Below are 56,250 nucleotides of genomic sequence, written 5' to 3' on the forward strand. Positions count from 1 at the left end.
TTTCAGCGTGTCTTGATAGGCATGAGGGGCTCATTGAGAAAAGGATATTAGATGCTGTTACTGAGGCGGGGCTTTTGCATCAGGTCAAGCGCTGCCAAGCCGTCGAGGGCATTGGTTTTCTGACAGCGGTTGCCCTGGTAATGGCGTTTCAGCGAGGAGAATTTGAAAGTGCTGACGCTTACATCGCGTTCTTGGGAATGGACTTGAGAGTATCCGATTCCGGGCAAATGAGCGGACGCCGCTCATTGAGCAAGAAGGGAGATTCAGAGATACGCAGATTGCTGCATAACGCGGCGTCAGCAGGTATCAGGTCAGAAGCCTGGAAACCTTTATACGAGGGTTATCTGGCCAGGGGCCTGAAAACGACTCAAGCCCTGGTCATCATTGGCCGCAAGCTGGCGCGCATCGCCTTTTCGCTCATGAAAAACCTGAGCGAATACCAGTCAAAAGCGGTTTGGGGGGCTTCCCCAAAACCATAGAATCTCCCACAGGGGATCTGCGCTTAACTGACTGGCATTAGGGCTTGCCCGCGATAGCGGTGGACCAGTCAGAGAGGCACTCACTGATAGACCGCTATCGCGGACAAGCCCATATTTTTAATCGCCCCGCGCCCTGGATCGTGCAGAACGCCGGACCCTCCTCGGCCCGTCGTGCAGAATGATGCAGGCCAAATGCTACTGCTCCCTCCCTAACCACTTGATCCGCCAACCCTTTGCCACGACTGCGCCTTGGCCTGATCCCTGCAACCCTTGCACTACACACCTGCAAGCCTTGCCCAAGGGGGACGCATGACCCCGACCAACCGCAAAAAAGCCGTGGTGGCGCACTCGGTCCGGCCCGATGCACCGTTGCACGAAGTGGAAACCAACCGCGCCCTGGCCCGTTGGCTGGCGCAGATCCTCGGGCTCGACTACGGCGCCAGCTACAGCGCCGACCTGCATGCCCCCGCCGATCTTTACCTGCTGCCAACCCAGACCCTGATAGGCGCGGCCCAGGCACTGAGTCTGGGCGTGAAGGGGCCGGAGGACTTGTGGGGCGGTTATGTGGACCACGATTTTATCTGCACCAAAGCCATCACCCATGGCCTGCACGCCCCTGATGCAGTGGCCCCCGAGGGTTGGTCGCCGCTGTTTGCCGAGCGGGTACGCGGGGTGGTCCTCGATGGCTTGAGCGTGTTTGCCATGGAGGATGCCCGCATCGCCGCCACACAGTTGCTGGACAGTGGGCCGATTCGCCTGAAGCCGGTGCATGCCTGTGCCGGTCGTGGTCAGGAGGTGATCGAAAGCCTCAAGCAATTGGAGCTGATCCTCGCCCGCCCGGACATGCCAGAGCTGTTCGCTCAAGGCGTAGTACTGGAGCAGGATCTACAGGAGGTCGTCACCCACAGTGTCGGCCAGAGCTTTATTGGCGGTCGTGTATTCAGTTACTGCGGCGAGCAATACCTGACCCAAGACGGGCAGGGCGAAGCGGTCTATGGCGGCTCCAACCTGCTGGTGGTGCCGGGGTATTACGACGCGTTGCTGGCCCTGGCGCTGGACGATGACGTGCGCCTGGCCATCGAGCAGGCACAAGTGTTCGATAACGCCGCCGATGAAGCCTATCCTGGGTTTTATGCCTCGCGGCGCAATTACGATATCGCCCAGGGCCTGGACAGCCAAGGCACGCGCCGCAGCGGGGTGCTGGAGCAGTCCTGGCGCATGGGCGGTGCCAGTAGCGCCGAGGTCGCGGCGCTGCAGAGTTTTATCAATGATCCCGGCCTGCGCGCGATTCGTGTGTCGTCCGTCGAAACCTATATCGACCAGCCACTGCCCGCCCATGCGATCGAGATCTATCGCGGCCCGGCAGAGCACGGCGACTTTCTTCTCAAGTACGTAACGGTCCAACCTTATGACGGCTAGAAGCGAAACCATCACCATTGATATCGACGACGAGCAGATGAGCGGGACCTTCCTCAGCCCCAAATCAAAAGTGCCGGGTGTGTTGTTTGTGCATGGCTGGGGCGGTAGCCAGGAACGGGACCTGGAACGGGCCAAAGGTATCGCCGGCCTGGGCTGCGTGTGCCTGACCTTTGATCTGCGCGGGCACGCGGGCAACGGCATCCCCTTGTCGCGGGTCACCCGCGAAGACAACCTGCGGGACTTGCTGGCGGCCTATGATCGATTGCTGGCGCACCCGGCCATCGACACCTCGGCGGTGGCGGTGGTGGGCACCAGTTATGGCGGTTACCTGGCGGCGATCCTCACGTCATTGCGCCCGGTGCGCTGGCTGGCGCTGCGGGTACCGGCGCTGTACCGCGACCAGGAATGGCACACGCCCAAGCGCGACCTGGATAAAGTCGACTTGATGGATTACCGCAGCACCCTGGTACACGCCCAGAGCAATCGCGCATTGCATGCGTGTGCGGCGTTTACCGGTGATGTGTTGATTGTCGAATCGGAAACCGATGACCACGTGCCCCACGCCACCATCATGAGCTACCGGGCTGCGTGCCAGCAGACCCATTCGCTGACCCACCGGATCATCGACGGTGGCGATCACTCCTTGAGCGACCCGGTGTCCCAACAGGCCTACACCTCGATCCTGGTGGACTGGATCACCGAGATGGTGGTGGGCGAGCGCTTGAGCATCATCCAATCCTGATGACGGGTTTCACGCGGGTGTTTTCTTCACCCGCAAGGCCTTGGCCTTCGCCTCCACCGTGAGGTACATCAGCAGCGCTACCAGCAGTGGCAAAATAAAATAGATCGCCCGGTAAGCAATCAATCCGGCGAGCAGGCTGCCCCGTGACGCTTCATGTTGCAGCAGCGCGATAAACACCGCTTCCAGCACGCCAAGGCCGGCCGGAATATGCGTCAGCACCCCGGCGATCGCGCTGATCAGCAACACCCCCAGCACCAGCGGGTAGTCCAGCTTCGCCGGCAGCAAGGTGAAAATCACGGCCGCCATCAGCGACCAGTTCAACGCGCCGAGCGCCAGTTGCAGACACGCCATGCGCAGCGACGGCAGGTTGATCTCGATCCCGCGAATCGACCAGGCGCGCTTCTTCGAGAACTGACACGCAGCCAGATAGCCGAGGCTCGCAACGATCAGCAACACGCCAACCCCTTGCAGCGCGCCACTACTGAGCTTCCAGCCCGGCGGCATCGTCACCAGGCCGCTGCTGAACACCACGCCGGCCAGGGCCATATAGCCAAACCAATTGGTGGCCAGGCTCAAGCCGAGGATTTTTGCGATATTGCCGTTGCTCACCCCCAGCCGCGAATACAGCCGATAGCGCATGGCAATCCCGCCGACCCAGGCGCTGAGGTTGAGGTTGAACGCATAGCTGATGATGCCTACCGGCAGGATCTGCTTCCAGCGCAAGGGTTGGCGGATGTAGGTGCGGCCGATCAGGTCAAAGCACGCATACACCAGGAAACTGCACAGGGTCAGCCCGGCGGCGATCCACAAGGTGCGCAGCTTGAAGTCGCCGAGGGTGTCGAACACCTCGCTCCAGTCGATACGCCGGGCGAGCAGGGTGAAGAGCACGATCAGCAGCAGAAAGAACGCGATGGTCAGCGGTTTCTTCCAGCGCTTGAAACCGCGGGGGCTGGCATCAGCCGTGTGGGCTTGGCTCATGGTCCTGGCTCCGGTCATGGACAAAGGGTTTCAAGCGCGGTTTATGGGCAGGCAACCAGCCGGTCCAGGCCGGGAAATGCCGCAGCACATGGAACACCACAAACCCCACGGTCACCCGCCATAACCAGCCGCGTGGGGTACGGTTTTCCGGCATGGTCTTGCAGTGGTTGCGGCTCAAGTCTTCCAGGCGCTCGAACAACTGTTGATTGAACCCCCGGTCATGAATCAGCACGTTGGCTTCCAGGTTCAACGACAGGCTCAACGGGTCGAGGTTGCTCGAGCCCACGGTGCTCCAGGCTTCGTCCACCAGGGCTACTTTGCCGTGCAACGGGCGCTGGCAATATTCGTGGATCACCACGCCTTCCTTGAGCAGGTAGTCGTAGAGCATGCGAGCCGCCAGCTTGGCCAGCAGCACATCGGGCTGGCCCTGCATGATCAGTTGCACCTGCACCCCACGCCGCGCGGCATTGCGCAGTTCGCGCAGCAGACGATAGCCGGGAAAGAAATAGGCATTGGCGATCACCACGCGCTGGCGGGCGTGGCGCAGGGCGTGCAGGTAGGCTTCTTCGATATCGGAGCGGTGTTGCAGGTTGTCGCGGTAGATCAGGCGTACCAGGCCATCACCTTCCTCTGTAGCCCAGGCAGGCCGTTGCTGACGTCGCCAGCCACGCCGCGTACGCACCGGGCGCCCGCTTTGTGCCAGGGCAAAGTGATGCAAGTCGGCCACGGCCGGCCCGATCACCTGCACCGCATAATCCTGCTTGGCCTCGGGCCCGAAGTCCGCCAGGTGGTCGGCGGAAAAATTGATCCCGCCGATAAACCCCACCGTGGCATCTACCACCACGATCTTGCGATGCAAGCGGCGAAACCAGTTGGTGCGAAACCCCAGGGTCTTGGGCGCCGGGTCAAACATCTGCACCGTGACCCCGGCCTGTGCCAGCTCGCCGAGAAACCCCGGGCTCAGTTCGCCACAGCCAAAGCCATCAAGGCTGACCACCACCTTCACCCCACGCTGTGCGGCCTCGATCAGAATCCCGTGCAGTTCATGACCGACCTTGTCCTCGAACAGAATAAAGGTCTCCAGGAGGATTTCCTGGCGAGCCTGGCGCAGGGCCTCGAACACCTTGGGGAAGTACGCCTCACCGTTTTCCAGCAACTCCACCTGGTTGCCGGGCTGCCAGGCGTAGTCCAGATCCCTGGCCCTGGTGTCATCTGGTGGCTGATCGGTGGCGATGTGTTCCACGGCGCCGTTCATAATTCAATCTCCACCGACAGCGGCGCGTGATCCGACAGGTGCGACCAGGGGCGAGTTGTCAGCACTTGCGGCTGATGGACCTTGAGGTTGCGCACATAAATGCGGTCCAGTGCCAGCAGTGGCAGGCGCGCCGGAAACGTACGGGCCGGTTTGCCGTGGGCTTGCACGAACACTTCCTGCAGGCCGCTGTGGCTCAGGTCGGCCTGCTGGCGCCAGTCATTGAAGTCGCCGGCGACGATCAACGGTGCTTCGCCGGGGATCTCGGCGATCCGCTGCGCCAGCAGTTTCAACTGCTGTTGGCGGTGAACCTCGCGCAGCCCCAGGTGCACGCAAATGGCATGCACCTCCCGGCCGGTGCCGGGCAGGCGCAACACACAATGCAACAGCCCGCGGCTTTCGTGACCGCTCTGGGAGATGTCGAGGTTGTCATAGCGAATGATCTGGAATTTCGACAGCAATGCATTGCCGTGGTCGCCATGGGGGTACACCGCGTTGCGCCCGTAGGCGAACTGCGGCCAGATACTGTCGGCGAGAAACTCGTACTGCGGCATGCTCGGCCAGTTGCTGTAGCGGCGCGGGTGGTGCTCATGGGTGCCATGCACCTCCTGCAGGAACACCACATCGGCAGCCACGCCGCGCACCGCCTCGCGCAATTCCGGCAGGATGAAGCGTCGATTGAGGGCAGTGAAGCCCTTGTGAGTATTGACCGTCAGCACCTTGAAGCGGGTGATGGCAGCGCTGGGCGTGACAGGCACCCATTCTGGAATCACAGCCATGGTGGCTCCCGTGGGTTGGCGGGGCAGTGGCCTCCGTTCGTTAATGGCTGACTGTGGTGTTCGAAGGAAAGTTTCGACGGTCCTACAAACGGCACATCCATGGCCTGACCATCCGCACCCTGCACCTGCGCGACGGCAAGGGCTTTTTGCATTCGGTGCAGTTCACCTATGACCCCGACGGGGACGGGGCCGTGGCGTTGATCCGCGAAGCCGGGCAGTCGATTCGCGACGATGTGTTCCTCAAGTACAACCTGCAAGGCCCGCTGGAAGTGTTTGGGGTCGATAAGATGGACCTCAATGGCGTGGTCCTGACGGCGCAGTTCCGTGCGGTGTCTGGTGGGCAGTACGCGGTCAGTCGCGCTTTCAACCAGCGTCTGAAAAAGCTTGTGGATAACTGCCCCGCAGTACACTTCGCGCAAACTTATCCACAGCCGGTGCTTTTGCCGCAGCGTGTGGCGCAGATTGAGGAGGAGGGCGCGCTGCCCAAAGCCACTTAGTAAGTGACGGTTGCGCTACAAACCCGCAAAATGCAACGATTCTGGCAAACACCTACGGCATGGCGTCACCGCCTGTCGATACTAGCCATCGTTCCAAACAGACCGGGCCTGCTCAATCTATGCGAATGCGCCTTATGTTACTGGGCGGCGGGAATGCTCTCGGGCAAGCGCTGATTCGCCTCGGTGCGGAGGAAGATATCGGTTTCCTCGCCCCGCGCCCGCCCCAAGACGGCTGGGATGCCGCCAGCCTTACCCAGTTGCTCGACGACACCCGTCCCGATGCCTTGATCAACCTCGCCTATTATTTCGACTGGTTCCAGGCCGAGAGCGTGAACGAGGTTCGCCTGGCCGGGCAGGAATCCGCCGTCGAGCGCCTGGCGGAATTGTGCCAGCACCACAGCATCACGCTGCTGCAACCTTCCAGCTACCGGGTGTTTGATGGCTCGCGCGCCACCGCCTACAGCGAAAAAGACGAGCCGGTGCCCCTGGGCCTGCGTGGCCAGGCGCTATGGCGCATTGAGCAGAGTGTGCGCGCTACCTGCCCGCAGCATGTGCTGCTGCGTTTTGGCTGGTTGCTCGATGACAGCGTCGACGGCACGCTGGGACGTTTTCTGGCGCGTGCCGAGAAAACCGAGGAATTGTTGCTGGCCGACGATCGACGGGGCAACCCGACACCGGTGGACGATGCGGCACGGGTGATCATCTCGGTGCTCAAGCAACTCGATTGTGCGGCACCGTTGTGGGGCACCTACCACTATGCGGGGCAAGAGGCGACCACGCCTGTGGCCCTCGGCCAGGCGATCCTCAGCGAAGCGCGTAACTTCCATGCGCTGGCGGTCGAAGCGCCGACGGCCCAAGCCCATGCCGCGCGGCCGGATGCCGCCGACGAACCGCAACATGCGGTTCTGGCCTGCAAGAAGATCCTGCATACATTCGGCATCAAGCCACGGGCGTGGCGTGCGGGACTGCCGGCGTTGCTCGATCGCTTCTACCGGCATCACTAGCTGACTGAACACAAAAAAATGTGGGAGCCCGGCTTATGTAGGAGCTGGCTTGCCTGCGATGCAGACACCTCGGTCTATCAAAGACACTGAGGTGATGCTGTCGCAGGCAAGCCAGCTCCCACACAAGCCCGCTCCCACATTGTTGTGTGGCGTTTGTTACGTCGGGTTTAGAACTTGTAGCCGATACCGACCATGTAGACCATCGGATCCACGTCCACATTGACCTTGGCGCGGGTACCCGCTGGCAGAGCACTGTTCTCTACGGTGGCCTTGGTGCTGATGTCGATATAGCGCACCTGACCGTTGATCATCCACTTGTCGTTGATCATGTAGTCCATGCCGACCTGCGCGGCCCAACCCCAGGAGTTCTCGGCCTTGAAGTTGTTGAAACCTTGGCCCTGGGCGCTGCTGCCAACGTGTTCGTCATAGATCCAGGTGTAGTTGATGCCGGCACCGACGTAAGGCTGGAACGCCGACTTGCTGTCCAGCGGGTAGTACACCACGCTCAGGGTTGGTGGCAGGTGCTTGAGGGTACCGAGCTTGCCGTTGGCAGCGTCGAGGCCGGTGTTCTTGATCTTCACATCATGCTCGAACGGGGTGGCGGCCAGTAGCTCGATACCGACGTGGTTGGTCAGCATGTAGGCGAAGTTCAGACCCAACTGCGTGTCGCTGCTCATGGTCGCCTTGCCACCCAGGTTGGTGCCGGCCAATGGGCCCTGGTCAACCTTGACGCTGCCGCTGTCGGCCTTTGGGTTAACGGTGATAGCACCGGCGCGAACGAGGATGTCGCCAGCCTCGTGGGCGTGGGCGATAGGGGCGGCGAGTGCAAGCGCGAAGAGGGAAGCGCTGAGCAGTGACTTGTGCATGAGTGGCTCCAAAGGACGTTTTTAGTTGGCTGTGTCCAATGGTAAAGATCGTTGCGGCCGGGCCTTTGACTCAGCTCAATGAAACGGCGATCAGCCAAATACACCGCGCCCACATCGGGATTGCGGTGTTATGGCGGGCGGGGTTTAGTTCGGCAACTCGTAGATGTAGATCTTCTCGGCGTCCATCTGATAGCCAGCATCCGCCAGTTCGCTGGTAGACGGCTTGACCTGCATCTGGCCTTCGATCCAGTACGGCTGGTACAACTCCTCCAGCTTCACGCCGATCTCACTGCGCACATGCACGATCTGGTTCGACGGCGGGGGCGGCACGTGGATGCAGGCGCCGAAGTACGGCACCAGCAGAAACTCAGTGGTGCGGCCTTCCTCGCTGACCTCCAGCGGCACGATGTAGCCCGGCAGGCGGATATGCTGGCCGTTGAGGGTGGCCACCACTGGCGCGTTGGGTAAATCCTGTTTGGCCGCTGGCGCAGCTTCCGCCGCCAGGGCGTCGGCCATGTTCGACAGGTTGTGCAGCGGTGTCATGTTCGGCACTTCCACCGGGGCATCCGGCGGAATCATTTCTTGCCATGACAAGTCTCGGGGCGCCTCGGCCCAGGCGGGCAGGGCCACCATCAGTAACAGCGCAAGCAGGGCACGGCGCATCAAAGCCTTCCTTATAAACGGATCGACAGACCATCGGCCAACGATTGGCGATAGGCGCGCCAGGCCGGCACGCTGCCCATCAGCAGGGCGGCGACCAGAATACCGGCGAGCAGCGTCCATTCATACGGGCTGGGCAGCGCGAGCGGCAGATCCAGGCCGTAATTGGCCTGCAAATAGCCACGGGACGCGGCGATGCACACATACAGCAGGCCAACCCCCGCGACCACCCCGGCCAGCGCCAGGGCGAAGGCCTCGAAAATCAGCAGGCTCGCAATGTGCCACGGCCGTGCGCCCACCGAGCGCAGGATCGCCATTTCCCGACGGCGCTCGTTGAGGCTGGTGAGGATCGCGGTGAGCATGCCGATCAATCCGGTCAGCACCACAAACAGCGAGATCACGAACAGCGCCTTTTCTGCGGTGCCCATCATGCTCCACAACTCTTGCAAGGCCACGCCGGGGAGGATCGCCAGCATCGGCTCGCCGCGAAATTCGTTGATCTGCCGTTGCAGGGCAAAGGTCGAGATCTTGTTATTCAAACCCAGCATAAACGCGGTAATGGCTTGCGGCGTGAGGTCCATATTGCGCGCCTGGTCGGCACTGATCCGGCCTTTGCCCTGGGCGGGCACGCCGTTGTGCCAGTCGATATGGATCGCTTCCATGCCGCCCAGGCTAATGTGCAGCGTGCGGTCCACCGGGGTGCCGGTGCGTTGCAGGATACCGACCACGGTGAAGGGTTTGTCATCGTGCTTGACCAGGCTGACCACTGCCACGCCGTGGGCCAGTACCAGCTTGTCGCCGAGCTTGTAATGCAGGGCGTCGGCCACTTCGGCGCCGAGCACCACTTCAAACGGGTCGGTATCAAACGCGCGGCCACTGGCCAGTTGCAGGTTCTGTTTGCGACCGTACTGGTAGTGTTCGAAGTAGGCTTGGGTGGTGCCCATCACCCGGTAACCGCGATGGGAGTCGCCCAGGGACATGGGGATCGCCCATTTCACCTGCGGGCTGGCGGCAAAGTGCTCGAAGCTGTCCCAGCGGATGTTGTTAGTCGCGTTGCCAATGCGAAACACCGAATACAGCAGCAGGTTGACCGAGCCGGAGCGGGCGCCGACGATCAGGTCGGTGCCGCTGATGGTGCTGGCAAAGCTGGCGCGGGCCTCGGTACGCACACGCTCTACCGCCAACAGCAGGCACACCGACAGGGCGATGGCGAATGCCGTCAGGATCGCGGTAAAGCGGCGGTTTGCCAGGCTGGCCATGGCTAGACGGAACAAATACATCTCAAACCTCGAGCGGCGTGGCGGCGCGATTAAGCTCGGCCAACGACAGGTTGCGGTCAAACAGCGAAGCCAGGCTCTGGTCATGGCTGACGAACAACAGGCTGGCGCCCGCTTCGCGGCATTCGGCGAACAACAATTGAAGGAAGGCTTCCCGGGCGTCGTGGTCCAGGGCCGAGGTCGGTTCGTCGGAGATCACCAGTTCCGGCTGGCCGATCAATGCCCGGGCGGCGGCCACCCGTTGTTGCTGGCCGATCGACAGCGCATCGGCGCGTCGCCCAAGCAAATCAGGGTCCTTGAGGCCCAGGTGTGCGAGCAAGGTAGCGGCGGCCTGGTCGACACTGCCGTGGCGCTGGATCGCCCGCTGTGCGCGTAGCTTGGAGAAATGGCAGGGCAGTTCGACGTTCTCGCGGACTGAGAGAAACGGCAGCAGGTTGAACTGCTGGAAGATATAGCCGGTGTGGTCGACCCGAAACCGATCGCGGGCGCCGGCCGACAGTTTGGTCAACTCCTGGCCCAGCAGGCGAATGCTGCCGCGATTGGGGATCTGCACTCCACCCAGCAGGCCGAGCAAGGTGGTTTTGCCACTGCCGCTGGGGCCTTTCAGAAACAGGGTTTCCCCTGGCTCCAGGCGAAATGCCGGGATGTCCAGCAACTGGGGGTGACCGGGCCAGTTAAAGCCCAGGTCGGACAGTTCGATCAGTGCTTGGGTCATGGGAACTCAGTATCACCTGCAGAGCGCGGTCAACTGTGGAGGCGGGCTTGCCTGCGATGGTATCGACGCGGTGTCACTGATCCACCGCGTCGTCTGCATCGCAGGCAAGCCCGCTCCTACATCAACCGTGTGGAGTCAGAATTTCAGGGTCGCGGCCTGAGGCGTCGCTTCAACACCCTGCTGGCCGCTCGGGCCGATCAGTTGTACCTGAATTTTCTGGGTGGCGGGGAAGGTCTTGAAGATGTTCGCCAGATCGAGGTTTTTCAGCGCTGCGGGGCTGGCGCAGGTGAACTGGTAGTGGGCGTGGATTTCGCTGTGATCATGGTCATGGTCATGGTCATGGGCGGCCGCGCCTTTGCCATCAGTGGCGTGGTCATGATCATCGTCTGGCTTGTCGCCAAACAGCGGGCTTTCCAGCTCCTGGCTACTGACCACGCAACCGGCGGCCTTGGGCAGGCTGAACAGCACTAGTGGTTGTTCCAACTGCTTGCGGGCGGCGGCGAGCTTGGCTTTGTCGGCGTCGGTGGTGGCCAGGTGCTCGAAGCCCACCAGATTCATCGCCGGGCTTTCCAGCTCCAGTTCCAGCGCCTTGCCGTCCAGCACCGCGTTCAGGCGGCCAACACCGTGCTCGTGGGCGTCCAGGCTGCCATGTTCATGGTCATGGTCGTGGTTATGTTCGTCGGCGGCCTGGGCGGCCAGTGGCAACAGGGCAAACGGCAAAGCGAGCAACAGGCGGCGCATAGCGAGACTCCAGGGCGTGAATGAAGATTTTGTTATGTGATCTTATAACAAAAGAGCCGAGAGTTTGACCGCCTGCTTGGCGTTGCGCAAGGCACATGGGAGCATGCTCGTCAGAAAAGTGCTGGAGGACGAGCAATGATGCGAATTCGTGGAACCATCGGCGAGCTGCCTGTGGATTTGACCCTGGAACTGGACGACAGCGATTGGGCGCGGCTGGGCATGCACCTGCAGACGGCCACGCCGGTGACGGGCGAAGTACCGGCTGCCCCGGCGCCGGTCAACCAGGACGAGAGCCTGTGGCAGGCCGCCCAGGACCTGCTGCGTGAGGCCGGGCAACTCAGCGGGTTGGAGTTGTCGGATCGCCTCGAAGGGCTGGCCGGCAGCGCCCCGGCGGGCAAGCGCCTGTTGGTGCGCCTGCGCCATAGCGCCAAGGTGAAGGTGTCCAGCGGCGGGGATACGCCGCAGTACAGTTGGATCGCTGATTAGTACAGCGCGGCGAACAACTTGCGGCGATACACCGTGACCAGCGGGTGGTCGTTGCCCAGCAACTCGAACACTTGCAGCAGCGTCTTGTGCGGCAGGCCTTCGTTGTAGCTGCGGTTGCGGATAAACAACTTGAGCAAGCCTTCCAGCGCCGCGTCGTATTGCTGGCGAGCCAATTGCTGCACGGCCAGTTGATACGCCGCTTCATCGTCCTGCGGGTTTTGCGCCAGGCGGGCCTTGAGGTCAGCGGTATCCGGCAGGTCGGCAGCCTGGCGCAGGAACGTGATCTGCGCCTTGGCGCCGGCGAGGGCGGCCTTGTGAGCATCGCTCTTGACCGCATCCAGCACGGCCTGCGCCTCGCCCAATTCACCGCGTTCGGCCAGGCAGCGGGCGTAGAGGATCAGCGCGGCGGCGTTGGTGTTGTCTTCACCGAGCAAGGCCACCAGCACCGCCTCGGCCTCACTGATGCGGCCTTCGGCAAACAGCGCCTGGGCCTGTTCCAGCGGGTCCGCCTCAGCCGGTGGCGGCATCTGCACATGGGGCTCCAGCAGCGCGCGAATCTCAGACTCCGGCTTCGCCCCGGCAAACCCATCCACCGGCTGGCCGTCCTTGAACAGCACCACGGTCGGCAGGCTGCGAATGCCAAAGCGCGCGACAACATCCTGCTCGGCTTCGCAATCGACCTTGGCCAGCAGCAACTCGCCCTGATAACTCTCGGCAATCTGCGCCAGCAGCGGCATCAACGCCTTGCACGGCGCACACCACTCGGCCCAGAAATCCACCAGCACGGGTTTGTGGAACGAATTTTCGATGACAGCCTGGTCGAAGGTGGCGGTGGTGACATCGAAAATGTACGGCGTGGGCTCACTCATGGAGGTTCTCAATGACGCGTGGGATGGGGCAACTATAAAGACTGGCGGGCTCTATCGGAAGCAGCGCAAGGATCAAGCACGAGATACGTGCCAAAAAGGGTCCTGATACCAGTCACGAGGGAACCCCATCGCTTTTAGGTTGAGGTGGGGGAAGTCGCTGATCAGGTGATAAAGGTGCTGGTCCCAGTGAGTGTGGGGGCTTATCTGATGCATCAAATGGTTAAGCATGCAAAGTGTCGAAAAAATGCGGGTATGGGGCCCTGGCTGGAGCAGATGGTTTGGCCACGGGAAGTTGGCTTTCCTGGGTAATTCAGGACGAATACCCAGTTGCCGATTCCACATTCTTGAGTGATGGGCGCACATGTTTCGCACAGTGGTCAAGGTGTGAAGCCAGGACTGCAGCAGTGGCGCGGGGAGCCCCAGTCGCCTGGCAACGGCTTTTTTATCCGCGTCCTTGGCCAGGCCCTTGTAGAGATGGGAGAGGTCGCCCAGCGTCAACTCTTCCAGCATGGCCCAACCCGGCATGAGAGAGGGGTGGTCATAGGTATTTGGATAGTGGCGCGCGTAGCTTTCTTTGGCTCTTTGACGCTTGAGATGGTCTTTTCGATTGTCGTCTGTGTGTAGTCGGTCGACGCGCAAACATTCGCGTTCATAGTCACGGGTCGCCACAGACTGTCTGGTGTGTAGCGTTGCAAGCAGGCGCTGGTGGTCAAATGTCGGGTGAAAAGCCTGGCTGTCGATGTACCAATGGCTGCCGTAGGTGGGGCCCATGTGATTACTGATGACTGCACGGGAGGCGATCTCGACCCGCTCAATGGCATCCATGGTCAATAGGCGCAGGCGACGGTCAAAATCGTAGAGTCGTGCCAACTGGTGAAAATGGGTGCCGGCATGGAAGTGGTGGTCGATATCTTCCGACTGTTGGAAAGGCCGCATATAGGGGCTTAATCGAAAGAAACTGACCGATTGCAGGAAGCGCCGGGCGCCTGTTTCATCTTCAATGATCAAGCCCCGAGACTTGAGCAGCTCCAACTGGGCCGGGACATCAAGGGCTGGTTTGTCGAACGCCCTCATGCTGGAAAACCAGCAGGCATAAAAAACCCGCACAATTTGTGCTTGGTTGCTGGCGCAACCAGAGGCATGGCGGGTGTATTGCCAAGCAGATTATGCAACTGCCCAGGTTTTTGCAACGCCCTTGGAGGGGCGCTGAGCGGCGAAAAAACGGGGAAATGCATGCAGGTCGATCGTCCAGGCCGCGTGCGGGAGAACGCTATTTTCCATGTCCTGCCGGGCGCTGTCTTAGCCACTCTATTGCTGAAAATTTGTAACTGAGAGGCCTAGCGTCGTGAATGGTACAGACTCACCCTGCGAAACTCCCAAGGCTCCGCCAGGTCCGGCAGGGTCAGCGCCTCGAGGATGCCCAGCCGCTGATAATCCGCATGCTGGAAATCCCGTACCCGCGAGTCGGCGACCAGCGCTTCGCGCCCGCGGGTGAGGAATTGATCCAGCAGCGGCAGGTTCGCCCGGTCGTACAGCACGTCGGCCACCAGGATCAGGTCGAAACGATCGGCTTCGGCAAAGAAGTCCGCCGAATAGCCCAAGGTCACGCCATTGAGTTCAGCATTCGCACGGCAGGCGCCGAGCGCCAGTGGGTCCAGGTCACAGGCCACCACTTCCAGGGCGCCGGCTTTCACTGCGGCAATTCCCGCCACGCCGGAGCCGGCGCCAAAATCCAGGACGCGCTTGCCCGCCACCCACTCGGGGTTGGCGGCCAGGTAGCGGGCCAATGCCAGGCCGCTGGCCCAGCAGAAGCTCCAGTAGGGCGGCTCATGCAGGATGCGCCGGGTTTCCTCGGGGCTGAAGGCGCGGTCCATGTTGTCGGCGTCCAGCAGCCACAACGACAGGTCGGTGCCGGGCAACGGGCAGGGCAGCAGTTGCGCGTCGCCGATCAGTTCGCTCAAGGCCCGTTGCAGGTGCAGCGGTGGCGTCATGGGGCGCGCACGAGTTGCAGGGGCCCGGTGGTCTGGGTGATAGCTTGCTCGATACGCACCGCCGGCAGGTGCAGGATCAACTGCCCGGACTGGCTGGCGCGGCCACGCAGTTCAACGCGGGCGCCGGCGGGAAACGCTTGCGGGTTGAAGCGCAGGCGGAAGGCCAATGGTTTGTTGTTGCCAATCAGCACGCTGCTGGCGAGCAGTTGTTGCGGGCGGCTGCGCTCGTCGATCACCAGCAGTGCCAGCTCCACTTCAGCGCCGGCGGGCACACCCGTGAGGGTGCCGCTCACTTCACGCTGGTAGGCCGGCAATGGCCCCAGCGGTTCCTGGCCGGGGATTTTTTTCTCTTGCTGCGGCGTGGGTTGCGGGGCGGCTGGTTTTGGCGCTTCGCTGCTGCAGGCGACCAGAAAACTGAACATTGTGAGTAAAACCAGCGGTCGTAACGGCATGTACGGCTCCAAAAAGGGCAAAAATCCGTGAACTGAACATAAGAAACATAATAGTCAGCCTATATACCGTAAAGGCTATGGCTTGTCTTGCCACGGGGATGCGCTACCATGGCCCTCCCTTTTTTTGTTGCCTGCCACCATGCACTGTCCCTTCTGCGGTGCCAACGACACCAAGGTCATTGACTCGCGTCTGGTCGCCGAGGGCGACCAAGTGCGTCGCCGGCGCGAATGCCTGGCCTGCGGTGAGCGTTTCACCACCTTTGAAACCGCCGAACTGGTACTGCCCCGTCTGATCAAGTCCGACGGCAGCCGCCAGCCCTTCGACGAAGATAAACTGCGCGCCGGTATGCAGCGCGCCCTGGAAAAACGCCCGGTCAGTGTCGAGCGGCTGGAAGCGGCGCTGGCGCATATCAAGCACAAGCTGCGGGCGACCGGTGAGCGCGAGGTCAAGAGCCTGGTGGTTGGAGAACTGGTAATGGGCGAGCTGCAAAAGCTCGACGAAGTTGCCTACATTCGTTTCGCCTCGGTGTATCGACGCTTCCAGGATCTCAATGAGTTCCGTGAAGAGATCGACCGCCTGGCCCGTGAGCCGGTCAAAGAATGAACCCTCCTTCTGCAGAACAGGCCGTGCTCGACGCCCATTACATGGCCCGTGCCCTCGAACTGGCGCGCAAGGGCCTGTACACCACCCATCCCAACCCTCGGGTCGGCTGCGTGATTGTGCGCGACGGGCAGATTGTCGGTGAAGGCTGGCATGAACGCACCGGCGAACCCCATGCCGAGCCCAACGCCTTGCGCGCCGCAGGCGATAAAGCCCGTGGTGCCACGGTATATGTGACGCTCGAGCCGTGCAGCCATTATGGCCATACGCCGCCCTGCGCCGATGCGCTGGTGACCGCCGGCGTGGCACGGGTGGTCGCGGGTATGCAGGATCCGAATCCGGAAGTGGCTGGGCGTGGCATGCAGCGTCTGGCCCAGGCCGGCATCGAGGTGCTCAGCGGCGTACTGGAAAGCCAGGCACGCGCCCTGAACCCCGGCTTCCTCAAGCGCATGGAGCATGGCCTGCCGTTTGTGCGGGTCAAGCTGGCGATGAGCCTGGACGGGCGCACCGCGATGGCCAGTGGCGAGAGCCAGTGGATCACCGGCCCCGCCGCCCGCGCCGCCGTGCAGCGCCTGCGGGCCGAGGCCAGTGTGGTGCTGACCGGCGCCGATACTGTGCTGGCCGATGGCGCGCGCCTGACCGTGCGTGCCGCCGAACTGGGCCTGGATCCGCAAACCACCGCCCTGGCCATGTCGCGCCCACCGTTGCGCGTGCTGATCGACGGCCGCCTGCGGGTGCCGCTCAACGCGCCGTTCTTCAAGGCCGGGCCGGCCCTGGTCATCACCTGTGTGACTGCGGAAAACCAGTTTCCCCGTGGCCCCGAATGCCTGGTGGTGCCGGGTGTCGACGGCCAGGTCGACCTGCGCTCGGCGCTGGTGGCACTGGCGGCCCGTGGCGTCAACGAGGTGCTGGTGGAAGCCGGGCCAAGCCTGGCCGGCGCGTTTGCCCAGCAAGGCCTGGTGGACGAGTACGTGATTTTCGTCGCCGGTAAATTCCTCGGTTCCGCCGCCCGCCCCTTGCTGGACTGGCCGCTTGAGAAACTGGCCGACGCTCCCCAACTCAAGATCATTGAAATGCGCGCTGTAGGCGACGACTGGCGAGTCACTGCCATTCCGCTCCCCCCAGCGAGCGTATAATTGCGACCGGTCGCCCCGGCGCCCGCACTGTTTTCCAGGAGAAGGCCATGTTCACCGGCATTATCGAATCCATCGGCAGCATCCGCGCCATGACCCCCAAAGGTGGCGACGTGCGCCTGCTGGTTGAAACCGGCAAGCTGGACCTCGGCGACGTCAAGCTGGGCGACAGCATCGCCGTCAGCGGCGTATGCCTGACGGTCGTCGAACTGCCGGGCAATGGCTTTGCCGCCGATGTCAGCCGGGAAACCCTGGACTGCACCGCGATGAATGACCTCAAGGCCGGCAGCCCGGTCAACCTGGAGAAAGCCCTGACCCCGACCACCCGTCTGGGCGGCCACCTGGTCAGCGGCCATGTCGACGGCGTCGGCGAAGTGGTGGCACGCAGCGAAAACGCGCGGGCCGTGGAATTCCGCATCCGTGCGCCGAAAGAACTGGCCAAGTACATCGCCCACAAAGGCTCGATCACCGTCGATGGCACCAGCCTGACCGTGAACGCCGTAAATGGCGCCGAATTCGAACTGACCATCATTCCCCACACCCTCAGCGAAACCATCATGGCCTCGTACCAGCCGGGTCGCCGGGTGAACCTGGAAGTGGACTTGCTTGCCCGTTACCTGGAGCGCCTGCTGCTGGGCGAAAAGGCCGCAGAGCCTGCAGCCGGTAACATCACCGAAAGTTTTCTGGCCGCTAACGGCTACCTGAAATCCTGACCAAGGGGGTGCCGCGTGGCGCTCAATAGCATCGAAGAACTGGTTGACGATATCCGCCAAGGCAAGATGGTCATCCTGATGGATGACGAAGACCGCGAGAACGAAGGCGACCTGATCATGGCCGCCGAGTTGTGCCAACCTGAGCACATCAACTTTATGGCCAAGCACGCCCGTGGCCTGATCTGCATGCCCATGAGCCGCGAGCGCTGCGAACTGCTCAAGCTGCCGCTGATGTCGCCGCGCAATGGCTCGGGGTTTGGCACCAAGTTCACCGTCTCGATTGAAGCGACCACCGGCGTGACCACCGGCATCTCTGCCGCTGACCGCGCCCGCACCGTGCAGGCCGCTGCCGCGAAAGATGCCAAGGCCGAAGACATTGTCAGCCCTGGCCATATCTTCCCGCTGATGGCCCAGCCGGGTGGCACCCTGGCCCGTGCCGGCCACACCGAAGCCGCCTGCGATCTGGCGCGCATGGCCGGGTTCGAGCCGAGCGGGGTGATCTGCGAAGTGATGAACGACGACGGCACCATGGCCCGTCGCGCTGAACTGGAAGCCTTTGCCGCCGAACACAACATCAAGATCGGCACCATCGCCGACCTGATTCACTACCGGATGATCCACGAACGTACCGTTCAGCGGATTGCCGAGCAGCCGCTGGACAGCGAACTGGGGCATTTCAACCTGGTGACCTACCGTGATTCGGTGGAAGGCGACGTGCATATGGCCCTGACCCTGGGCAACATCTGCGCCGAAGAGCCGACCCTGGTGCGGGTGCACAACATGGACCCGTTGCGCGACCTGTTGATGGTCAAGCAGCCGGGCCGGTGGAGCCTGCGAGCCGCCATGGCAGCGGTTTCCGCGGCGGGCAGCGGTGTCGTGCTGTTGCTGGGCAATCCGGTGGATGGTGATGTGCTGCTGGCGCATATCCGCGAAAGCGCTGACCAGGTGCCGGTGAAAAAACCGACCACCTACAGCATCGTCGGCGCCGGCTCGCAGATCCTGCGTGACCTGGGCGTGCGTAAAATGCGCCTGATGAGCGCGCCCATGAAATTTAATGCGATATCCGGTTTCGACCTGGAAGTAGTAGAATACGTGCCCTCCGAATAAAGGCCGGCGATTATCGCTCCTTGTTCGCGGTTCAAATATCACTAAGGGGCGCGTCATATACGCGTCCCGGCTCTTTAAGAGATTTGTCGAATGACCCTGAAGACCATCGAAGGTACCTTCATCGCCCCCAAAGGCCGCTACGCCCTGGTGGTTGGCCGCTTCAACAGCTTCGTGGTTGAAAGCCTGGTAAGCGGTGCCGTGGACGCCCTGGTTCGCCACGGTGTGAGCGAAAGCGATATCACGATTATCCGTGCCCCTGGCGCCTTCGAAATTCCACTGGTTGCGCAGAAAGTTGCCCAACAAGGCGAATACGCAGCAATCATCGCCCTGGGCGCGGTCATTCGTGGCGGCACCCCGCACTTCGAATACGTGGCTGGCGAGTGCACCAAGGGCCTGGCCCAGGTGTCCATGGAGTTCGGCGTGCCAGTGGCCTTCGGCGTACTGACTGTTGATTCCATCGAGCAAGCCATCGAGCGTTCCGGTACCAAGGCCGGTAACAAAGGCGCTGAAGCTGCCCTGTCTGCCCTGGAAATGGTCAGCCTGCTGTCGCAGTTGGAGGCCAAGTGATTTCCGACGAGAGCGATCGTTTCAACCCGCGCGACCCCCGTCCTGCAGACGCCGGCAAGCCATCGAAGAACGAAAAGCGCCGTGCTGCCCGTCAGTTGGCGACCCAGGCGCTGTATCAGCGTCAGATGGCGGGTACTTCGTTGAACGAAATCGAAGCACAGTTTCGCGTCGACAACGATTTTACCTTCGCCGACCTGCCGTACTTCCACGACATCCTGCACGGCGTGCATGCCAACCTGACCGAGATCGACACGGCCCTGGCACCTTGCCTGGACCTGACCCTCGAAGAGCTGGACCCGGTTGAACTGTGCGTGATGCGCCTGTCCACCTGGGAACTGCTCAAGCGCGTTGACGTGCCGTACCGCGTAGTGATCAACGAAGGTATCGAACTGGCGAAAGTCTACGGTTCGACCGACGGTCACAAGTTCGTCAACGGCGTGCTCGACAAGCTGGCCCCGCGCCTGCGTGAAGCCGAAGTGAAGGCGTACAAGCGCTAACCTGCGCTTGACTCCCTGATGGGCGAGTTCGAGCTGATCCGCACCTACTTCGCCGCCGCGCCCTGTGCGCAAGGCGGCGAGGGCATTGCCCTGGGGATCGGCGACGACTGCGCCTTGCTGGCAGTTCCCTCCGGGGAACAGCTGGCGATTTCAACCGATACCCTGGTGGCCGGCGTGCACTTTGCCGACCCCTGCGACCCGTTTTTGCTCGGCCAGCGCTCGCTGGCGGTGGCAGTCAGCGACCTGGCGGCCATGGGCGCCCATCCCCTCGCATTTACCCTTGCACTCACTACACCGACGGTCGCGGCCGATTGGTTGCAGCGCTATGCCCAGGGTTTGAATGCCATGGCCCAGCGCTGTGGTGTGGGCCTGGTGGGCGGCGATACCACCCGTGGGCCGCTGAGCCTGACCGTCACCGTGTTCGGCCGTGTCCCGGCGGGGCTGGCGTTGACCCGCAGTGGCGCGCAGCCCGGCGACCTGCTGTGTGTCGGCGGCGAGCTGGGCAATGCGGCCGGGGCCTTGCCGTTGGTGTTGGGGCAGCGTAGCGCTGCTGCGCAGATCGCCGAGCCGCTGCTGGGCCATTACTGGTCGCCGCAGCCGCAACTGGCCCTGGGCATGGCGTTGCGTGGCAAGGCTACGTCTGCGTTGGATATTTCCGACGGTCTGCTGGCAGATTGTGGGCATATCGCCAAGGCTTCAGCCGTAAGCCTGGTGATCGAGCGGCACCGTTTGCCGCTGTCGGCGGCGTTGCTGGCCTTTCTGGGGGATGATCAAGCGCGTTCCGCAGCCTTGAGCGGTGGCGATGATTACGTCCTGGCGTTCACCTTGCCGCCCGCTGAGCTGGCGCCATTGCTGGCCGACGGTTGGCCGGTGCATATTGTCGGGCGCGTAGAGGCGGGGGCCGGCGTGCGACTGCTGGATGCCGGTGGCCATGACATCACCCCGGCCGTGCGCGGTTATCAACATTTTCGCGAGACGCCGTGACCCGCCGGGCTGCGCTACCCTTTACAGCGTTGTAGAAACGATCGCTTTACCATGGAGGGCGTCATCATGGGGCTACGACGCTGGTTGCTGATTCTGCTGTGTGTGGTCGCGTCTCCCGTGTGGGCCGATGACACCCCCGAAGTGCCCGGCCAGATCCGTCTGGCCAGTGAAACCTGGAATGACTACACCAACGCCGATGGCAGCGGCCTGGCCTGGGATGTGTTGCGAGAAGTCTTCGAGCCGGCCGGGGTCAAGGTCAAGATCCGCAGCGTGCCCTACACCCGTTCGGTCGGTCTGGCCCGGCGGGGCGAAGTGGATGCCTGGGTCGGCTCCTATCATGATGAGACCGAGGGCGTGCTGTACGCCCGCTGGCACTACGACTCCGACCACATCTACGCCCTGGGCCTGGCGGGCAGCCCGGCGCCGACCCTGGTGACCCTGGGCTCTTACCGCCTGACCTGGGTACGTGGCTACAAGTACGAGGAATACCTGCCCAATATTCATCGTTTCAACCAGATCGAACGACGTAGCGGGATTTTGCCGATGCTCCAGCATGGGCGGGCCGACTTCTACATTGATGCCCTGGCCGAACTGCAGTACATCCTCGGCCAGGCTGACGACCCATCGGCGTTCAAACTCACGCACATTGCCGAATTGCCGTTGTTCCTGGGGTTTACCGACAGTGAGAGAGGGCGGTCATTGCGGGGGGTATTTGACCGGCGCATGGAGTTGTTGGTGAAAAGCGGCGAGTTGAAACCGATTTTCCAGCGCTGGAACCAACCGTATCCGTTTTGACGCCCATAGAACCAAGGCAAAGGCCAATCGAACCTATTGATCTTTATCAGCGATAATTCAGCTTAAGCGTCTGTAGGAACGTGCTGTTACAATGCCCGCCTCTGTGAAATCTGAAATCAGGAGCACACGGTGCCCGTCGTTTTCGTCGCTGCTTCCAAGCTGCCTACCCCTTTTGCCACGTTCACCATGCATGGCTTTCTTGAAAAAGCCTCCGGGCGCGAGCACGTCGTGCTCAGCCTGGGCGATGTGGCCGATGGCGCCCCGGTCCTGGGCCGCTTGCACTCTGAGTGCCTGACCGGTGACGCACTGTTCAGCCAGCGCTGCGACTGCGGCTCGCAACTGGAAGCCGCCATGCAAGCCATCGCCCGTGAAGGCCGTGGCGTGCTGCTGTATCTGCGTCAGGAAGGCCGTGGCATTGGCCTGCTGAACAAGATCCGCGCCTACGAACTGCAAGACGGTGGCGCCGATACCGTCGAGGCCAACGAGCGCCTGGGTTTCGCCGCCGATCAGCGCGATTACGCCATCTGCCTGCCGATGCTTGAGCACCTGGGCATCCAGTCCCTGCGCCTGATGACCAACAACCCGCGCAAGGTCAAGGCCTTGACCGAGATGGGCATCACCGTCGCCGAGCGTGTGCCGCTGCACACCGGGCATAACCCGCACAACAAACTCTACCTGGCGACCAAGGCCAGCAAGCTCGACCATATGATGGGCAACGAGCATCAGGGCGAGGCAGACCGGGCGTGACGCGCGGTCAGGTCAAGCGGCGCCTGTCCTTCAGTTGGTGGCAGTACCTGGCGCTGGCGTTGTTGCCGTTGTTCGTGATCAATCTGGTATTTGGCCAGGGCGAGCCGTTGTTGCCGGTGCTGGCAATGCCATTCTTTATCGCCGGCGTTGCCTCGATGTTTGCCAGCCTGCGTTACTTCCATGCCTATAAACATGCACTGATCGCCACCTCCAAGGCCCTCGATACGCCTGAAGAGCCGGCCGCGTGGATCACCCTCGCGGCCCGTCGGCGTACGGCGCTGCTGGTCGCGGCGTTTCCCGCCTGGATCGGTGCACTGGCAGTGTTCGTTGGCCTGGAAGCGGTGCCGCTGTTTCTGCTGGCATTGTCGACCCTGGTGCTGTTCTACCTCTATCGCATCCCGCGTCAACTCGGCTGATGCGCCTCTGGCTGGCGGGTCTGCTGCTGGCCGCCAGTGCGTCGGCGATGGCGGTCGAGCGGGTGGTCAGCCTCGCGCCTTCCTTATCTGAAATCGTCGTTGAACTGGGCGCCAGCGATCTGCTGGTGGGCGTACTCGACGGTGGTGAACGGCCTGAAGCGCTGCGTAGCCTGCCCTCGGTGGGGCGTTATGGGCAGTTGGATCTGGAACGACTGCTCAGCCTGCAGCCTGACTTGCTGCTGCTCTGGCCAGGCAGCGTCGGCCCGGCCCAGCGCGAGCAGCTCAAGCGTTTGAACATCCCTGTTTACGTCGCCGAACCCCATAGCCTTGAACAACTGAGCAGCCAGGTCGAAGTCATCGCCCGACAGCTAGGCCGCGCTGATGAAGGTCGCCAATTGGCTGCCCGCTTGCGTCAACGCTTGGCCGAGTTGCGCCAGCGCTATCAGCGCAGCCAGCCGTTGCGGGTGTTCTATCAGGTGTGGAACCAGCCTCTGTACACCGTGGGCGGTGGGCAGATCATCAGCGATGCGCTTAGCGTGTGTGGCGCGCGCAATGTGTTTGATGACCTCAAGCTGCCAGCCCCGCAGGTCAGTATCGAATCGGTGTTGCAACGTGATCCCGAAGTGATCCTCGCGGCGGATCAAGCGCAACTGGACGATTGGAAGGCCTGGCCCCAGGTGGCGGCGGTGGCTCAGGGGCGTTTGCTGATCGTGCCGGACAAAGGCCTGGAACGGCCCAGTGGGCAGATGGTGGAGGCGGTGGGCCGGCTGTGTCAGGTTATTGCGCCGAACCGTTGAGAGCGCTATCGCAGGCAAGCCAGCTCCCACATTTGACTGTATTCATACATCAAAAGGTGGGCGCTCGGCAGTGCAGAATATTTTGGCCACACCACAGAACCCATGTGGGAGCTGGCTTGCCTGCGATGGCGTCGGCCCGGACAACCTCAGAGCTGCGGCGTCCACGTCACCCCAAGCATCCACGTCCGGCCTTCTTCTCGATATGGCTGATTGCTCTGGAAGGTCGGATCGTTATAGCTGTAACGCGCCCGTGTATAGCGGCGATCCAGCAGGTTATCGACCTTCAGCGACAGCGCCACTTCCCGATTCAGCGCCCAACCGCTGCGCAACCCCAGCAGGTAATAGCCCGAGAGGCGGTGCTTGTTGTCTTCGGCATCGTAGCTGCTGCTGATGGCCTGCCAACTGGCGCCCAGGCTCAATTGTTCGAACTGCCGATCCAGGTCCAGGTTCAGGGTGCGCCGGGCACGGCGTGCCAGGGTGTGGCCGCTGTTGCGGTCGCGTGGGTCGATGATCGACAGGCCGAGGTTGCCTTGCCAGCCGAACAGTTCTTGCTTGAGTGCGGCTTCGAAGCCGTTGATGCGGGCGGTGGCGACATTGTGCGGACCCGAATTGTCGTAGATGATCGCGTCCTTGATATCAGTCCGATATAGCGAGGCTTCTAACCGGCTGACGTCGCTGAGTTGGCTACGCCACTGCACCTCGTAGCTTTTTGAGGTTTCAGGTTTAAGGTCTGGATTGCTGCTTATAAACCCGTTTTCGTTCGGGTAGTACAGATCATTAAACGTCGGCGCACGAAAGCCTTCGCTGTAACTTAGCAACACGTCGTTTTCGCTGTTAACTGGCAAGGTCAGCGTACCGCTCCAACTGTTCTGCCCGCCAAATTGCTGGTTTTGGTCGCGGCGCAGCCCCAGTTCGGTGGAAAACCACTCGCCCTTGAAACGATGCTGGATAAACGCGGCGCGGTTCCAGCGGCTGTTTTCGCTGAGCGTGGTGCTGCCGTGAAAACGGTCTTCATACCAATCACCGCCCAGGATCAGGCTGTTTTGCTGATCGAGCGTCAGGTCGTTCTGCCAGTTGATCGAGTCGCGATAGGTGTTGAACACACTGAAGTCAGTGCTGAGCTTGTCGCGTTTGGTGTCGCGGTTTTCGCTGTGGCCCAGCTCCACGCGGGTCTGCCAGGCCTCGTTGAGTTGGGCGTCGATGTACGCGCTGGCGCTGCTGACGGTGTAGTCGGTATAGGGCTTCTGGCCGACACTTTGCCCGGTAGCGAAATCATAGCGACCAAAGCTGTTGTCATATTCCGACTTGCCCCGGCTATCCAGCAGGTTGAAACCCACCTCCAGCTCATCGCTGAACTCATGGCTCAGGTTCAAGCTCAGCGACTTATTGCGATAGGCATCATGGTCGCGGTCGCTGGGGAAGGAGATGTGGCTCCAGTCGATACCGGCGGTGTCATCCAGGCTCGCGCCCAGGTTGAAGCGCGTGCGTTCATCGCCGCCCGACAGGCCCAGGCTGCGTTCCCAGGTGTTGTGGCTGCCAAAGCCCAGCTTCAAGCGCGGCTGCAGGCCTGGCCCGGCATTGCGGCGGGTAAATACCTGGATCACCCCGCCAATCGCATCGCTGCCGTAAATCACCGAGCGCGACCCGCGCAGCACTTCTACCCGCTCAATCTGATCAATATTCAGGTATTGCAGGCCGCTGTCGCCGGACGTGCTATTGGCAATCCGCTGGCCATCCACCAGCACCAGGCTTTGCGCGGACTTGGTGCCACGTATGAAAATCCCCGGCAAGCTGCCCCGGCCACCGGTGCGCGCCACTTGCACGCCGGGCACGCGGCTGAGCAGGTCGGTCAGGCTGGAGGGTTGCAGGCGGTCGATATCGTCCCGGGTGAACACGGTGTTGGCAGCACTGCTGTCATTGCGTGCCTGCACCTGGCGGTTGGCGCTGATCACCACATCGGGGAGCTTCAGGGCAGCGTCGCGGGTGTCGGCGAGCAGGTCCACAGTGGGCAAGAGCAGGAGTGGCAGGGCAAGTCGAAGGTGTTTCATGGGCCGTCCATGGATTCCAAGGCAATACAAAACAAATGTGGGAGCTGGCTGGCCTGCGATTGCGTCGCCCAGGTCTCTCTGAAAGACCGAGGTGTTTGCATCGCAGGCCAGCCAGCTCCCACAGTTTGGTCCGGTTTACAGGCCGAGCAAAGCCATGCGATGGCGAACCGCAGCCTCGATCCCCGCTTCATCCAGCCCACACTCAGCCAGCATCTGCGCGGGTTTGGCGTGCTCCACATAAATGTCCGGCAAGCCCAGGTGCAGCACCGACTTGAGGATGTTCTCCCGCGCCAGGAATTCGCTGACGGCCGCACCGGCGCCGCCCATGATGGCGTTTTCTTCAACGGTCACCAGCAATTCATGGCTGCCGGCGATCTCGCGCACCAGGGCTTCGTCGAGGGGTTTGACAAAGCGCATGTCGATCACGGTGGCGTCGATTTTCTCCGCCACTTTCAGGGCTTCGGCCAGTTGCACGCCAAACACCAGGAACGCGGTCTTGCTGCCCTGGCGCCGCACGATGCCCTTGCCTATCTCGATCGGTTCCAGGTCTTTCTCGATCACCGCATTCGGGCCGTTGCCACGGGGGTAACGTACCGCTGCCGGGCCGTTGTACAGGTGGCCGGTGCTGAGCATCTTGCGCAGCTCGTTCTCGTCGCTCGGGGTCATCACCAGCATGCCGGGGATGCAGCGCAAGTACGACAGATCGTAGCTGCCGGCGTGTGTCGGGCCGTCTTCGCCCACCAAGCCGGCGCGGTCGATGGCGAACAGCACGTCGAGGTTCTGCACCGCTACATCGTGAATAAGCTGGTCATAACCGCGTTGCAGGAAGGTCGAGTAGATCGCCACCACCGGTTTGGCGCCTTCGCAGGCCATGCCGGCGGCAAAGGTCACCGCATGTTGCTCGGCAATCGCCACATCGAAGTAACGCAGCGGGAAACGCTCGCTGAACGCCACCAGGTCCGAGCCTTCCTTCATCGCTGGGGTAATGCCCACCAGGCGCGGGTCGGCGGCGGCCATGTCGCACAGCCATTCGCCAAATACACCGGAGTACTTCGGCCCGCTGGCCTTTTTTGGCGCCGCCACGGGCGCGTCCAGCGGTTCGAGCTTGGTGATGGCGTGGTAACCAATCGGGTCGACTTCCGCCGGGGCGAAGCCTTTGCCTTTCTTGGTGACGATATGCAGGAACTGCGGGCCCTTGAGGTCGCGCATATTGCGCAGGGTGGCGATCAGGGTCGGCAGGTCGTGCCCGTCGATCGGGCCGATATAGTTCCAGCCCAGCTCTTCGAACAGGGTGCCGGGGACCAGCATGCCCTTGGCGTATTCTTCGGTGCGGCGGGCAATTTCCCACGCGCCGGGCAGGCGTGACAGCACTTTTTTGCTGCCTTCGCGCATGCTGGCATAGGTGCGGCTGGACAGAATCTTTGCCAGGTAATTGGACAAACCACCGACATTGCGCGAGATCGACATGTCGTTGTCGTTGAGGATCACCAGCATATTGGCGTCCACTTCCGGCGCATGGTTCAACGCTTCAAACGCCATGCCGGCTGTCAGCGCGCCATCACCGATCACGGCAATTGCCTTGCGATCGCTGTTTTGCAGACGGGCGGCAATCGCCATGCCCAGGGCTGCGCTGATCGAGGTGCTGGAGTGGCCGACGCCAAAGGTGTCGTATTCGCTCTCGGAGCGGCGCGGGAAGGCGGCGATGCCGTCCTTCTGGCGCAAGGTAGCCATGCGCTCGCGGCGTCCGGTGAGGATTTTGTGCGGATACGCCTGGTGACCCACGTCCCACACCAGCCGGTCGTCCGGGGTGTCGAATACGTAATGCAGCGCGATGGTCAGCTCGATGACGCCCAGGCCTGCACCAAAATGCCCACCGGTCTGGCCGACCGTGTAGAGCAATTCCAGGCGCAACTCATCGGCCAGGGTTTCCAGCTCGGCTTCACCCAGACGGCGCAAGCCGGCCGGCGTGTTGGCACGGTCCAGCAGCGGCGTGGTCGGGCGCTTGCGGGGAATCTCTTGAAACGTCGTGGGCATCAGGCGAATCGTTATAGGTATAGAAGAGGCGGCAGTTTACCTCAAGCATCGCAAACTGCCCACGCAGAGCACCGAACTTGGCCGATATGCGGCGGTAATCGCCGCCGTAATCAGTGGCGGCGTTCGACGATATACCGCGCCAGGTCACGCAGCGGCTCGGCTGCCGCGTCGAATGGTCGCAGGGCGGCCAGGGCCTGGTCGCGCAGCTCCAGGGCATAGGCCTTGGCGGCATCCAGCCCCAACAGCGACGGATAGGTCGGCTTGTCACGGGCAATATCGGCGCCCTGGCGCTTGCCGAGGGTCGCGGTATCGCTTTCCACGTCGAGAATATCGTCCTGCACCTGGAACGCCAGGCCGATGGCCCGGGCATAGATCTGCAAAGCGGCCAACTGCGCCGCTTCGGCGCGACCACTGGCCAGGGCGCCGAGGTGCACGGCAGCCTCGATCAGCGCCCCGGTCTTGTGGCGGTGCATATATTCCAGGGCTTGCTGGTCCAGTTTGAGGCCGACCGAGCCGAGGTCAATTGCCTGGCCCCCGACCATACCGGCCGGGCCTGCGGCGGCGGCCAACGCAGTGACCATGCGCAGGCGGATCTCGGCATTCACGCCGCTCAAACGCGGGTCGAGCAGGGCGCTGAACGCCAGGCTTTGCAGGCCGTCACCGGCGAGGATCGCACAGGCTTCGTCAAAAGCCTTATGGGTAGTGGGCTGGCCGCGACGCAGATCGTCATCGTCCATGGCTGGCAAATCGTCATGCACCAGCGAATAGGCATGAATCAATTCCACCGCACACGCCGCGCCATTGGCTTGCGCGGCGTCCACGCCCAGCGCTTCACAGGCCGCATAGGCGAGCAAAGGCCGTACGCGCTTGCCGCCGTTCATCACGCTATAACGCATGGCCTCATACAGCCTGGCCAACTCCGGGCTTGGTGCCACAAACAGCGGTTCCAGCGCAGCATTGACCCGGGCCTGACTGCTGGCCTGATAAACGTCGATCATTGCGCTTGTTCCGCGTCGAAAGGTTCTTCGGCCAACTCCCCATCCCGTTCCAGCAACACCTGGACCTTCTGCTCCGCCTGCGCCAGAGCGCTCTGGCAATCGCGGGTCAGGCCAATACCTTGCTCAAACGCCGTCAACGAGTCTTCCAGCGACAACTCGCCGTTCTCCAGACGCTCGACCAGGGTTTGCAGATCGGCGAGGGATTGTTCGAAATCGAGTGCAACTTTTTTGCGGGCCATGGCGGCTATTCCGGTTGACGGTAAACGGGCGCGACACTAGCAGATAGGGGGGGTAGGGGCAAATGAGGGGCGCTTGAGCGCACCGGGGTTTTTCAGTCATACAGCCAAGGCTTCAGCTCCTGCAGGTTCTTCACCACAATCTGCTGGGCCTCGGGTTTGGGGTCGAGGTTCTTCGGATCAATCTGGTAGCGCTGCAGGACGTACTTCACCAGGGCCTGGCGACTGGGGATCACCAACTGCCCATCGAGCATGCCGAAATCCGCCTCGATGATTGCCCGTTGCGCCGCCGCCAGGCGCTGGTCCGGGGTGATCACCAGGTTCACGGCGGTTTCCCAGACGTGGTCATCGCCGATCAGGTTTTCGGATTTGCCCAGCAACTCCGGTTCGCCGCGCAGGCGGCTGAGCACAAAGTCGCGGTATTTGCCGTTCTTCTCACAGTAGGCCCGCACGTGCCAGCGCATGCCGGTGTACACCAGGGTGTGCGGGGCAATCAGGCGCACCTCCGGCTCGGGGTTGGCCAGGGACACGTACTCGGTTTCCAGGCGCAAACCTTCGCGGCAAGCCTTGAGCAGCGGGCGCAGGATTTGTGGGCGGATGCTGCGGTCCGGCACCTCCAGCACCTTGGTATGGGCATAGGCCAGCGCTAGCCCTTCAATGTGTGGTGCGCGTTCGTTGTTCTGGTACAGCAGGTGTAAATAGGCGCTGGCGCTGTCGTCGATAAAGCGCGGCTTGAAGTGCTTGCTCGGGATGTAGCCCTTGAGCTGCTTGTCATATGTCAAGTTTCGGGGCGCATGTTCGGTGATGTAGGTGTTGATGTCTTTCGAGGCCTGCTGGCGGCTGATGCCAAAGCTCTGGATCAAGTGCCCCGTGGTCAGGCGGCCCTCCCACCAGGCGACGGTCTCGATCAAACGATAGCGAAGTGCCAGGTCCCAGCGTACCTGTTCGACGGATTGTTTGCGTTTCATGACCCCTCCCATATGTGCGATTACTTTACCTGTATCTGTCTACAGTGTAGACCTGTAATAAAACACGACATATCTTTTGGCTGTCTTCGAGATCGCTCGAACTCACTAAAAGGAAGCAGGACATGGGGATGTCGGAGGTTATTTCGACAAGTGCGTTGGTACTCATTGGCGTGATTTTGCTGGTGCTGTTGATGCAGTACCTGCGCCTGCGGGAAATCTGGACGTTCGTTGCAGGGTGCCGTTCGGCGGCACGCTGGGCAAAGATCCGCGAGATGGAAAACCGTGAGCTCAAGCGCGCTTTGCGGGCAGAGCGGGCGCGGGTCCAGGAGCTGAAGGTAAGGCTGGAGCTGTCTTGAAGGGTGATCGGGATAGTGGCCTAGTGCTATTCTGCCGCGCAACCTCCGATGGCCAGGCGCAATGACGCTGAAAAAAATCAGAAAGGGAGATGGGGATATGTCGTTGTTGGAGTTTTTGCAGGCCCAAAAATATTCAAGCTCGGGACGGGTTCATGTCGCACCCAACATCCCGAAAAAACTCTTGAGCAACGCCCTTTCTGCCTACGGCCTGACCGTGGACCCCAGCGAAGTGGTCGTGCTGATTGATGACACCATGTTCGCCAGCGGCAAGGACGGTTGCTTGATCGGCCAGCAATACCTGGCCATCCGCGAGAGCTTCAGCGACGCGGTGGCCTACGCCTATGACGAAGTGGACGCCCTGGAGCTCAAGGGCAGCAAACTCTTCCTCAACAAGCGTCAGGCGATTGCCTTCAACATGCCGGACAAAGACGATCTGCACGATTGCTTTTCCCTGTTGCAGGAATGGCTGCGGACCCGGGGCGGCGAGCAATCGGCCCCGGTGGCGAAGCCTGCGGCGGTAAAGGCCTCGGCCGGCAACCAGGAGCTGTCGGCGGCCCAGGTTGATTCAATTGTGCACATGACCCTCAGCCTGGCTGAGCGGCTGGGGCTGGAGCGCGTGTATGTGCGCCCGCACATCCCGCAGAAAAAGCTGCAGGCGGCGCTGGACTCCTACGGCGCCAACATGCGCGAAGACGAGGTGTTGGTGCTGATTGACGACACCCTGTTTGGCGGCGCCAAGGAAGGCGTGTTGATGGGCGAGAGCAAGCTGGCGGTGAAGATGGTCTTCGACACCCCGCGCCTGTTTTTCTGGCGCCACTTGGATTCGTTGGCAGTGGAAAAGCGCGACCTGTTCGTCAACTCGCGCAAGGTCGGAACCTTTACCCAGGTGGGTGAGAAAGAGCTGGGTGAGTTCTTCTCGGTGATCAACGAGGCACTGGGGGATGCCCGCCGTGGGCTGGTTGATCAGCCGGTGGTGGCGGTGGCGCAACCTGCCGTCGCAGTGGTCGTCGCCAAGCCCGAAGCCGAGCCTGTGCTTGTAGAGCCGGTTGCCGAAGAAATCCTCGCCTTGGCGGTCATCGAACAGACAACGCCTGACGATCCGCAGAAAAAAGTCAGCGGCAAGGACAAGCTGTTGGGCTACGTGGCCGTGGCCATCGAGCAGAACAAATCGAAGATCCTGCCGTTCATCAAGGACAAGACCGGCGAGGCATCCCTGGCGGCCCTGCGCGATGACGGCAATGTCGAGAAGCTCGGCGCATTTATCTACGCCTTTCTGCCCGGTGTCGTGCGCCTGGCCCTCAAGGAAGAAACCTTCGTGCGTTTCGTCCTCGACAACCGCAACAAGCTCCTCGATAAACTGTTGGCCGGCGAAGCCGAGCGGGTTGCGGCGCTGCAAGACATCACCCCGACGGCGCGTCTGGCCCCGACCTATCATGCCGAACTCGATGACTTGCTGATGGACGACGAACCGGTGGTGCAACCGGGGCAGCGGGCCATTGAAAAGATGCAGGCGATCCTTGCCGACCTGAAGCAGGAACAGCGCGACGACCCGGATTCAGCGGTTATCTGGCAGTTGCCGATCAGTTGCCTGGGCGCAGTAATTCCCAAGGCGAAAAAACTCATTGGCTTCCCGGATGAAGAGCTGGAAAGCCAGGTTTTCTTCGTCTTGGGCTTTATGTACGGATTCTCCTTTCACAAAATCCCCGAGCCTATCCGCCAGCAAGATGGGGTTTTCGAGGCCTTCTTTACCGGGTTCGCGATTATTTGTGAGAACTACACGGAGCGTAGCCCTGGCAACAAGGTCAAGCCTGAAGACGACATGCTGCCCTTGGCGATGGGGTTGGCCAAAATGGCCACCAAGCAGCAGCTCAATGAAATGGTCAGGAAGATGCTGGATGAGCATAAGGACTTGGCCAAACCCGGCGACTTTGAACTCGATGACATCATGCTGCTGCTGCGTGAAGCCAATGGGTTTGCCCAGCAATGGGTTGACAGCATGACGCGGGAAATCCTGGCAGAAGAGCGCGCCCTGCAAAACAAATGGGGCGATCTGCTGAACTAGCTGTTGCGCGCAGTGCCGGTTTCCACCAGACGTGCAAACTGGCACTGACCCTGGGCCTGCTCCAGGCTGCCCTCAAACGCCACCAGCCCTGCATGCACCTGTTGCAGGGCTTGGATCTGCGTCATCAACTCGAGCTTTTTTTGCGCGATCGCCTGGTTGGCGCGCTGCCACGGCAGCTCATCGCCACGGTGCCCGTGGAGAATTCCCTGCAACTCCTTGAGCTTGAAGCCCAACTGCTGCGCGCACTTGATAAACGTCAGCAGCTCAACGCTCTGCGTCGAGTAAACCCGATACCGCCCCTCGCGTTGCGGCGGTGGCAGCAAGCCGATGTCCTCATAGTGACGAATCGCCTTGATCGTCGTGCCTGACAACTGCGCGGCTTTACCGATGTACATGCAGATCCATTCCTAAAAGAGTGTGCCAGCCTTTTTCAGCCACTTGTCGCGCTGCGCCGCAGTAGAGCCCAGCACAGGCCCGAACATGATTGTCTTGATCGGCTTGATACCACACAACTCAAGGGTGGTCTTGCGCATCTGGTGCAGGCCGGGCATGTGGTAGAACCAGCGGTAATACCACGGCGGCGTATCCAGGGCCACCAGCAGATGGGCGGTACGGCCCTTCAAGAGCTTGTCGGGGAATGCTTTGCCCTTGCGGTATTTGAAGGCGAAACCGGGCAGGAACACGCGGTCGATGAAGCCTTTCATCAATGCTGGAATTCCCCCCCACCAGATAGGGAAAATAAACGTCAGATGATCGGCCCAAAGGATGTCGGATTGCGCCATGAGCAAGTCCGGCTCCAAGGCTTGTACCTGAGCGTAGCCGTGGTGCAGGACAGGATCGAAGCTCAACTCGCCCAGATACAAGGTGCGCACTTCGTGGCCGGCGCGGCTGGCTGATTCGCGATAGGCAGAGGCTAAGGCGTAGCAGAAACTGGTGCTGGCGGGGTGGCCAAGAATGAGCAGGATGCGGCGGGCCATGGGTGGGGAGTCCTGAAGTCGGGCCCGCAGGATGGCGTGTGACCCTAGGGGGAGAGTCAAGTACCCAGGAATGGCCTGATCGGGCGCTATCGCAGGCAAGCCAGCTCCCATATTTGATCTTCGTTGTGTTGAATACCGGGTTCACTCTGTTTGGTCAGGACCTGAAATGCAGTCCCCCAAACCCTAACTGCCCCGATGGGTCTGCCGATACTCGCCCGGCGGCACACCGGTGCGGCTCTTGAAGGTGCGGTGGAACGAGCGGGGTTCGGTGAAGCCCAGGTATTGGGCGATGTCCTGGATCGGCAGGTCGCTGTGCAGCAGGTAGTGCTCGGCCAGTTCCTGGCGCAGGTCGTCGAGGATCTGCTGGTAGGACGTGCCGGCCTGCTGCAGTTGGCGTTGCAGGGTGCGCACCGACATGGCGAACTGTTCGGCCACCTGTTCTTTGCGCGGCAGGCCTTCCTTGAGCAACTGGCGCAGGGCGTTTTTCACCCGCAGCGCCAGGCTTGAATCGTCCAGCGAGGCCATCAGGGCCAGGGCATGTTCTTCCAGGGTGCGCAGCAATTGCGCATCGGCCTGGCGCAGGGGCGTTTGCAGGTAGCTCAAGGGCGCCACCAGGGCGGAGCAGGGTTGCTCGAACAGCACCGGGCAACCGAAGAAGTCCTCGTATTGGCTGAGCTGCGCGCCGTCCGGCAATGGGTGTTCGAGCAACACCTGGCTTGGCGACAGTTCGGTGTCGGCGATCCAGCGGGCATACACCAGCCAGGACGCCAGCACGTTCTCCACCATATGCCGGCGGATGCGCGGCTGCTGGTGGCGGCAGTTCCAGATCAGGCGGACTTGGTCATGGACCATTTCGGCGCGGCTGGTGCCCATGTCGCCCACCAGTTTTTCGAACGGCATGATGCGGTTCATTGCCTCGCCCAGGGTCGCGCAGTTCATGGTGATGTAGCCGAGCACGCTCCACGAGTTGGGCAACACGAAGCGCGCTGAATTGAGCCCGAACAGCAGGTCCCCGGAATGTTCGCAGAAATACTCCAGCAGTCGTTCGTGGGCTTCCACAGGCAGGCGCAGGCTGTTGTCGTCCAGTTGGCCGGCAGTGATCCCGGCCGCCTCCAGTGCGGGGGCGGTTGCCACGCCGAGCTGTTCGGCATGGCGCAGGTACTTCAGCAGAGGAGGGACGGAGGTAGAGCCGAGTGTCTGCATGATCGGGTTCCTGGCGGGGTGTTGCCGGCGGCAGTGCCTTGCGCGCGTCGATGGCACGCAAGGTAATTTGAAATCGTGACTAAAGTAAATGCTCCCGTGGATACATCCGGTAATACAGCGAGTGACCCAATTGGCTACTCCATCTGTCCCGATGCGACCGTGACAGCCCGCGCCGGCTGATTAGTATGGGAGCACTGAAAATCACAAGATCTGCTGGGAGAAACAGGCATGCGACGCTGGAACGGCTGGGGCGAAGAAACCACGCAGATGGAGATGCCCGCCCATGGGGCAGCGTTTCTGCGCGAGCGATTGGGCGACGGGCACACCCTGCCGGACGCCAGCCTGGACAGTGCCCTGGCCGCAGTGCCCGCGTCGCGGCTGGCGCCCCACGCGCTTTACAGCATCGAGCCCCGGGACCGCCTGATGCATGCCCGCGGTCAGAGCCTGCCGGACTGGCTGGCCCTGCGTGAAGGTGCGCTGGGTCGGTACCCGGATGCTGTGGCCCTGCCGGAAACTGTCGAACAGATCCGCCAGCTGCTGGCCCTGGCCGACAGTGCCGACCTGTGCCTGATTCCCTATGGCGGTGGCACGTCCGTGGCCGGACATATCAACCCGCCGGCGTCCACGCGCCCGGTGCTGACGGTGTCCCTGGCCCACATGAACCGCCTGCTCGACCTCGACGAACAAAGCCTGATCGCCACGTTCGGCCCCGGTGCCAGTGGCCCCCAGGTGGAGAGCCAGTTGCGTGCCAAAGGCTACACCCTGGGGCACTTCCCGCAGTCCTGGGAGTTGTCGACCCTGGGCGGCTGGGTGGCCAGCCGCTCGAGCGGCCAGCAATCGCTGCGCTACGGGCGGATCGAGCAACTGTTCGCCGGCGGCACCCTGGAAACGTTCGCCGGGCCCCTGGAAATCCCGAGCTTCCCGGCCTCGGCCGCCGGCCCTGACCTGCGGGAAGTGGTGTTGGGCAGCGAAGGGCGCTTCGGCATCATTTCCACGGTCAAGGTCCGGGTCAGCGCGCTGCCCGAGGACGAGCGTTTCTATGGCGTGTTCCTGCCCGACTGGCCACAGGCCCTGCAGGCGATCCGCCGACTGGTGCAGGCACGGGTGCCGCTGTCGATGCTGCGTCTGTCGAATGCCATGGAAACCCAGACCCAACTGGCGCTGGCTGGCCATCCCCATCAAATCGCCTGGCTGGAGCGCTACCTGGCACTGCGCGGGGCTGGCGAGGGCAAATGCCTGCTGACTTTCGGCGTCACCGGCAATCGTCGGCAGAATGCCTTGTCGTTACGCCAGGCGCGCCAGCACCTCAAGGCTTTTGGCGGGGTGTTCACCGGCACCCTGCTGGGTAAGAAATGGCAACAGAACCGTTTTCGCTTCCCCTACCTGCGGGAGAATCTCTGGAATGCCGGCTACGTGGTCGACACCCTGGAGACTGCGACCGACTGGTGCCATGTCGACGCCTTGTTGCACGCGATCGAGGCCAGCCTGCGTGACTGCCTGGCGGCCGAGGGCGAGCGGGTCCATGTGTTTACCCACCTGTCCCATGTCTATGGCGAAGGTTCGAGCATTTACACCAGCTACGTGTTCCGCCCGGCGGCGGACTACCCGGCCACCCTGGAGCGCTGGAAGGCCCTGAAGCAGGCGGCCAGCCGCACCATCGTCGAAAACCACGGCACCATCAGCCACCAGCATGGCGTGGGCAAGGACCACGCGCCCTACCTGCCGAGGGAGAAGGGCGAACTGGCGATGGCTGCGCTGCACAGCCTGAGCCGGCATTTCGATCCGGCCGGGCGTCTGAACCCCGGCACCCTGCTGGAAGACTAGGCCCATGAGCGATGACTGGAATGCCCAGTGGCGCGCGGCCGTGCTGCCGCAGCTGGCGAATGAAACCTGGGACTTGATCGTGATTGGCGGCGGTATCAGCGGCGCCGGGATCCTGCGCGAGGCGGCCCGGCGCGGTTGGCGCTGCCTGCTGTTGGAGCAACGGGATTTTGCCTGGGGCACCTCCAGCCGCTCGTCGAAAATGGTCCATGGCGGCCTGCGCTACATCGCCAAGGGCCAGTGGCGCCTGGCCCGTGATTCGGTACGCGAGCGCCAGCGCCTGATGGGCGAAGCACCGGGGTTGGTGGAGCCCTTGAGTTTCCTGATGCCGCACTATCGCGGCGGGTTCCCCGGACCGCGCGTCTTCGGCGGTTTGCTGTGCCTGTATGACGCCCTGGCCGGTTGTCGCAGCCGCCAGTTTCATAAACCTGCGCAACTGCGCTACCTGGCGCCGGGGTTGATGGAGCCGGGCCTGCTGGGGGCTTCGCAGTTTCGCGATGCCCTGACCGACGATGCGCGCCTGGTCATGCGTGTGTTGGCCGAGGCCCGCGCCGATGGCGCCTGGGCGCTGAACGGCCTGCGGGTGCGCCAGTTGCTGCGCGAGGGCGGGCGGGTGTGTGGGGTCGAGGTCGAGGACACGCAAGGCGCTGCCGTTATGCAAGTGCGTTGCGCGGTGCTGGCAGTGGCCACCGGCGCCTGGGCTGAACGCCTGCAACCGGGTGGTGGGCAGCGGCAGTTGCGGCCCTTGCGAGGCAGCCACTTGTTGTTGCCGGGCTGGCGCTTGCCGGTGGCCCACGCCTTCAGTTTCATGCATCGGCGCGACGGTCGCCCGGTATTCGTCTTTCCCTGGGAAGGGGCCACTGTGGTGGGCACCACCGACCTGGATCATCGCGAGGACCTGGACCTCGGGGCGAGCATTACCCGCGAAGAACTCGACTACCTGCTGGAGGCCTGCGCCCAGCCATTTCCCCAGGCCGAGGTAACGGCGGCGGACGTGCTGTGCACCTGGTCCGGGGTGCGCCCGGTGGTGGGCGCCGCAGACTCCCAGGCCAAGCCCTCCAATGAAACCCGCGAGCATGTGCTGTGGCAGGAGCCGGGCTGCGTGACGTTGGCGGGGGGCAAGCTGACCACCTTCAGGCCCCAGGCCATCGAGGTGTTGCGGGCCTGTGCCGGGATGCTCGGGAAGACCCTGGAGGATGACGGCGCGCCAGTGTTCCAGGCCGTGCCGCTGCAGGCGATTCCTGGGCTGAGCGCCGCCGGCCTGCGGCGTCTGGCCGGGCGCCATGGCCGTGACCTGCCACGTTTGGCCCGGCTGATACGCAGCCTGGGCAGCGAGTGTGTCGGCGCCAGCGATACCTTGTGGGCGGAGCTGGCGTTTGCCGCCGAGGCCGAGATGGTCCTGCACCTGGACGACCTGTTGTTGCGCCGCACCCGTCTGGGGTTGCTACTGCCCGACGGCGCCGCTCACTACCTGCCAGACATCCGCCGGCTATGTCAGCCGCGCCTGGGCTGGGACGACACGCGCTGGGAACAGGAACAGCAGCGCTACCTGCAACTCTGGCAACGCCATCACAGCGTCCCGTCCGCCTCGATCTGAAGAGCGCGTCATGAATAAAGAGAGCTTCGTGGATAACAATTCCCCCGACAAACACTATGTGCTGGCGATCGACAACGGCACCCAGAGTGTCCGCGCGCTGTTGTTCGACTTGCAGGGCAATCTGCTGGGCAAAGGCAAGGTCGAGTTGCAGGCCTACTACTCCACGCAGCCCGGCTGGGCCGAGCAGGATCCGGATTACTACTGGCGCAAACTGGGCGAAGCCTGCCAGCAATTGTGGGCGCAGACCGGCATCGACCGCAGCCTGATCCGTGGCGTGTCCCTGACCACCCAGCGCGGCACTTTGATCAATGTCGATGCCCAAGGCCAGGCCTTGCGCCCGGCGATCCTCTGGCTCGACCAGCGTCAGTGCGAGCCCGAGGGCGGGATCAAGGGCCCGTGGGGCTGGCTGTTCAAGTTGATCGGCGCCGAGGCCACGGTGGACTATTTTCGCGCCCAGGCCGAGGCCAACTGGATCGCCCAGCATCAGCCGGATATCTGGGCAGCCACCGACAAGTTCCTGCTGCTCTCGGGCTTTCTCAGCCATCGCCTGACCGGGCGTTTTGTCGACTCGGTGGGGTGCTGCGTGGGCTACTTGCCCTTCGACTTCAAGCACCTGCGCTGGGCCGCGCCCCGGGACTGGAAATGGCAGGCCCTGGCGGTGCGTGCGCAGCAGTTGCCGCGCCTGTATAAGCCAGGAGAAGAACTGGGCCGCATCACCGCCGAGGCCAGCCGCCACACCGGGATCCCCGAGGGCCTGCCACTGATTGCCGCCGGCTCCGACAAGGCCTGCGAGGTGCTCGGTTCCGGCGTGGTGGAGGCGACGACCGCGTGCCTGTCCTACGGCACCACGGCGACCATCACCACTACCCGCTCGCGCTACCTGGAGATAGTGCCGCTGATCCCGCCGTATCCGGCGGCGATCCCCGATCACTACAACTGCGAAGTGATGATCTATCGCGGCTACTGGATGGTCAGCTGGTTCAAGAACGAGTTCGGCCTGCGGGAAATGCAGCAGGCCCGGGAGCAGGGCCTGGAACCTGAGCAACTGTTCGATGCGCTGGTCAACGCGGTGCCGCCCGGCTCCATGGGCCTGACCCTGCAACCCTACTGGTCGCCGGGCATCCGCGAGCCGGGTGTAGAGGCCAAGGGCGCGATGATCGGCTTTGGCGACGTGCACACCCGTGCCCATATCTACCGGGCGATCCTCGAGGGGCTGGCCTATGCCTTGCGCCAGGGCAAGGAGCGTATCGAGCGCCGGTCGAAACTGTCGATCAAGCGCTTGCGCGTGGCCGGTGGCGGTTCCCAGAGCGACGCGGCGATGCAACTGACCGCCGATATCTTCGGCCTGCCCGCCGAGCGTCCGCATGTCTACGAGGCGTCCGGGCTGGGGGCGGCGATTGCCTGTGCGGTGGGGCTTGGGCTGTACCCGGACTTCGATACCGCCATCGCCGCCATGACCCGCACCGCCGAGGTGTTCATGCCCCAGCCCGAGGCGCAACAGATGTACGACCGCTTATACCGCGAGGTCTACCTGCACATGTATCGCCAGCTCAAGCCGCTGTACCAGAGCATCCGCGAGATTACCGGCTACCCGGCGTAGGCCCAGGCTGTATGGCGCTATTGGAGAGTCGTTTTGGCAAGATCGGACAGTGTCGGGGGATACCCGGATTGTTAGGCTGAACGCATCTACAAAAAGAGCGTAAAGCCATGAAGTTGCCGTCGTTGCTGCTGTGCCTGGGGCTGTGCAGTCTGTCGCCTGGGGCCGGTGCATGGTCCAATCACAGCGTGGGCAGCTACCTGGCCCTGCGGGATTTGCCCGCGTTGCGCGAGGCGCCCGAGGTGGCGGTCGAGTCCCTCGAGCAGTTTGTGTCCGAGCAGTACCCAGGGCTGGTGGCCTTGCTGGACGAGCAGGAAAACTTCGCCCGCAAGCACTTTCCCGACTACCCGCCGCGCCCCGACAACCTGCGTCTGGCGCCGCAGCCTGGGGCCGATCTGCGCCGGGACTTGCTCATGGCCCTGCGGGTCAACCCACAGATCCACCTGGCCCAGGTGATCCAGCCCATGCCTGGCGAGGACCTGGCTGGGCGCCCGCAGCTCAAGGCCACCGAAGTGATGGTCGAACAGACCCTCTCGCCGTGGAATCGCCAGCGCTTTATCCAACTGCAGCCGGGGCAGACGGTCGCGCCGCTGGCCGTGCTGGCAACCGCCGCGGACGAGCCGGACTACGGCCACGATATCAACCTGTTCAGCGATAACCCAGGGGCGGTCGGCGCACTCTATGGCTTCGGTGTGCAGTCGTTTGGCGACGCGCGCTTCCAGTACAGCTCCCAGGCGCCGTTTCATATGGGCTTCTTTCACGAGAGCGCGGTGGTCTATGTGGCGGCGCCTTTCCTGTTGCGCAACTGGCCGGACTGGCGGGCCTACCAGTACTTCGGTCTGGCGCGTTTTGCCTTCGCCAATGGCCATCCCTACTGGGGCTATCGCTTCCTCGGCTGGGGCATGCACTACCTGCAGGACCTGACCCAGCCGTATCACGCCACCACTCTGCCGGGCGATGACTTGACCAGCATGCTGCTGATGGAAGGCAAGGCCCTGGCCGGCTACGACAGCGACAAGCGGGCGGCGATCGAACGTGTCGCCACGCGCCACAACGAGGTGGAGCGCTACCAGTTCGCCTGGCTGCGCCACCTGCTGCTGACGGGGGCGGATAACCCGATGCTGACGGCCTATGCCGACGCCACGCAGGACGCCGATTACCCGGCTTACTCGACGGACTACCTGCGCCAAGTGGTCAGTGCCCAGGCGGATGCCCAGGCCGTGGCGTTCGACGAGGCCATCGGCCAGTGGCTGACCACGCCCGGGGCGACCCAGAGCTTCAGTGCCGGCAACCAGTTGCCCGCCGAACGCTACGACCATGCCCGGCTCAACGAACAGTTGGTGCAGTTGCTACGCCACTTTGGCGCCCACAGTCGCAACTACGTCAGGGCTGGTCTCGACCGCCCGGCGCCGGCGCAGTAACAACAGACAACGCAGTGCAATAACAACAAAAAAGGTTGCAGGGGAGAGACGGTAATGAGCACCACAGTGCGCGCGCAAGGCTCGGGATCCGAGGGTAAATGGTCCATCACATCCACTGGGGCGGGCGTCGGCCTGGTAGGTCTGTTGCAACTGTGCAGCGGCGGGACCGTGCAGGCCATGGAGTTCAGCGTGCTGGACAACCAGGTCACCGGCTCGTTCGACAGCACCCTGTCTTATGGGCGTCTGTGGCGGGTCCAGGGGCGTGACAAGGGCAACGACGACGTCAACACCAACGACGGCAATCGCAACTTCGATACCGGGCTGGTTTCCGAGGTGTACAAGATCACTTCGGAGCTGGAAGCCAACTATCAGAACTACGGGCTGTTCGTGCGTGGCACGGGGTTCTATGACACCCAGATCATGGACAAGCGCAACGACTACTACCGCAACAACAGCCCGTCGCAACCCAGCCAGAGCCATCCCCAGGATGACCACTTCACCGACCAGACCCGCGACATTGCCGGTAGCCGTGTGGAGATTCTCGACTCCTACATCTATGGCAACTGGGACGTTGGCCAGATGCCTCTGACCGCGCGCCTGGGGCGCCAGGTGTTCAACTGGGGCGAGGGCATTTTCTATCGCGGCGGGGTCAATACCACCAACCCGGTGGACGCGGCCAAGTACCGCCTGCCGGGCGCCGAGGTCAAGGAAGTGCTGATGCCGGTGGAAGCCATCAGCTTCAATATCGGCTTGAGCGACAACCTGTCGATGGAGAGCTTCTATCAGTGGAACTGGAAGGAGACCCGCATCGACCCGGTCGGCACCTTCTATTCCCAGAGCGACCTGTTCGCCGATGGCGGCCGCACGGGGTACAACAACTTCACCGGCAGCGCCCTCGACACCCCGACGCCCATCGGCGGCAACGTCATCGGGTTATACGACGCCCTGGGCAACAACCCGATGTTCGGCGGCATGCTGCGCAGTACCGGGCTGTATGCCAACGGCATGACCCCGGCCTACGGCAACACCCTCAAGGTGGCGTCCATCGGCAAGGACTACAACGCGCGCAACGATGGCCAGTACGGCTTTGCCTTCCGCTACATCGCCGAGGAACTCAACAGCACCGAGTTCGGCCTGTACCTGGTCAACTACCACGCCAAGGAGCCGACCATCGCCGCAGACCTGGCGGGCTACAAGGGCATCGACATGGCGGCGCTGACCAGCATGCTGTCGTCGGTGGCCGGCAGCCAGGCCGCGGCCTTGGCCAATGGCCTGGCGACGGTGGATGTAATGGGCAATATCCAGGCGCACCGGCGTTATGCCGAAGACATCCGCATGTATGGCTTCAGCTTCAACACCACCCTGGGCAAGGCCTCGGTGTTTGGCGAGCTGGCCTACCGGCCGAACCTGCCGATTGGTATCGCCGCCACCAACGACCTGATCGGCGACCTGGCCAATGGCGCCGGCGCGGCGGCGGGCGGGCAGTTCATCAATGTCGGCGGGCAGATGGTCAACCTCAACAGCCAGATCGACAACTCCGAGCGCGTCGAGGCCTTCAACACCTCGCTGGGCAGTATCTACAACTTCGGCCCGGGCCTGAGCTTCGACTCGCTGTTCGGCGTGTTCGAACTGGCCTCCGAGCACCTGCGCGGCAGTAGCCTGAAGTACCAGGCCTACGATGGCAGCACCCGCTACTACGCGGGCAGCGGCAATACCTCTTATGTGTCTGGTGGTGAGCGTGATGACCAGGTCAGCCGTGATTCCTACAGCTATACGGTGATGTTCAACGGCACCTGGAACGACGTGTTCGCCGGGGTCAACCTGTCGCCCTACGCGGTCTACAAGGACGACTTCAAGGGCAACTCCTATCAGGCCGGCAACTACATCGAGGGACGCAAGGCTTACACCCTGGGGCTCAAGGCCAACTACCAGAACAAGCTGGAAGCCGAGCTGCAATACACCGAGTTCTTTGGTGGCGGCCAGAACAACGTGATCCGCGACCGCGACAACATCGGTTTCAACCTCAAGTACTTCCTGTAAGCCGCTGCCGTGCTGCGGCGCGAGGGCGGCTGCCCGCCCTCGTTTTTTTGGAGATTCGCCATGTTCCGCACACCTCGAATACTCACCGCCAGCCTGGCCCTGGCCCTGGCCCTCGGCCTGGCCGCCGGCAATGCGCTTGCTGCGCTCTCGCCCCAGGATGCGCAACAGCTCAAGGCCCAGCTCACACCGCTCGGCGCCGAGCGCGCGGGCAATGCCGCCGGCACCATCCCGACCTGGGAGGGTGGGATCACCCAGGCCCCCAAGGGCTATGAAAAGGGTAAACACCATGTCGACCCTTTTGCCGGCGACAAGCCGCTGTTCACCATCACCAAGGCTAACTTGGAACAGTACAAGGCCAACCTGACGGCGGGCGAGATCGCCCTGTTCAACAGCTACCCCGACACCTTCCAGATGCCCATCTACCCAAGCCGGCGTTCTGGCTCGGCGCCCCAGTGGGTGTATGACAACACCTTCAAGAACGCCACCAGCGCCAAGCTGCTGGACGGCGGCACCGGCTTCGCCGACGCCTTTGGCGGCGTGCCATTCCCCATTCCGCAAAACGGTGTGGAAGCACTGTGGAACCACATCACCCGCTATCGCGGCACCTACGTGGTCCGCCGTGCTTCGGAAGCGCCCGTGCAGCGCAATGGCAGCTTCGCCCTGGTCACGTCGCAGCAGGAAGGGTTGTTTAACTATTACCGGCAGGGCGGGCAGTACGCCGACCTGAAGAACATCCTGTTCTACTACCTGACCTTCGTAAAAAGCCCGGCCCGCCTGGCCGGTGGCGCGACCCTGGTACACGAGACCCTCGACCAGATCAAAGACGCGCGCCAAGCCTGGATCTACGACGCCGGCCAACGCCGCGTACGCCGCGCGCCGAACCTGGCGTACGACACGCCGATCTCGTCCTCCGATGGCCTGCGCACGGCAGATGACACCGACATGTTCAACGGCTCGCCGGATCGCTACGACTGGAAACTGCTGGGCAAGAAGGAAATCTACATCCCCTACAACAACTACAAAGTCGCCAGCGCCGACGTGAAATACGCCGACCTGCTCAAGGTCGGACACCTCAACCCGCAATACACGCGCTACGAACTGCACCGTGTGTGGGTTGTCGAAGGCACCCTGAAACCGACGGCGCGTCACCTGTACTCCAAACGCGTGCTGTACCTCGATGAAGACAGCTGGGGCGCAGCGGTGGTTGACCAGTACGACGGTCGTGGCGAACTGTGGCGGGTGTCGATGGCCTACCTGAAGAACTTCTACGACCTGCCCACGACCTGGAGTGCATTGGATGTGTTCCATGACCTGCAGGCGCGGCGTTATTACGTGCAGAACCTGGATAACGAAGAACCGCAGACGGTGGATTTTGGCCAGGCGATTCCTGAGGATTCTTACTTTATGCCGTCGGCGTTGCGCTTGCGGGGCACGCGGTAGGTCTATCGGGATTTGAGAGAGCTGCGCAGGCGAGCGCAGCTCTGTGAGGGACCGTCCAGGCCGGGGCTATTCGAACAGCGCTGGATCTACTTTCTTGCGCCGAGCCTGTTCCAAGTGTTTGCGCATTTGGTCGGCTGCTGCAAGGCGGTCTCCTCGTTCGAGGCAATCGAGAATGGCCAGATGCTCCTGGGCCTGGCCTTTGCGTGGCGCTCGCGTGCTGGCTTGGCGGTATTCCACAAGCCTACGCAATTGGTTTAAACGGCGGACCGTTTGTTGCAGGAAGCGATTGCCGGAACACCCCGCCAGCGTCTCGTGAAACTGGGCGTTCGCTTCGAACAACTCCTGAGGCGTCATGCTCAAGTACCCACCGCCGGCAATGAACTCTTGCTGCTTGCGACAGGCCGCCAGCGTTTCACCATCGATCAGGAATGCGGGGGAGAGCAGGCCGGATGGCTCGATGGTCGCGCGCAAAGCATAGCTTTCTTCATACGCCTCCACTGAGTCGATCATGGGGAGAAAACGCCATCCTTGGCCGGCACGCTGTTCAATCCATCCTTCCTGTTGGATGCGTGATAGAACGGCCCTCAGCGCCGCCCGTGACACATCGAACTGACGCATGAATTCAATCTCGGTGAACAGCTCCGGGAGCTGCCTGCCCAGACGCAATTCGGCAAATTTCAGGTACAGCGGATCGTCACTGCCTTCCATGACTTGCGAGGCCAGATCGACGAGATCCTCGCTGGACCTGGCCAAGAAAAAGCCGCGATTGCGGTCGTAAGTGAGCATGCCTTTTTCGACCAAATGGCCCATCGCAAACTTTACCGGCGTGCGCGAGACGTTCAGCGCCGCCGCCAACTGCGACTCAACCAGGTGATGTCCGATAGCAAAGCGTTCACGACGCACGAGAGAAACAATGTCACGCGCAATGCGTGCTTGCAGCGGGCTTAGGGGCATCGGATCGAGACCAAGTAGAGCTGACCATGGAAGCCCCATTCTAGCGTGACGGTAAGCTTAACCACACCGTAGAAATCGTGGGCGTGGGTGGGCGCCCGATTTGACCGGTACGATGAAGCGGATAAAGCTTGGATTGATCTATATCGCGATAAAGTTCAATATGCGCCTCACAAAAACATTGTCCGTGCAGCCTGTGAGGATTAGCCAATGCCTATGTCAAAGCGTCGAACCGTTAGCGCCAACGGAGTCGAGTACCGTGTCAGCGATATCCGCGGGGTTGTAACTGATCTGGGGGGTGATTACGCAACGCTGCCCTACAGCTTGCGAATCCTGGCCGAGAACGTTTTGCGTGGCGAGACTGATCCTGAAGCCGCACTGAAAGTGATTTGTGCACGCTCCAAAGAATTCGACATTCCGTTTCGACCGGCCAGGGTTGTGCTGCAGGATTTGTTGGGCACGCCGGCACTGGTCGACCTTGCCGGGTTGAGAGATGCCGTCGCCGAGAAAGGTGGCAACCCGCGCCTGGTGAACCCTGTCACCCCCACTCACCTTGTTGTGGATCACTCACTCAATGTCGAGCGTTGGGGCGATGCCAGCGCGCAGGCCGATAACGAGGCCTTCGAGCGCGTACGCAATGCCGAGCGTTTCCAGTTCCTGGACTGGTGCAACAAGGCGTTCAGCAATCTTTCGATCATTCCCTCGGGCAAAGGCATCCTGCACCAGATCAACCTTGAGCGCCTGACCACCGTCGTGGGTACTCAGCGCCGTGGCAATGAGCTGTGGGCTTTCCCGGATACGCTGGTAGGCACCGACAGCCATACAACGATGATTAACGCCATTGGCGTATTGGGCTGGGGGGTTGGGGGGATCGAAGCCGAAGCTGCGATGCTGGGCAAATCGCTGATGCTGCGATTGCCGGACATTGTCGGGGTACGCCTGGAGGGCAACTTGCCTGGGGGCTATCTTGCGACCGACATCGCGCTGGCGTTGACTGAGCAACTTCGTAGAGCGGGGGTTATCGGTGCTTTCCTGGAGTTCTTCGGCCCGGGTGTCGCGCAACTGTCGCTGGCAGACCGGGGAACCTTATCGAACATGGCGCCGGAATTCGGTGCGACAGCGGCAATGTTCGCAATTGATGATCGCACGCTTCACTACCTTCGTATGACCGGGCGTGGCGGTGAGATTTCCGGCCTCACCGAGGCGTATGCGCGTGCACAGGGTCTGTGGCATGACAGTCTCGCGGGCGTTGAATACAACCGGGTCGTGACCCTTGATCTCAGCACCGTCGCGCGCTCGATTGCCGGGCCGAAGCAGCCTCACCAGCGTATTGTGCTGGGGCAAAAGGCGCCTGCTACCCAACTGCCTGGCGGCCTGGACAATGGCTCTGTGGTGCTCGCCGCCATCACCAGTTGCACCAATACGTCCAACCCCCGTGGAGTGATTGCTGCTGGGCTGGTTGCACGTAACGCCCGCAAGCGTGGACTGAAAAGAGCGCCTTGGGTTAAGACGTCCTTCGCACCGGGCTCGAGGGTGGTGTCGGACTATCTTGAGCGGTCTGGCTTGAATGAGGACCTGGATGCGTTAGGTTTCAACCTGGTCGGCTATGGCTGCACGACCTGCAACGGTATGTCCGGCCCGTTGCTCAGTACCGAAATCGAAGACGAAATTCGGGCTCGCAAGCTGGAAACCGTGGCCGCTACTTCCGGCAACCGTAACTTTGAAGGGCGTGTTCACCCGTTGGCCCGCGAAGTCTTCATCATGTCTGCGCCGCTGATCGTTGCGTACGCGATTGCAGGTACCTACCTGATCGACCCGGAAAAAGATGCATTGGGTCTCGACGACGATGGCGTGCCGGTCTATCTCCACGAATTGTGGCCGAGCGATGAGGAACTGACGCAAATCGAAGCCGATAATCTGACGGCCGATTTGTTCGACAAGGCCTATGAAGATGTTCCCCGTGAAGCGGGCTTGATTGCCAGCGATCTGCGCGCCGGCGTTAGCGATCAGTATCCCTGGCAGGCCAACAGCACCTACATCCGCAAACCTCCCTACTGGAGTGATGCGGTGAGTGCGACAGACACCACCCAGGACCTCAGCAACATGCGTGTGCTGGCCATGCTCTCGGACAACATCACCACCGATCACATCTCGCCCTCTGGCGCGATTCTTCCAGAAAGCGATGCGGGTCAATACTTGCAATCCCACGGCATCGCGGTACAGGACTTCAACTCTTATGGCACTCGCCGTGGCAACCATGAGGCCGCGCAGCGTGCGACCTTCGCAAGCCCCCGCCTGAAAAACGAACTGCTTGAAGATGGCCGTGAAGGCCCGTGGACATTGCTTCTGCCCGAGAAAAAAGTCACCACGATTTTCCAGGCCGCGCAGATTTACGCACAACGCAAGCAGCCGCTGATCGTTGTGGCCGGCAAAGAGTACGGCAGCGGTTCTTCCCGTGACTGGGCGGCAAAGGGCCCGCGCCTGTTAGGCGTGCGGGTGGTCGTGGCCGAAAGCTTCGAACGCATTCACCGCACCAACCTGGCGGGTCTCGGCATTTTGCCTTTGCAGTTTGAAGACGGTGTTTCTCGCCAGAGCCTGGGCTTGAACGGACGCGAATTATTCAGCGTTGAAGGCATCACCCAAGACTTCCAGCCGGGCGCAACAATCACCCTGGTGATCGAGCGTGAGAATGGCGAGAAAGAGCGGGTGTCGGTCTTGAGCCGCCTGGACACCTTCGAAGACGTTCGCTACTTGCGCAGCGGTGGTTTGCTGCCGCAGCTGCTGATCGAAAGTATGCAGAGCGCCTCCCTCAACTGATGCAACGCTGATTCGCTGGAGTAAAACTAGAATGACCCAAAGACGTATTCCTGCCGTTTACATGCGTGGTGGCTCGAGCAAGGGCGTTTTCTTTCTTGAGGAGCACCTGCCGCCCGCAGGTGCTGAGCGGGATGCCATCCTTCTGCGGGTGATCGGCAGCCCCGATGTGTATGGCAAGCAGATAGATGGCATGGGCGGCGCCACTTCCAGTACCAGTAAGGTGGTGATCATCGGTCAATCCAGGCGTGACGACTGTGATGTCGACTATCTGTTTGGTGCACCCGCCATCGAGACGGCGGTCATCGACTGGTCTGGTAACTGTGGAAATCTGAGTGCGGCGGTTGGCCCCTACGCGATATCCCAAGGTCTCGTCGAGGCACCGCTTGATGGCATGGCCGTTGTTCGTATCTGGCAGGCCAACATCCAGAAAAGAATCATTGCTTATGTTCCGATGCGCGACGGCGAAGTCCAGGAAGAGGGCGACTTCATGCTCGACGGCGTGGCATTTCCGGCAGCGGAAGTCGTTCTGGAGTTTCTCAACCCCGGTGGTGCAGACGGCAGCCTTCTTCCAACGGGGAATGCCGTCGACGAACTGCAAGTACCTGGCCTCGGTAAACTTGCAGTGACATTGCTGAATGCCGGCAACCCGACAATCTTTATAGGCGCGCAGCAGGTGGGCTTGAAGGGAACCGAGACACAAGACCAGGTCAACGGTGATACGCAGTTACTTGCCCGGCTGGAGACCATTCGCGCGCATTGCACTGTAGCCATGGGCTTGGCCGAGAGTGCTGACGAAGCAACACGGTGGCGTCCTCATACGCCGAAGCTTTGTCTGGTTGCCAGGCCGCAACCCTACAAAGCCGCCGGGGGTAAGCAGGTTGAGCCTGAGGACATCGATGTGATTGCGCGAATACTTTCAATGGGCAAGCTTCACCATGCGATCACTGGCACAGGAGCGGTTGCCGTGGCAGTTGCCGCAGCGCTTGATGGCACCTTGGTCAATCGCATCGTCGGCAATGTCGGCGATCGCCAGGTGCGCATGGGGCATACCGCCGGCAGCGTCGCGGTCGGCGCGAAAACCGTCCTGGAAGATGGCGCCTGGGTGGTTGAAAAAGCAGTGATGAGCCGGAGTGCACGCCGACTGATGGAAGGCTGGGTATGCCTTCCCGAACTCCTTGTTGACCCTATGCATCGACGTGCTCAGCCATGTTCCATGGCGGCTAAGGCGAGCAACCATGAACGTTGATATGGCTGCAGTACGAAATGATTTAGCGCCAAGTGGTGAACTGCAAGTGGCGATCAACTTGGGTAATCCCGTTTTGGCCCAGCGCGATGCGGTCACTGGCCGATTGGGAGGCGTCTCGGTTGCACTCGCGAACGAGTTGGCGAAGGAGTTGGGGATTGCAGTCAGCCTGATGCCATACGACGCGGCTGGGAAAGTGTTCGCGGCCCTGGAGGAGGGGGGTTGGGATTTGGCGTTTCTGGCTATCGAGCCTGTACAAGCGCAAAAGATCTGCTTCTCCAGTCCCTATGTGAGCATCGATGGCACCTACCTCGTTCATGCAGCAAGCCCTTTCGAACGTGCATCTGATTTGGATATGCAAGGCCACAGAATTTCTGTCGGCCGAGGTGCTGCGTATGACCTGTACCTGTCACGCACCCTACAACATGCTGAGCTTGTTCGAGCGGACACCTCTGCAAGCGCCGTCGACCTCTTTTTACAGCGGGGGCTGGAAGCAGCGGCCGGGGTCAGACAGCCTTTGGAGCGGTTTGCAAACTCAACCACAGGGGTCAGGGTACTGAAAGACAACTTCACGGAAATTCGCCAGGCGATGGCTGTTCCGAAGGCACGCAGAATTGCGGCTGAATACATCGAAGACTTCATCTGCCGTCTTGTGAGGAGTGGTTTGGTGGCCAAGTTGTTAGCTGATAGTGGGCAAGGCGATGTACGTGTTGTGGTGCCGATTATTTGAACTGTGGCTAGTTAGCGAGGGCATCTTTGTTGGCGCCAAGGGGGTGGGCAAATCGAGGTTTGGGGGGAGGCTGAATGTCTCGGAGGAGGGGATAGGTACGCGCTTCTCGGTGCGGCGACACCGACGCAATCACTGCGTTTGCAACGCGAAGCTTCGCGCAAACTCATCCGCTCAACGCAAGTACTTCGTTCCGAACAGGACTTGATGTGGCCGCAAACACTGGATGAACATGTCGAACTGTTTATCCAGCATTTCCCGTGTATGTGCATGCAGATCTGCTTTTTCTTGTCCCAGGCAAGGAGCCCGGACGCCAAGTCGAAAGAGTTTATTGCGCAACTACGTAGTTTTCTGATCTGGATGGCCTCAGAAACCGGTTAAGTCCAGATTGGAACGATTACATCCTATCGGCCTGCCCAAGGCAGGCCTTGGCAACGCTCAGGCAACGCCCTCCACCAATACCAACGCCCCCACCACCAACGCCTCCATCCCCCGCGCCAACTCCACCTCCATCTCCGCTTCTTCCGTATCCCGCGCCGTTTCCACCACTGGCTCCCGCTGCGTCACCGTATACACCGTATCCGCCACCGCCATGCAGTGAAACGCCACCGTCGCCAGTAGCCACCGCGCCTGTTCCTTGCTCACCCCAAACCCCTGCGCAATCAACGCTTGGTGCCCATCAATCTTGGCCAGCATCGGCGCGGTCGCTGCCGCGCGGCGGATCACGTAGGGAGTCAGCCCGGGGTGGGTTTTGACGAACTCGCGTACCGAGGTGGCGAACACGATCAGGTAGTCCTTCAACCCACCGTCGGCCTCGCCGCAGTCCTGGGGGATCTGCCAGCGGGTGAAGATTTCTTCAGCAACCATGGCCTTGAGCGCTTCGAGGTTGGCCACGTGTTTGTACAGCGCCATATGGCTGACCCCCAACGCCGCCGCCAGGCCGACGAAGGTGATGTTGGGCAGGCCCATCTCGATGCCGGCGTCGACGATGCGCTCGCGGGTGATGCTCGGCGGGCGGCCGCGGGTGGCGGTTTTTTTTGCGGGTTCCATGGGTATTCCTTAATCACTGAACACAAGGTTGTAGCTGTCTTGTCGGCTTTGCGCAAATTAGTTTATAGTCATGCAACTAAATATGATTCTGATTCTCAAACGGACCTTTTCTGTCAATGGACTCTCCTGAAGCGGCTTCGGCCAACCCTCAAGTTGCAGGCACGCTTAGCCGGATTCTGACGCCTATCCGTGGGCGTCTGTGTGTCGCCGCAGGGCTTGCCGCTGTCGGCGGCATGCTGACGCTGGTGCCGCTGGCGGCCATCGCCCATATCGCCGCACGTGTCCTCGGCGCTGGCGGTCAGCTGTCGAGCGAAGTGTGGTGGGTTGTTGGCCTTAGTGCTTTAAGCCTTTTCGCGGGGATGGCATTGATTTTTACCGCTGAGCTGCTCGCCCACCTGGCCGACAATCGCCTCACTCACCATTTACGCCGCGCGATCACCCAGCGCCTGAGTCGTGTGCCGCTGGGTTGGTTCAGCAGCCGAGCATCGGGCGAAGTGAAACGGGCGATGCAGGACGATATCAATACGCTGCACAGCCTCACCGCGCATTTCTACACCACCGCCGGGCGCGCGGGCGGAGCGGTGTTGGTGTCGATGGTTTACCTGTTTGCGATGGACTGGCGTTTGGCGCTGGTGTCGCTGTTGCCGTTTGCCGGGTATTTCCTGTTTTTCTCGCGGGCCATGCGCGCCAGCGGCGCGAGTATGCAGGAATTTGTCAGCGGGATGGCTCGCATCGACAACGCGGTGGTGGAGTTCGTCAACGGCATTCCGGTGGTCAAGGCTTTCGGCGCCAGTGGCAAAGCGCACGGGGCTTATCGCAGCGCCATCGACACCTTTGCCACGACCTTTATCGACTTCACCCGCCCGCTGGTGGCGTCGATGGCGAATGCCAACGCGATGATCGCGCCGGTCACTGTGCTCGGCGTAGTGCTGGCAGCGGGCACGCTGTTTGTTAGCCTGGGTTGGATCGCGCCAGTGGACGTGCTGCCCTTCGTATTGGTGGCGCCGGGTCTGAGCGCGCCGTTGCTGCTGTTGCACTACATCACCCACGATTTGAACAACGCCACCGGCGCTGCGCAGCGCGTGCAGGGGTTGCTGGACACGCCGACGTTGACGCAATCGGCCGTGCAGTTGCCGAGCGGCAACGCAATCTGCTTTGAGCAGGTCGGCTATGCCTATGAGCGCGACCACGCGGTGTTGAGGGACATCAACTTCACCCTGCAACCGGGCACCACCACGGCCATCGTCGGCCTGTCCGGCGCCGGCAAGTCAACGCTGGCGCGCCTGCTGCTGCGGTTTTTCGATCCCAGCAGTGGGCGCATCACTTTGGGCGGTGCGGACCTGCGCCATATCGATACGCCGCTGTTGTACCAGCGCATCGGTTTTGTGCTGCAAGAGGTGCGCCTGATCAACGCCAGCGTGCGCGACAACATCGCCCTCGGCCGACCGTCCGCCACCGCGCAACAGATCGAAGACGCCGCCCGCGCGGCGAATATCCACGAGCGCGTTCTGCGCCTGCCGCGTGGTTACGACTCGGTGATCGGCGAGGACGCCCAGCTCTCCGGCGGCGAGCAACAGCGCCTCAGTATCGCCCGTGCAGTGCTGCTGGACCCGCCAGTGCTGGTGCTCGACGAGGCCACCGCCGCTGCCGATGCCGACAACGAAGTGGCGATTCAGGAAGCACTGTCACGCTTCGCCCAGGGCCGCACATTGTTGGTCATCGCCCATCGGCTCGACACGGTGATGCACGCCGATCAGATCCTCGTGATCCACGACGGCACCCTGCACGAGCAGGGCCGTCACGCCGACCTGCTGGCCCATGGCGGGCTCTACGCGCGGTTATGGCAACTGGGCGATTACGCCCGCAGCGAATCACAGGTGGTGCAACCATGCTGAAGACTTTTGTGCGCCTGCTCGGTGAAGACGCGCCCACGCTGCGCCGCTATGCCGTGATGGCGGTGTTCTACGGCCTGCTCAGCGGGCTGACCCTGATCACGCTGGTGCCACTGATCAGCCACCTGTTGGCCGGTGATGCGCTGGAGGCAGGGCGTTGGTTGGTTGCGTTGCTGTTCGGCGTGACCGCTTGCGCGCTGTGGCGTCGCACCCTCGACAAAGCCGGTGTAGCCGTCGGCGTGGCGGTGCTGCAAGGTGCGCGACAACGCGTCGGCGATCACGTGGCGCGCCTGCCGGTGGGCTGGTTCAGCGCGCAAAACAGTGCGCGGCTCGGCCATCTGATCACCCAGGGCATGATGGCGCTGGCGCAGTTGCCGGCGCATGTGTTCACCCCGGTGATCAGCGGCGCGGTGACGCCGTTGGTGCTGGTTGCCGCGCTGTTTGCCTTGCACTGGCCCTTGGGTGTTTTGGCGTTGCTGGCGCTACCGGTGTTGGTGGGCGTGATGCTGCTCACCGCGCGCCTGGGCCACAGTGCCGACAACACCTATCAGCAGAACTTCGCCCAGACCAGCCAGCGCATGGTCGAGTTCGCGCAGGCCCAGTCGGTGTTGCGCGCGTTCAATGGTAGCGGCGGCGCCACGCGTTTGCTGGACCAGGCCATCGACCAGCAACGCCAGTCCGGCCAGCGTTTGATCTATCGCTCCTCATTGTCGGCGGTGTTCAATGCCTGGGCGGTGCAAGGGATCTTCTGCGCGTTACTGGTGGCGGTCGCGCTGTGGTGCGACGCCCTGGATGCCCACGAAGCCATCGCCGCCTGCGTGGCCTTGGTGCTGGTGTGTCGTTATATCGAACCGCTGCTGGAAGTGGCCAGTTATGGCGAGATCCTGCGCAGAGCCAACGCCCAGCTCGATGAGGTGCACAGCATTCTTGCCGAGCAGCCGTTACCGGTCGCCGCGCAAGCGAAAATGCCCATGGATAGTTCGGTGGAATTGCGCAACGTCAGTTTTCGTTATGCCCCCGACGAACCCCAGGTGCTGCGCGGGGTGAGCCTGCGTATCGAGCCGGGCAGCATGACCGCGCTGATCGGCGCGTCGGGCTCGGGAAAGACCACGTTGGTGCGGCTGCTGGCGCGCTTCTTCGATGCGAACCGGGGCCAGGTGTTGATCGGTGGCGTGGAGGTGCGCGAGATGTCCGAAGCGGTGCTGGCCGCGCAGATCAGCCAGATTTTCCAGGACACCTACCTGTTCCAGGGCAGCATTGCCGACAACATCCGCCTCGGTAAACCGGGCGCCAGCCTGGCCGAGATTGCGGCGGTGGCGCAGCAAGCCGGCGTGGCCGAGATCATTGCGCGTTTGCCCCAGGGCCTGCACACGCCGGTGGGCGAGGGCGGGGCGCGGTTGTCAGGGGGCGAGCGCCAACGTATCTCCATTGCCCGTGCGTTGCTCAAGGACGCGCCGATCCTGCTGGTGGACGAAGCCACCGCCGCCCTCGACACCTACAACCAAGCCGCCATCGCCGATGCGCTGGCCAGGTTGCGCGGGCGCTGCACGTTGATTGTTATCGCGCATCAGTTGTCGACGGTGGCCATGGCCGATCAGATTCTAGTGCTGGATGACGGCGAGATTGTCGAGCAGGGCACGCCAGCGATCCTGGCGGCCAGCGCTGGGCGGTACGCGCAGTTTCTCGCCCAGCGCCGGGCGGCCCGTGGTTGGCGGATTGCATGATGCGTCTAGTGGGCTGCGGCGTGTTGCTGGTGCTGTGCGGCGTGTCGCTGCTGGTTGGCTCCCGCGAGATCGACCTGTTGGCAATCGACGGCGACGCGTGGCTGACGCTGACGGCCAGCCGCTTGCCGCGCTTGGCCGCGCTGGTGCTGACCGGCGTGGGCTTGGCGGTGTGCGGGGTGATCTTGCAGCACATCCTGCGCAACAAGTTCGTGGAGCCGGGGACCACCGGCGGCCTGGACGCGGCCAAGCTTGGCATCCTCGTCTCGCTGGGCGTGGCGCCGGCCGCCAGCGCCGGCGTGCGCATGCTGTTTGCGCTGCTGTGTTGCTTCGCGGCGAGCCTAGTGTTCCTGGCGATCATCCGGCGCCTGCGTTTTCACCATACCTTGCTGGTGCCGGTGATTGGCCTGATGTACGGCGGTGTACTCAGCGCCATTTCCGAGTTTTATGCGTACCGCCACAACATCCTGCAAAGCATGCAGGGCTGGCTGCTGGGGGATTTTTCCAAGGTGGTGCAGGGCAACTACGAGATCATTTATCTGATCCTGCCCATCGTCGCGCTGGCGTACCTGTATGCGCAGCGTTTTACCGTGATGGGCATGGGCGAGGGCATGGCCACCAGCCTGGGCCTGAACTACGCGGCCACGGCGGCGCTGGGCCTGTTGCTGGTGGCCGTGACCGTGGCGGCGACGGTGATCACCATCGGTTCGATCCCCTTTGTCGGCCTGATGATTCCCAATTTGGTGGCCTTGTATTACGGCGAAAACCTCAGCCGCACGCTGCCCATCGTCGCCCTCGGCGGCGCCGCGTTGCTGCTGGCCTGCGACATTCTCGGGCGCCTGCTGATCTTCCCGTTCGAAGTGCCGATTGGCCTCACCGCGGGCATCGTGGGTGGCGGGTTGTTCCTCGCGTTGATCGTCTGGAGGCAGCGATGAAGCGGCTGTGGGCCTTGGTATTCGCCCTGGCGTTGGGCTTTGTGCTGTTCCGTTCGGGGCTGGATTTTGACTACGTGATCCCCAAGCGGCTCGCGCGGTTGGCGGCGATGTGTATCGGCGGGGTGTGCGTGGCGTGGTCGTCGATCATTTTCCAGACCCTCACCGGCAACCGCATCCTCACGCCGGCGATCATGGGTTATGAAGCGGTGTACCTGTTGTTCCAGGCGTTGTTGGTGTTGTTGCTGGGCACCGCCAGCCTGATGCTGCTGGGCAGCCAGGGCAATTTTGTGCTGTCGGTGCTGCTGATGCTCGGCTATTCCTGGGCGCTGCAACGCTGGTTGCTGCGCGAGGGTAACAGCAACGTGTACTTCCTGTTGCTGCTGGGCCTGGTGTTGAGCCTGGTGATCGGCACGGTCACGCAGTTTGTGCAGTTGAAGATCAGCCCCGGCGAGTTCTCGATCCTGCAAGACTTCAGCCAGGCCTCGTTCAACCGCGTGCAGCCGCAGCAACTGCTGTTCTCGGGGTTGTTGGTGGCGGCGCTGTGCCTGGGCT

Annotated in this window: 51 protein-coding genes and 3 pseudogenes (1 of these 54 only partly in view); 32 read left to right on the forward strand and 22 right to left on the reverse strand. The window is 62.1% G+C overall.

Annotated elements, in window-relative coordinates:
- The 3 genes from JFT44_RS00005 to JFT44_RS00015 all read left to right on the forward strand — a co-directional run.
- On the forward strand, positions 1–479 hold a 479-nt coding region (locus JFT44_RS00005; protein WP_198830257.1), incomplete at its 5' end, for a transposase.
- A 309-nt stretch (positions 480–788) separates the two neighbouring features.
- Entirely contained in the window at positions 789–1,898 is a 1,110-nt protein-coding gene (locus JFT44_RS00010) for a DUF3182 family protein (RefSeq protein ID WP_198830258.1), read from the forward strand.
- Positions 1,888–2,640 carry a S9 family peptidase gene (locus JFT44_RS00015; protein WP_057960758.1) on the forward strand — a complete coding sequence of 251 codons (753 nt, stop codon included), beginning with the start codon at positions 1,888–1,890 and terminating at the stop codon, positions 2,638–2,640. The genes JFT44_RS00010 and JFT44_RS00015 overlap by 11 nt, the downstream gene beginning before the upstream one ends.
- A gap of 9 nt (positions 2,641–2,649) precedes the next feature.
- On the opposite strand, the gene JFT44_RS00020 is transcribed toward JFT44_RS00015, so the two are convergent.
- The 3 genes from JFT44_RS00020 to JFT44_RS00030 are packed head-to-tail and all read right to left on the reverse strand — an operon-like array spanning position 2,650 to position 5,649.
- Complete coding sequence (locus JFT44_RS00020) at positions 2,650–3,618, reverse strand: lysylphosphatidylglycerol synthase domain-containing protein (protein ID WP_057960757.1); 969 nt, start codon at positions 3,616–3,618, stop codon at positions 2,650–2,652.
- Positions 3,596–4,873 (reverse strand): cardiolipin synthase ClsB, encoded by a 1,278-nt coding sequence (clsB, locus tag JFT44_RS00025; protein WP_057438958.1) that lies wholly within the window; start codon positions 4,871–4,873, stop codon positions 3,596–3,598. Before clsB ends, JFT44_RS00020 begins: the two co-directional genes overlap by 23 nt.
- On the reverse strand, positions 4,870–5,649 hold the full coding sequence (locus tag JFT44_RS00030; protein ID WP_128593462.1) for an endonuclease/exonuclease/phosphatase family protein: 780 nt from the start codon (positions 5,647–5,649) through the stop codon (positions 4,870–4,872). Before JFT44_RS00030 ends, clsB begins: the two co-directional genes overlap by 4 nt.
- Before the next feature lie 95 nt (positions 5,650–5,744).
- Between JFT44_RS00030 and JFT44_RS00035 the strand changes: the two are divergent.
- Together JFT44_RS00035 and JFT44_RS00040 are read left to right on the forward strand one after the other, a co-directional pair.
- Positions 5,745–6,146, forward strand: a pseudogene (locus tag JFT44_RS00035) (mechanosensitive ion channel protein); the annotation flags it as partial.
- A 119-nt stretch (positions 6,147–6,265) separates the two neighbouring features.
- Complete coding sequence (locus JFT44_RS00040; protein ID WP_081044312.1) at positions 6,266–7,150, forward strand: sugar nucleotide-binding protein; 885 nt, start codon at positions 6,266–6,268, stop codon at positions 7,148–7,150.
- Positions 7,151–7,317: 167 nt separating this feature from the next.
- On the opposite strand, the gene JFT44_RS00045 is transcribed toward JFT44_RS00040, so the two are convergent.
- The 5 genes from JFT44_RS00045 to JFT44_RS00065 form a co-directional block, all read right to left on the reverse strand.
- A complete protein-coding gene (locus tag JFT44_RS00045; protein WP_169959831.1) occupies positions 7,318–8,016 on the reverse strand; it encodes an OmpW family protein in 699 nt (232 codons plus the stop codon).
- A 144-nt stretch (positions 8,017–8,160) separates the two neighbouring features.
- Positions 8,161–8,679 (reverse strand): DUF3299 domain-containing protein, encoded by a 519-nt coding sequence (locus tag JFT44_RS00050; protein ID WP_057438962.1) that lies wholly within the window; start codon positions 8,677–8,679, stop codon positions 8,161–8,163.
- A gap of 11 nt (positions 8,680–8,690) precedes the next feature.
- Positions 8,691–9,956 carry an ABC transporter permease gene (locus tag JFT44_RS00055; protein WP_057960753.1) on the reverse strand — a complete coding sequence of 422 codons (1,266 nt, stop codon included), beginning with the start codon at positions 9,954–9,956 and terminating at the stop codon, positions 8,691–8,693.
- 1 nt (position 9,957) lies between these two features.
- Entirely contained in the window at positions 9,958–10,668 is a 711-nt protein-coding gene (locus tag JFT44_RS00060) for an ABC transporter ATP-binding protein (protein WP_198830259.1), read from the reverse strand.
- 135 nt (positions 10,669–10,803) lie between these two features.
- Positions 10,804–11,409, reverse strand: coding sequence for a DUF2796 domain-containing protein (locus tag JFT44_RS00065; protein ID WP_057960751.1), 606 nt, complete (start codon positions 11,407–11,409; stop codon positions 10,804–10,806).
- 135 nt (positions 11,410–11,544) lie between these two features.
- On the opposite strand from JFT44_RS00065, the gene JFT44_RS00070 reads away from it, so the two are divergent.
- On the forward strand, positions 11,545–11,895 hold the full coding sequence (locus JFT44_RS00070) for a hypothetical protein (protein WP_115129107.1): 351 nt from the start codon (positions 11,545–11,547) through the stop codon (positions 11,893–11,895).
- On the opposite strand, the gene trxA is transcribed toward JFT44_RS00070, so the two are convergent.
- The 4 genes from trxA to JFT44_RS00090 all read right to left on the reverse strand — a co-directional run bounded on the left by trxA (position 11,892) and on the right by JFT44_RS00090 (position 15,207).
- The gene (gene trxA, locus JFT44_RS00075; RefSeq protein ID WP_057960749.1) at positions 11,892–12,764 is read right to left on the reverse strand and encodes a thioredoxin; all 873 of its coding nucleotides are present in this window, start codon (positions 12,762–12,764) and stop codon (positions 11,892–11,894) included. The genes JFT44_RS00070 and trxA overlap by 4 nt on opposite strands.
- A 72-nt stretch (positions 12,765–12,836) precedes the next feature.
- Positions 12,837–13,838 (reverse strand): Abi family protein, encoded by a 1,002-nt coding sequence (locus tag JFT44_RS00080; RefSeq protein ID WP_057960748.1) that lies wholly within the window; start codon positions 13,836–13,838, stop codon positions 12,837–12,839.
- Between the two features lie 263 nt (positions 13,839–14,101).
- Positions 14,102–14,755: a methyltransferase gene (locus JFT44_RS00085; protein WP_057960747.1), complete on the reverse strand. Its 654-nt coding sequence runs from the start codon at positions 14,753–14,755 to the stop codon at positions 14,102–14,104.
- Positions 14,752–15,207, reverse strand: coding sequence for a YbaY family lipoprotein (locus JFT44_RS00090; RefSeq protein ID WP_057438965.1), 456 nt, complete (start codon positions 15,205–15,207; stop codon positions 14,752–14,754). The genes JFT44_RS00085 and JFT44_RS00090 overlap by 4 nt, the downstream gene beginning before the upstream one ends.
- Positions 15,208–15,346: 139 nt before the next feature.
- Here JFT44_RS00090 and nrdR point away from each other — a divergent pair, with 139 nt between their 5' ends.
- The 11 genes from nrdR to JFT44_RS00145 all read left to right on the forward strand — a co-directional run bounded on the left by nrdR (position 15,347) and on the right by JFT44_RS00145 (position 23,564).
- Positions 15,347–15,811: a transcriptional regulator NrdR gene (gene nrdR, locus JFT44_RS00095; RefSeq protein ID WP_057439031.1), complete on the forward strand. Its 465-nt coding sequence runs from the start codon at positions 15,347–15,349 to the stop codon at positions 15,809–15,811.
- On the forward strand, positions 15,808–16,944 hold the full coding sequence (gene ribD, locus JFT44_RS00100; protein ID WP_057960745.1) for a bifunctional diaminohydroxyphosphoribosylaminopyrimidine deaminase/5-amino-6-(5-phosphoribosylamino)uracil reductase RibD: 1,137 nt from the start codon (positions 15,808–15,810) through the stop codon (positions 16,942–16,944). Before nrdR ends, ribD begins: the two co-directional genes overlap by 4 nt.
- A 47-nt stretch (positions 16,945–16,991) precedes the next feature.
- The gene (locus tag JFT44_RS00105) at positions 16,992–17,654 is read left to right on the forward strand and encodes a riboflavin synthase (protein ID WP_120734218.1); all 663 of its coding nucleotides are present in this window, start codon (positions 16,992–16,994) and stop codon (positions 17,652–17,654) included.
- Between the two features lie 15 nt (positions 17,655–17,669).
- Positions 17,670–18,761 carry a bifunctional 3,4-dihydroxy-2-butanone-4-phosphate synthase/GTP cyclohydrolase II gene (ribBA, locus tag JFT44_RS00110; RefSeq protein WP_057438968.1) on the forward strand — a complete coding sequence of 364 codons (1,092 nt, stop codon included), beginning with the start codon at positions 17,670–17,672 and terminating at the stop codon, positions 18,759–18,761.
- Positions 18,762–18,851: 90 nt separating this feature from the next.
- Positions 18,852–19,328, forward strand: coding sequence for a 6,7-dimethyl-8-ribityllumazine synthase (gene ribE / locus JFT44_RS00115; RefSeq protein WP_003176356.1), 477 nt, complete (start codon positions 18,852–18,854; stop codon positions 19,326–19,328).
- Positions 19,325–19,825 (forward strand): transcription antitermination factor NusB, encoded by a 501-nt coding sequence (gene nusB, locus JFT44_RS00120; protein WP_057438970.1) that lies wholly within the window; start codon positions 19,325–19,327, stop codon positions 19,823–19,825. The genes ribE and nusB overlap by 4 nt, the downstream gene beginning before the upstream one ends.
- Positions 19,826–19,843: 18 nt before the next feature.
- Complete coding sequence (gene thiL / locus JFT44_RS00125) at positions 19,844–20,809, forward strand: thiamine-phosphate kinase (RefSeq protein ID WP_198830260.1); 966 nt, start codon at positions 19,844–19,846, stop codon at positions 20,807–20,809.
- Positions 20,810–20,875: 66 nt separating this feature from the next.
- Positions 20,876–21,604 (forward strand): ABC transporter substrate-binding protein, encoded by a 729-nt coding sequence (locus JFT44_RS00130; protein WP_057438972.1) that lies wholly within the window; start codon positions 20,876–20,878, stop codon positions 21,602–21,604.
- A 129-nt stretch (positions 21,605–21,733) separates the two neighbouring features.
- Positions 21,734–22,351 carry a GTP cyclohydrolase II gene (gene ribA, locus JFT44_RS00135; protein WP_057438973.1) on the forward strand — a complete coding sequence of 206 codons (618 nt, stop codon included), beginning with the start codon at positions 21,734–21,736 and terminating at the stop codon, positions 22,349–22,351.
- A complete protein-coding gene (locus JFT44_RS00140) occupies positions 22,348–22,767 on the forward strand; it encodes a nuclear FMR1 interacting 1 family protein (protein ID WP_057960742.1) in 420 nt (139 codons plus the stop codon). Before ribA ends, JFT44_RS00140 begins: the two co-directional genes overlap by 4 nt.
- Positions 22,767–23,564: a cobalamin-binding protein gene (locus JFT44_RS00145; protein WP_198830261.1), complete on the forward strand. Its 798-nt coding sequence runs from the start codon at positions 22,767–22,769 to the stop codon at positions 23,562–23,564. The genes JFT44_RS00140 and JFT44_RS00145 overlap by 1 nt, the downstream gene beginning before the upstream one ends.
- Positions 23,565–23,710: 146 nt before the next feature.
- Here JFT44_RS00145 and JFT44_RS00150 read toward each other — a convergent pair whose 3' ends face one another.
- From JFT44_RS00150 to JFT44_RS00170, 5 genes are all read right to left on the reverse strand, one after another.
- A complete protein-coding gene (locus JFT44_RS00150) occupies positions 23,711–25,612 on the reverse strand; it encodes a TonB-dependent receptor domain-containing protein (protein WP_198830262.1) in 1,902 nt (633 codons plus the stop codon).
- Positions 25,613–25,747: 135 nt separating this feature from the next.
- Positions 25,748–27,646 (reverse strand): 1-deoxy-D-xylulose-5-phosphate synthase, encoded by a 1,899-nt coding sequence (dxs, locus tag JFT44_RS00155; RefSeq protein WP_057438974.1) that lies wholly within the window; start codon positions 27,644–27,646, stop codon positions 25,748–25,750.
- Positions 27,647–27,756: 110 nt separating this feature from the next.
- The gene (gene ispA, locus JFT44_RS00160) at positions 27,757–28,644 is read right to left on the reverse strand and encodes a (2E,6E)-farnesyl diphosphate synthase (protein WP_057444863.1); all 888 of its coding nucleotides are present in this window, start codon (positions 28,642–28,644) and stop codon (positions 27,757–27,759) included.
- Positions 28,641–28,883, reverse strand: coding sequence for an exodeoxyribonuclease VII small subunit (locus JFT44_RS00165; protein WP_029299452.1), 243 nt, complete (start codon positions 28,881–28,883; stop codon positions 28,641–28,643). Before JFT44_RS00165 ends, ispA begins: the two co-directional genes overlap by 4 nt.
- A gap of 92 nt (positions 28,884–28,975) precedes the next feature.
- The gene (locus tag JFT44_RS00170) at positions 28,976–29,848 is read right to left on the reverse strand and encodes a WYL domain-containing protein (protein WP_120734213.1); all 873 of its coding nucleotides are present in this window, start codon (positions 29,846–29,848) and stop codon (positions 28,976–28,978) included.
- Positions 29,849–29,970: 122 nt separating this feature from the next.
- Between JFT44_RS00170 and JFT44_RS00175 the strand changes: the two genes are divergently transcribed.
- Both JFT44_RS00175 and JFT44_RS00180 read left to right on the forward strand, forming a co-directional pair.
- Entirely contained in the window at positions 29,971–30,204 is a 234-nt protein-coding gene (locus tag JFT44_RS00175; protein WP_120734212.1) for a hypothetical protein, read from the forward strand.
- 181 nt (positions 30,205–30,385) lie between these two features.
- Positions 30,386–32,266, forward strand: coding sequence for a hypothetical protein (locus JFT44_RS00180; RefSeq protein ID WP_186625006.1), 1,881 nt, complete (start codon positions 30,386–30,388; stop codon positions 32,264–32,266).
- Here JFT44_RS00180 and JFT44_RS00185 read toward each other — a convergent pair.
- From JFT44_RS00185 to JFT44_RS00195, 3 genes and pseudogenes are all read right to left on the reverse strand, one after another.
- Positions 32,263–32,661 carry a MerR family transcriptional regulator gene (locus JFT44_RS00185; RefSeq protein WP_198830263.1) on the reverse strand — a complete coding sequence of 133 codons (399 nt, stop codon included), beginning with the start codon at positions 32,659–32,661 and terminating at the stop codon, positions 32,263–32,265. The two genes, JFT44_RS00180 and JFT44_RS00185, sit on opposite strands and share 4 nt — an antisense overlap.
- A pseudogene (locus JFT44_RS00190) lies at positions 32,648–33,243 on the reverse strand (NAD(P)H-dependent oxidoreductase). The gene JFT44_RS00185 and the pseudogene JFT44_RS00190 overlap by 14 nt, the downstream one beginning before the upstream one ends.
- Positions 33,244–33,426: 183 nt before the next feature.
- The gene (locus JFT44_RS00195) at positions 33,427–34,446 is read right to left on the reverse strand and encodes an AraC family transcriptional regulator (RefSeq protein ID WP_115129096.1); all 1,020 of its coding nucleotides are present in this window, start codon (positions 34,444–34,446) and stop codon (positions 33,427–33,429) included.
- A 228-nt stretch (positions 34,447–34,674) separates the two neighbouring features.
- Between JFT44_RS00195 and JFT44_RS00200 the strand changes: the two genes are divergently transcribed.
- The 6 genes from JFT44_RS00200 to JFT44_RS00225 all read left to right on the forward strand — a co-directional run bounded on the left by JFT44_RS00200 (position 34,675) and on the right by JFT44_RS00225 (position 44,362).
- Entirely contained in the window at positions 34,675–36,270 is a 1,596-nt protein-coding gene (locus JFT44_RS00200) for an FAD-binding oxidoreductase (RefSeq protein WP_198830264.1), read from the forward strand.
- Positions 36,271–36,274: 4 nt separating this feature from the next.
- Complete coding sequence (locus JFT44_RS00205) at positions 36,275–37,864, forward strand: glycerol-3-phosphate dehydrogenase/oxidase (RefSeq protein WP_115129095.1); 1,590 nt, start codon at positions 36,275–36,277, stop codon at positions 37,862–37,864.
- 10 nt (positions 37,865–37,874) lie between these two features.
- Complete coding sequence (locus tag JFT44_RS00210) at positions 37,875–39,464, forward strand: FGGY-family carbohydrate kinase (protein WP_057438979.1); 1,590 nt, start codon at positions 37,875–37,877, stop codon at positions 39,462–39,464.
- Between the two features lie 107 nt (positions 39,465–39,571).
- Positions 39,572–40,882: a phospholipase gene (locus JFT44_RS00215; RefSeq protein WP_128593456.1), complete on the forward strand. Its 1,311-nt coding sequence runs from the start codon at positions 39,572–39,574 to the stop codon at positions 40,880–40,882.
- A gap of 54 nt (positions 40,883–40,936) precedes the next feature.
- The gene (locus JFT44_RS00220) at positions 40,937–42,922 is read left to right on the forward strand and encodes a DUF1302 domain-containing protein (RefSeq protein ID WP_081044311.1); all 1,986 of its coding nucleotides are present in this window, start codon (positions 40,937–40,939) and stop codon (positions 42,920–42,922) included.
- A 60-nt stretch (positions 42,923–42,982) separates the two neighbouring features.
- Positions 42,983–44,362: a DUF1329 domain-containing protein gene (locus tag JFT44_RS00225; protein ID WP_198830265.1), complete on the forward strand. Its 1,380-nt coding sequence runs from the start codon at positions 42,983–42,985 to the stop codon at positions 44,360–44,362.
- Positions 44,363–44,428: 66 nt separating this feature from the next.
- Here the strand turns inward: JFT44_RS00225 and JFT44_RS00230 are convergent, their stop codons facing one another.
- Positions 44,429–45,355 carry a GntR family transcriptional regulator gene (locus JFT44_RS00230; protein ID WP_307829494.1) on the reverse strand — a complete coding sequence of 309 codons (927 nt, stop codon included), beginning with the start codon at positions 45,353–45,355 and terminating at the stop codon, positions 44,429–44,431.
- Positions 45,356–45,523: 168 nt separating this feature from the next.
- Between JFT44_RS00230 and JFT44_RS00235 the strand changes: the two genes are divergently transcribed.
- The 3 genes and pseudogenes from JFT44_RS00235 (at position 45,524) to JFT44_RS00245 (ending at position 50,103) form a co-directional block, all read left to right on the forward strand.
- Complete coding sequence (locus JFT44_RS00235) at positions 45,524–48,130, forward strand: aconitate hydratase (RefSeq protein ID WP_198792009.1); 2,607 nt, start codon at positions 45,524–45,526, stop codon at positions 48,128–48,130.
- Between the two features lie 31 nt (positions 48,131–48,161).
- Positions 48,162–49,298: pseudogene (prpF, locus tag JFT44_RS00240) on the forward strand (2-methylaconitate cis-trans isomerase PrpF); the annotation flags it as partial.
- Between the two features lie 67 nt (positions 49,299–49,365).
- Positions 49,366–50,103: a transporter substrate-binding domain-containing protein gene (locus JFT44_RS00245; RefSeq protein ID WP_198830267.1), complete on the forward strand. Its 738-nt coding sequence runs from the start codon at positions 49,366–49,368 to the stop codon at positions 50,101–50,103.
- 435 nt (positions 50,104–50,538) lie between these two features.
- Here the strand turns inward: JFT44_RS00245 and JFT44_RS00250 are convergent, their stop codons facing one another.
- Complete coding sequence (locus tag JFT44_RS00250) at positions 50,539–51,150, reverse strand: TetR/AcrR family transcriptional regulator (RefSeq protein ID WP_029292295.1); 612 nt, start codon at positions 51,148–51,150, stop codon at positions 50,539–50,541.
- A 116-nt stretch (positions 51,151–51,266) separates the two neighbouring features.
- Between JFT44_RS00250 and JFT44_RS00255 the strand changes: the two genes are divergently transcribed.
- The 4 genes in view from JFT44_RS00255 to JFT44_RS00270 are tightly spaced (each overlapping or abutting the next) and all read left to right on the forward strand, a layout consistent with a single transcriptional unit that may run on beyond the window.
- Complete coding sequence (locus tag JFT44_RS00255; RefSeq protein ID WP_198830268.1) at positions 51,267–53,045, forward strand: ABC transporter ATP-binding protein; 1,779 nt, start codon at positions 51,267–51,269, stop codon at positions 53,043–53,045.
- Positions 53,039–54,766 carry an ABC transporter ATP-binding protein gene (locus JFT44_RS00260; protein WP_198817871.1) on the forward strand — a complete coding sequence of 576 codons (1,728 nt, stop codon included), beginning with the start codon at positions 53,039–53,041 and terminating at the stop codon, positions 54,764–54,766. The genes JFT44_RS00255 and JFT44_RS00260 overlap by 7 nt, the downstream gene beginning before the upstream one ends.
- Complete coding sequence (locus JFT44_RS00265; RefSeq protein WP_198817891.1) at positions 54,766–55,698, forward strand: ABC transporter permease; 933 nt, start codon at positions 54,766–54,768, stop codon at positions 55,696–55,698. Before JFT44_RS00260 ends, JFT44_RS00265 begins: the two co-directional genes overlap by 1 nt.
- Positions 55,695–56,250 carry the 5' portion of an iron chelate uptake ABC transporter family permease subunit gene (locus JFT44_RS00270; RefSeq protein ID WP_169989752.1) on the forward strand. It continues 377 nt past the right edge of the window, so the window shows 556 of its 933 coding nt (coding positions 1–556); the start codon lies at positions 55,695–55,697; its stop codon lies off the right edge, out of view. Before JFT44_RS00265 ends, JFT44_RS00270 begins: the two co-directional genes overlap by 4 nt.

The sequence above is a fragment of the Pseudomonas sp. MF5691 genome (assembly GCF_016405645.1).
Lineage (GTDB): Bacteria > Pseudomonadota > Gammaproteobacteria > Pseudomonadales > Pseudomonadaceae > Aquipseudomonas > Aquipseudomonas shahriarae.

Bases quoted from the DNA above. Each gene is read 5' to 3' on its own strand.
- JFT44_RS00010 (WP_198830258.1), top strand. From the start codon at position 789: ATGACCCCGACCAACCGCAAAAAAGCCGTGGTGGCGCACTCGGTCCGG.
- JFT44_RS00015 (WP_057960758.1), top strand. From the start codon at position 1,888: ATGACGGCTAGAAGCGAAACCATCACCATTGATATCGACGACGAGCAG.
- JFT44_RS00020 (WP_057960757.1), bottom strand. From the start codon at position 3,618: ATGAGCCAAGCCCACACGGCTGATGCCAGCCCCCGCGGTTTCAAGCGC.
- clsB (WP_057438958.1), bottom strand. From the start codon at position 4,873: ATGAACGGCGCCGTGGAACACATCGCCACCGATCAGCCACCAGATGAC.
- JFT44_RS00030 (WP_128593462.1), bottom strand. From the start codon at position 5,649: ATGGCTGTGATTCCAGAATGGGTGCCTGTCACGCCCAGCGCTGCCATC.
- JFT44_RS00040 (WP_081044312.1), top strand. From the start codon at position 6,266: ATGCGAATGCGCCTTATGTTACTGGGCGGCGGGAATGCTCTCGGGCAA.
- JFT44_RS00045 (WP_169959831.1), bottom strand. From the start codon at position 8,016: ATGCACAAGTCACTGCTCAGCGCTTCCCTCTTCGCGCTTGCACTCGCC.
- JFT44_RS00050 (WP_057438962.1), bottom strand. From the start codon at position 8,679: ATGCGCCGTGCCCTGCTTGCGCTGTTACTGATGGTGGCCCTGCCCGCC.
- JFT44_RS00055 (WP_057960753.1), bottom strand. From the start codon at position 9,956: ATGTATTTGTTCCGTCTAGCCATGGCCAGCCTGGCAAACCGCCGCTTT.
- JFT44_RS00060 (WP_198830259.1), bottom strand. From the start codon at position 10,668: ATGACCCAAGCACTGATCGAACTGTCCGACCTGGGCTTTAACTGGCCC.
- JFT44_RS00065 (WP_057960751.1), bottom strand. From the start codon at position 11,409: ATGCGCCGCCTGTTGCTCGCTTTGCCGTTTGCCCTGTTGCCACTGGCC.
- JFT44_RS00070 (WP_115129107.1), top strand. From the start codon at position 11,545: ATGATGCGAATTCGTGGAACCATCGGCGAGCTGCCTGTGGATTTGACC.
- trxA (WP_057960749.1), bottom strand. From the start codon at position 12,764: ATGAGTGAGCCCACGCCGTACATTTTCGATGTCACCACCGCCACCTTC.
- JFT44_RS00080 (WP_057960748.1), bottom strand. From the start codon at position 13,838: ATGAGGGCGTTCGACAAACCAGCCCTTGATGTCCCGGCCCAGTTGGAG.
- JFT44_RS00085 (WP_057960747.1), bottom strand. From the start codon at position 14,755: ATGACGCCACCGCTGCACCTGCAACGGGCCTTGAGCGAACTGATCGGC.
- JFT44_RS00090 (WP_057438965.1), bottom strand. From the start codon at position 15,207: ATGCCGTTACGACCGCTGGTTTTACTCACAATGTTCAGTTTTCTGGTC.
- nrdR (WP_057439031.1), top strand. From the start codon at position 15,347: ATGCACTGTCCCTTCTGCGGTGCCAACGACACCAAGGTCATTGACTCG.
- ribD (WP_057960745.1), top strand. From the start codon at position 15,808: ATGAACCCTCCTTCTGCAGAACAGGCCGTGCTCGACGCCCATTACATG.
- JFT44_RS00105 (WP_120734218.1), top strand. From the start codon at position 16,992: ATGTTCACCGGCATTATCGAATCCATCGGCAGCATCCGCGCCATGACC.
- ribE (WP_003176356.1), top strand. From the start codon at position 18,852: ATGACCCTGAAGACCATCGAAGGTACCTTCATCGCCCCCAAAGGCCGC.
- thiL (WP_198830260.1), top strand. From the start codon at position 19,844: ATGGGCGAGTTCGAGCTGATCCGCACCTACTTCGCCGCCGCGCCCTGT.
- JFT44_RS00130 (WP_057438972.1), top strand. From the start codon at position 20,876: ATGGGGCTACGACGCTGGTTGCTGATTCTGCTGTGTGTGGTCGCGTCT.
- JFT44_RS00145 (WP_198830261.1), top strand. From the start codon at position 22,767: ATGCGCCTCTGGCTGGCGGGTCTGCTGCTGGCCGCCAGTGCGTCGGCG.
- JFT44_RS00150 (WP_198830262.1), bottom strand. From the start codon at position 25,612: ATGAAACACCTTCGACTTGCCCTGCCACTCCTGCTCTTGCCCACTGTG.
- dxs (WP_057438974.1), bottom strand. From the start codon at position 27,646: ATGCCCACGACGTTTCAAGAGATTCCCCGCAAGCGCCCGACCACGCCG.
- ispA (WP_057444863.1), bottom strand. From the start codon at position 28,644: ATGATCGACGTTTATCAGGCCAGCAGTCAGGCCCGGGTCAATGCTGCG.
- JFT44_RS00165 (WP_029299452.1), bottom strand. From the start codon at position 28,883: ATGGCCCGCAAAAAAGTTGCACTCGATTTCGAACAATCCCTCGCCGAT.
- JFT44_RS00170 (WP_120734213.1), bottom strand. From the start codon at position 29,848: ATGAAACGCAAACAATCCGTCGAACAGGTACGCTGGGACCTGGCACTT.
- JFT44_RS00175 (WP_120734212.1), top strand. From the start codon at position 29,971: ATGGGGATGTCGGAGGTTATTTCGACAAGTGCGTTGGTACTCATTGGC.
- JFT44_RS00185 (WP_198830263.1), bottom strand. From the start codon at position 32,661: ATGTACATCGGTAAAGCCGCGCAGTTGTCAGGCACGACGATCAAGGCG.
- JFT44_RS00195 (WP_115129096.1), bottom strand. From the start codon at position 34,446: ATGCAGACACTCGGCTCTACCTCCGTCCCTCCTCTGCTGAAGTACCTG.
- JFT44_RS00200 (WP_198830264.1), top strand. From the start codon at position 34,675: ATGCGACGCTGGAACGGCTGGGGCGAAGAAACCACGCAGATGGAGATG.
- JFT44_RS00205 (WP_115129095.1), top strand. From the start codon at position 36,275: ATGAGCGATGACTGGAATGCCCAGTGGCGCGCGGCCGTGCTGCCGCAG.
- JFT44_RS00210 (WP_057438979.1), top strand. From the start codon at position 37,875: ATGAATAAAGAGAGCTTCGTGGATAACAATTCCCCCGACAAACACTAT.
- JFT44_RS00215 (WP_128593456.1), top strand. From the start codon at position 39,572: ATGAAGTTGCCGTCGTTGCTGCTGTGCCTGGGGCTGTGCAGTCTGTCG.
- JFT44_RS00220 (WP_081044311.1), top strand. From the start codon at position 40,937: ATGAGCACCACAGTGCGCGCGCAAGGCTCGGGATCCGAGGGTAAATGG.
- JFT44_RS00225 (WP_198830265.1), top strand. From the start codon at position 42,983: ATGTTCCGCACACCTCGAATACTCACCGCCAGCCTGGCCCTGGCCCTG.
- JFT44_RS00230 (WP_307829494.1), bottom strand. From the start codon at position 45,355: ATGGGGCTTCCATGGTCAGCTCTACTTGGTCTCGATCCGATGCCCCTA.
- JFT44_RS00235 (WP_198792009.1), top strand. From the start codon at position 45,524: ATGCCTATGTCAAAGCGTCGAACCGTTAGCGCCAACGGAGTCGAGTAC.
- JFT44_RS00245 (WP_198830267.1), top strand. From the start codon at position 49,366: ATGAACGTTGATATGGCTGCAGTACGAAATGATTTAGCGCCAAGTGGT.
- JFT44_RS00250 (WP_029292295.1), bottom strand. From the start codon at position 51,150: ATGGAACCCGCAAAAAAAACCGCCACCCGCGGCCGCCCGCCGAGCATC.
- JFT44_RS00255 (WP_198830268.1), top strand. From the start codon at position 51,267: ATGGACTCTCCTGAAGCGGCTTCGGCCAACCCTCAAGTTGCAGGCACG.
- JFT44_RS00260 (WP_198817871.1), top strand. From the start codon at position 53,039: ATGCTGAAGACTTTTGTGCGCCTGCTCGGTGAAGACGCGCCCACGCTG.
- JFT44_RS00265 (WP_198817891.1), top strand. From the start codon at position 54,766: ATGCGTCTAGTGGGCTGCGGCGTGTTGCTGGTGCTGTGCGGCGTGTCG.